This is a genomic window from Actinacidiphila guanduensis (assembly GCF_900103985.1).
In the GTDB taxonomy this organism is placed as follows: domain Bacteria; phylum Actinomycetota; class Actinomycetes; order Streptomycetales; family Streptomycetaceae; genus Actinacidiphila; species Actinacidiphila guanduensis.
The window spans coordinates 55,556-107,589 of record NZ_FNIE01000020.1 but is presented as its reverse complement, the minus strand read 5'-3'; the positions used below and the strand labels follow the sequence as shown (position 1 = coordinate 107,589).

Annotated in this window: 47 protein-coding genes and 2 rRNA genes (1 of these 49 cut by a window edge); 23 read left to right on the top strand and 26 right to left on the bottom strand. The window is 72.9% G+C overall.

Annotated features, from left to right (window positions below):
- Together BLR33_RS31205 and rrf are read left to right on the top strand one after the other, a co-directional pair.
- A 23S ribosomal RNA gene (locus BLR33_RS31205) occupies positions 1-344 on the top strand; the annotation flags it as partial.
- Between the two features lie 95 nt (positions 345-439).
- A 5S ribosomal RNA gene (rrf, locus tag BLR33_RS31200) occupies positions 440-556 on the top strand.
- 72 nt (positions 557-628) lie between these two features.
- On the opposite strand, the gene BLR33_RS31195 is transcribed toward rrf, so the two are convergent.
- Complete coding sequence (locus tag BLR33_RS31195; RefSeq protein ID WP_218136738.1) at positions 629-2,080, bottom strand: MFS transporter; 1,452 nt, start codon at positions 2,078-2,080, stop codon at positions 629-631.
- 241 nt (positions 2,081-2,321) lie between these two features.
- Here BLR33_RS31195 and BLR33_RS31190 point away from each other — a divergent pair, with 241 nt between their 5' ends.
- On the top strand, positions 2,322-3,401 hold the full coding sequence (locus BLR33_RS31190) for a sigma-70 family RNA polymerase sigma factor (RefSeq protein WP_093788008.1): 1,080 nt from the start codon (positions 2,322-2,324) through the stop codon (positions 3,399-3,401).
- Here BLR33_RS31190 and BLR33_RS31185 read toward each other — a convergent pair.
- A complete protein-coding gene (locus tag BLR33_RS31185) occupies positions 3,382-4,254 on the bottom strand; it encodes a hypothetical protein (protein ID WP_093788007.1) in 873 nt (290 codons plus the stop codon). The two genes, BLR33_RS31190 and BLR33_RS31185, sit on opposite strands and share 20 nt — an antisense overlap.
- A gap of 115 nt (positions 4,255-4,369) precedes the next feature.
- Positions 4,370-5,371 (bottom strand): hydroxyacid dehydrogenase, encoded by a 1,002-nt coding sequence (locus tag BLR33_RS31180; RefSeq protein WP_245771781.1) that lies wholly within the window; start codon positions 5,369-5,371, stop codon positions 4,370-4,372.
- A gap of 355 nt (positions 5,372-5,726) precedes the next feature.
- Between BLR33_RS31180 and BLR33_RS31175 the strand changes: the two genes are divergently transcribed.
- Complete coding sequence (locus tag BLR33_RS31175; protein ID WP_093788006.1) at positions 5,727-7,442, top strand: cytochrome c biogenesis protein DipZ; 1,716 nt, start codon at positions 5,727-5,729, stop codon at positions 7,440-7,442.
- Between the two features lie 80 nt (positions 7,443-7,522).
- Here the strand turns inward: BLR33_RS31175 and BLR33_RS31170 are convergent, their stop codons facing one another.
- The 6 genes from BLR33_RS31170 to BLR33_RS31145 all read right to left on the bottom strand — a co-directional run bounded on the left by BLR33_RS31170 (position 7,523) and on the right by BLR33_RS31145 (position 15,035).
- Entirely contained in the window at positions 7,523-9,187 is a 1,665-nt protein-coding gene (locus BLR33_RS31170; protein ID WP_093788005.1) for a type IV secretory system conjugative DNA transfer family protein, read from the bottom strand.
- 4 nt (positions 9,188-9,191) lie between these two features.
- Positions 9,192-10,601, bottom strand: a complete 1,410-nt coding sequence (locus BLR33_RS31165) for an ATP-binding protein (protein ID WP_093788025.1) — start codon at positions 10,599-10,601, stop codon at positions 9,192-9,194.
- Between the two features lie 140 nt (positions 10,602-10,741).
- The gene (locus tag BLR33_RS31160; protein ID WP_093788004.1) at positions 10,742-12,286 is read right to left on the bottom strand and encodes an SCO6880 family protein; all 1,545 of its coding nucleotides are present in this window, start codon (positions 12,284-12,286) and stop codon (positions 10,742-10,744) included.
- Complete coding sequence (locus tag BLR33_RS31155; protein WP_176930677.1) at positions 12,283-13,638, bottom strand: hypothetical protein; 1,356 nt, start codon at positions 13,636-13,638, stop codon at positions 12,283-12,285. Before BLR33_RS31155 ends, BLR33_RS31160 begins: the two co-directional genes overlap by 4 nt.
- Positions 13,628-14,467: a hypothetical protein gene (locus tag BLR33_RS31150; RefSeq protein ID WP_093788003.1), complete on the bottom strand. Its 840-nt coding sequence runs from the start codon at positions 14,465-14,467 to the stop codon at positions 13,628-13,630. Before BLR33_RS31150 ends, BLR33_RS31155 begins: the two co-directional genes overlap by 11 nt.
- A gap of 259 nt (positions 14,468-14,726) precedes the next feature.
- A complete protein-coding gene (locus BLR33_RS31145) occupies positions 14,727-15,035 on the bottom strand; it encodes a hypothetical protein (protein ID WP_093788002.1) in 309 nt (102 codons plus the stop codon).
- A gap of 276 nt (positions 15,036-15,311) precedes the next feature.
- Between BLR33_RS31145 and BLR33_RS31140 the strand changes: the two genes are divergently transcribed.
- The 4 genes from BLR33_RS31140 (at position 15,312) to BLR33_RS31125 (ending at position 19,116) form a co-directional block, all read left to right on the top strand.
- Complete coding sequence (locus BLR33_RS31140; protein WP_093788001.1) at positions 15,312-16,319, top strand: C40 family peptidase; 1,008 nt, start codon at positions 15,312-15,314, stop codon at positions 16,317-16,319.
- A gap of 266 nt (positions 16,320-16,585) precedes the next feature.
- Complete coding sequence (locus BLR33_RS31135) at positions 16,586-17,305, top strand: phosphatase PAP2 family protein (protein ID WP_245771780.1); 720 nt, start codon at positions 16,586-16,588, stop codon at positions 17,303-17,305.
- A 117-nt stretch (positions 17,306-17,422) separates the two neighbouring features.
- A complete protein-coding gene (locus tag BLR33_RS31130; RefSeq protein ID WP_093788000.1) occupies positions 17,423-18,079 on the top strand; it encodes a hypothetical protein in 657 nt (218 codons plus the stop codon).
- A 20-nt stretch (positions 18,080-18,099) separates the two neighbouring features.
- On the top strand, positions 18,100-19,116 hold the full coding sequence (locus tag BLR33_RS31125) for a hypothetical protein (RefSeq protein ID WP_176930675.1): 1,017 nt from the start codon (positions 18,100-18,102) through the stop codon (positions 19,114-19,116).
- 42 nt (positions 19,117-19,158) lie between these two features.
- On the opposite strand, the gene BLR33_RS31120 is transcribed toward BLR33_RS31125, so the two are convergent.
- Entirely contained in the window at positions 19,159-20,712 is a 1,554-nt protein-coding gene (locus BLR33_RS31120; protein ID WP_407639746.1) for an FAD-binding oxidoreductase, read from the bottom strand.
- A 928-nt stretch (positions 20,713-21,640) separates the two neighbouring features.
- On the opposite strand from BLR33_RS31120, the gene BLR33_RS31115 reads away from it, so the two are divergent.
- Positions 21,641-22,681 carry a hypothetical protein gene (locus tag BLR33_RS31115; protein WP_176930673.1) on the top strand — a complete coding sequence of 347 codons (1,041 nt, stop codon included), beginning with the start codon at positions 21,641-21,643 and terminating at the stop codon, positions 22,679-22,681.
- Between the two features lie 129 nt (positions 22,682-22,810).
- The gene (locus tag BLR33_RS35450) at positions 22,811-22,981 is read left to right on the top strand and encodes a hypothetical protein (RefSeq protein WP_176930671.1); all 171 of its coding nucleotides are present in this window, start codon (positions 22,811-22,813) and stop codon (positions 22,979-22,981) included.
- 185 nt (positions 22,982-23,166) lie between these two features.
- On the opposite strand, the gene BLR33_RS31110 is transcribed toward BLR33_RS35450, so the two are convergent.
- Positions 23,167-23,493, bottom strand: a complete 327-nt coding sequence (locus BLR33_RS31110) for a metal-sensitive transcriptional regulator (protein WP_093787999.1) — start codon at positions 23,491-23,493, stop codon at positions 23,167-23,169.
- Positions 23,494-23,682: 189 nt separating this feature from the next.
- Here BLR33_RS31110 and BLR33_RS31105 point away from each other — a divergent pair, with 189 nt between their 5' ends.
- A complete protein-coding gene (locus BLR33_RS31105; RefSeq protein WP_093787998.1) occupies positions 23,683-24,303 on the top strand; it encodes a DUF47 domain-containing protein in 621 nt (206 codons plus the stop codon).
- Positions 24,304-24,308: 5 nt separating this feature from the next.
- The gene (locus BLR33_RS31100) at positions 24,309-25,304 is read left to right on the top strand and encodes an inorganic phosphate transporter (protein ID WP_093787997.1); all 996 of its coding nucleotides are present in this window, start codon (positions 24,309-24,311) and stop codon (positions 25,302-25,304) included.
- Between the two features lie 117 nt (positions 25,305-25,421).
- On the opposite strand, the gene pstB is transcribed toward BLR33_RS31100, so the two are convergent.
- From pstB to BLR33_RS31030, 14 genes are all read right to left on the bottom strand, one after another.
- Positions 25,422-26,198 (bottom strand): phosphate ABC transporter ATP-binding protein PstB, encoded by a 777-nt coding sequence (pstB, locus tag BLR33_RS31095; RefSeq protein ID WP_093787996.1) that lies wholly within the window; start codon positions 26,196-26,198, stop codon positions 25,422-25,424.
- Between the two features lie 42 nt (positions 26,199-26,240).
- Complete coding sequence (gene pstA / locus BLR33_RS31090) at positions 26,241-27,323, bottom strand: phosphate ABC transporter permease PstA (RefSeq protein WP_093787995.1); 1,083 nt, start codon at positions 27,321-27,323, stop codon at positions 26,241-26,243.
- Entirely contained in the window at positions 27,320-28,312 is a 993-nt protein-coding gene (gene pstC, locus BLR33_RS31085) for a phosphate ABC transporter permease subunit PstC (RefSeq protein ID WP_093787994.1), read from the bottom strand. The genes pstA and pstC overlap by 4 nt, the downstream gene beginning before the upstream one ends.
- Positions 28,313-28,424: 112 nt before the next feature.
- The gene (gene pstS, locus BLR33_RS31080; protein ID WP_093787993.1) at positions 28,425-29,582 is read right to left on the bottom strand and encodes a phosphate ABC transporter substrate-binding protein PstS; all 1,158 of its coding nucleotides are present in this window, start codon (positions 29,580-29,582) and stop codon (positions 28,425-28,427) included.
- Between the two features lie 235 nt (positions 29,583-29,817).
- Positions 29,818-30,225 (bottom strand): NUDIX hydrolase, encoded by a 408-nt coding sequence (locus BLR33_RS31075; protein WP_093787992.1) that lies wholly within the window; start codon positions 30,223-30,225, stop codon positions 29,818-29,820.
- Between the two features lie 75 nt (positions 30,226-30,300).
- The gene (locus BLR33_RS31070) at positions 30,301-31,395 is read right to left on the bottom strand and encodes a CHAD domain-containing protein (protein ID WP_407639745.1); all 1,095 of its coding nucleotides are present in this window, start codon (positions 31,393-31,395) and stop codon (positions 30,301-30,303) included.
- Positions 31,373-33,616 (bottom strand): RNA degradosome polyphosphate kinase, encoded by a 2,244-nt coding sequence (locus tag BLR33_RS31065; RefSeq protein WP_093787991.1) that lies wholly within the window; start codon positions 33,614-33,616, stop codon positions 31,373-31,375. The genes BLR33_RS31070 and BLR33_RS31065 overlap by 23 nt, the downstream gene beginning before the upstream one ends.
- A gap of 724 nt (positions 33,617-34,340) precedes the next feature.
- Positions 34,341-35,270 carry a mycothiol synthase gene (gene mshD, locus BLR33_RS31060; protein ID WP_093787990.1) on the bottom strand — a complete coding sequence of 310 codons (930 nt, stop codon included), beginning with the start codon at positions 35,268-35,270 and terminating at the stop codon, positions 34,341-34,343.
- A complete protein-coding gene (locus BLR33_RS31055) occupies positions 35,263-36,513 on the bottom strand; it encodes an MFS transporter (protein ID WP_245771779.1) in 1,251 nt (416 codons plus the stop codon). Before BLR33_RS31055 ends, mshD begins: the two co-directional genes overlap by 8 nt.
- A gap of 95 nt (positions 36,514-36,608) precedes the next feature.
- Positions 36,609-38,135 (bottom strand): sensor histidine kinase, encoded by a 1,527-nt coding sequence (locus BLR33_RS31050; RefSeq protein WP_093787989.1) that lies wholly within the window; start codon positions 38,133-38,135, stop codon positions 36,609-36,611.
- Entirely contained in the window at positions 38,132-38,872 is a 741-nt protein-coding gene (locus tag BLR33_RS31045) for a response regulator transcription factor (protein ID WP_093787988.1), read from the bottom strand. The genes BLR33_RS31050 and BLR33_RS31045 overlap by 4 nt, the downstream gene beginning before the upstream one ends.
- 221 nt (positions 38,873-39,093) lie before the next feature.
- Positions 39,094-40,386, bottom strand: a complete 1,293-nt coding sequence (locus BLR33_RS31040) for a S1C family serine protease (RefSeq protein WP_093787987.1) — start codon at positions 40,384-40,386, stop codon at positions 39,094-39,096.
- Positions 40,387-40,497: 111 nt separating this feature from the next.
- Positions 40,498-41,589, bottom strand: coding sequence for a LacI family DNA-binding transcriptional regulator (locus tag BLR33_RS31035; protein WP_093787986.1), 1,092 nt, complete (start codon positions 41,587-41,589; stop codon positions 40,498-40,500).
- 43 nt (positions 41,590-41,632) lie between these two features.
- Positions 41,633-42,412, bottom strand: a complete 780-nt coding sequence (locus tag BLR33_RS31030) for a response regulator transcription factor (RefSeq protein ID WP_093787985.1) — start codon at positions 42,410-42,412, stop codon at positions 41,633-41,635.
- Positions 42,413-42,584: 172 nt separating this feature from the next.
- On the opposite strand from BLR33_RS31030, the gene BLR33_RS31025 reads away from it, so the two are divergent.
- The 8 genes from BLR33_RS31025 (at position 42,585) to BLR33_RS30995 (ending at position 48,848) form a co-directional block, all read left to right on the top strand.
- Positions 42,585-43,415, top strand: a complete 831-nt coding sequence (locus BLR33_RS31025) for an alpha/beta hydrolase (RefSeq protein ID WP_093787984.1) — start codon at positions 42,585-42,587, stop codon at positions 43,413-43,415.
- Between the two features lie 158 nt (positions 43,416-43,573).
- Positions 43,574-43,861, top strand: a complete 288-nt coding sequence (locus tag BLR33_RS31020; protein WP_176930667.1) for a MoaD/ThiS family protein — start codon at positions 43,574-43,576, stop codon at positions 43,859-43,861.
- Between the two features lie 7 nt (positions 43,862-43,868).
- Entirely contained in the window at positions 43,869-45,557 is a 1,689-nt protein-coding gene (locus BLR33_RS36505) for a hypothetical protein (protein WP_245771778.1), read from the top strand.
- 359 nt (positions 45,558-45,916) lie between these two features.
- Positions 45,917-46,609 (top strand): LmeA family phospholipid-binding protein, encoded by a 693-nt coding sequence (locus BLR33_RS31010; RefSeq protein ID WP_093787983.1) that lies wholly within the window; start codon positions 45,917-45,919, stop codon positions 46,607-46,609.
- Positions 46,610-46,741: 132 nt separating this feature from the next.
- On the top strand, positions 46,742-46,873 hold the full coding sequence (locus BLR33_RS37215; RefSeq protein WP_407639744.1) for an Ms5788A family Cys-rich leader peptide: 132 nt from the start codon (positions 46,742-46,744) through the stop codon (positions 46,871-46,873).
- 175 nt (positions 46,874-47,048) lie between these two features.
- Positions 47,049-47,885 carry a sulfurtransferase gene (locus BLR33_RS31005; RefSeq protein WP_093787982.1) on the top strand — a complete coding sequence of 279 codons (837 nt, stop codon included), beginning with the start codon at positions 47,049-47,051 and terminating at the stop codon, positions 47,883-47,885.
- Between the two features lie 88 nt (positions 47,886-47,973).
- Entirely contained in the window at positions 47,974-48,267 is a 294-nt protein-coding gene (locus BLR33_RS31000; protein WP_093787981.1) for a DUF1416 domain-containing protein, read from the top strand.
- A 200-nt stretch (positions 48,268-48,467) separates the two neighbouring features.
- Positions 48,468-48,848 carry a DUF3099 domain-containing protein gene (locus BLR33_RS30995; protein ID WP_093787980.1) on the top strand — a complete coding sequence of 127 codons (381 nt, stop codon included), beginning with the start codon at positions 48,468-48,470 and terminating at the stop codon, positions 48,846-48,848.
- A 46-nt stretch (positions 48,849-48,894) separates the two neighbouring features.
- Here the strand turns inward: BLR33_RS30995 and BLR33_RS30990 are convergent, their stop codons facing one another.
- Positions 48,895-49,257 carry a DsrE family protein gene (locus BLR33_RS30990; RefSeq protein ID WP_093787979.1) on the bottom strand — a complete coding sequence of 121 codons (363 nt, stop codon included), beginning with the start codon at positions 49,255-49,257 and terminating at the stop codon, positions 48,895-48,897.
- Between the two features lie 83 nt (positions 49,258-49,340).
- Between BLR33_RS30990 and BLR33_RS30985 the strand changes: the two genes are divergently transcribed.
- The 3 genes in view from BLR33_RS30985 to BLR33_RS30975 are tightly spaced (each overlapping or abutting the next) and all read left to right on the top strand, a layout consistent with a single transcriptional unit that may run on beyond the window.
- Positions 49,341-50,336 carry a hypothetical protein gene (locus BLR33_RS30985; protein ID WP_093787978.1) on the top strand — a complete coding sequence of 332 codons (996 nt, stop codon included), beginning with the start codon at positions 49,341-49,343 and terminating at the stop codon, positions 50,334-50,336.
- Positions 50,333-51,289 (top strand): hypothetical protein, encoded by a 957-nt coding sequence (locus BLR33_RS30980; protein ID WP_093787977.1) that lies wholly within the window; start codon positions 50,333-50,335, stop codon positions 51,287-51,289. Before BLR33_RS30985 ends, BLR33_RS30980 begins: the two co-directional genes overlap by 4 nt.
- Positions 51,289-52,034 carry the 5' portion of a hypothetical protein gene (locus BLR33_RS30975; protein ID WP_176930665.1) on the top strand. Its footprint extends 379 nt past the window's final position, so the window shows 746 of its 1,125 coding nt (coding positions 1-746); the start codon lies at positions 51,289-51,291; the stop codon falls past the right edge of the window. The genes BLR33_RS30980 and BLR33_RS30975 overlap by 1 nt, the downstream gene beginning before the upstream one ends.

Genomic DNA, 52,034 nt, shown 5'->3' with positions numbered 1-52,034 from the left:
GCCCATTAAAGCGGTACGCGAGCTGGGTTTAGAACGTCGTGAGACAGTTCGGTCCCTATCCGCTGCGCGCGTTGGAGTCTTGAGAAGGGCTGTCCCTAGTACGAGAGGACCGGGACGGACGGACCTCTGGTGTGCCAGTTGTTCTGCCAAGGGCATGGCTGGTTGGCTACGTTCGGGAGGGATAACCGCTGAAAGCATCTAAGCGGGAAGCCTGCTTCGAGATGAGGGCTCCCACCTACTTGATGGGGTAAGGCTCCCAGTAGACGACTGGGTTGATAGGCCGGATGTGGAAGCCTTGTGAGGGGTGGAGCTGACCGGTACTAATAGGCCGAGGGCTTGTCCATATGTGTTCGCGTCCACTGTGTGGTTCTGAAGCAACCAGCACCCCACCCACCCCTGTGACAGGGGTGCGGGTGTGGGTTGGTGTGTTTCACTGTGTTTCGGTGGTCATAGCGTGAGGGAAACGCCCGGTTACATTCCGAACCCGGAAGCTAAGCCTTTCAGCGCCGATGGTACTGCAGGGGGGACCCTGTGGGAGAGTAGGACACCGCCGAACAATCATTCAGCTCGGGTCCTCCGAAGAAATTCGGAGGACCCGAGCTTTTTTTGCGTTGTGCGGGCGCCGGCGCTATCGGTCGAGGAACATCGCCGCCACGGCGCCGGCAACCGCCAGAGCCGCGGCCGCAGCGAGGGCGGCACGGAAGCCGTCGGCAAACGACGCCCCCGAACCGTAGGAGCCCGCGGCAGTGAAGGCCGCCGACAGGATGGCCACGCCGAAGGCGCCGCCGAGCTGGCGGGTGGTGCTGTAGGCGCCCGAGGCCATGGGGATGTCGGCCGGAGCGCTCGTGCTGACCACGGCCTTGGTGACCGCCGGAATGCCCAGCGCGAAGCCGATCCCGGCCAGCGACATCGGCACCACCATGGACAGGTACGAAGCACCGGAGGTGCACGCCACCGCCAGCCAGGCCATGCCGGCACTCTGGAAGACCAGACCCGCGACGGCGAGCGGCCGCTCGCCCAGGCGGTCGGTCAGCGCCCCGGAACTCGCGGCCAGCAGCACCGGCGGCACCCCCCAGGGCAGCATCCGCAGTCCCGTCGCGAAGGGGCCCTCGCCCAGGCTGATTTGCTGGTACTGCGTCATGAGGAACACGGCCCCCGTCATCGAGCTGCTGAGCAGCAGGATCACCGCGTTGCCCGCCGAGAAGGAGCGCGAGCGGAAGAGCCGCAACGGCAGCATGGGGGCGGGCGTACGGGCCTCTATCGCGACGAAGGCCACCGCGAGGACCGCGCCACCGGCGAGCGTGCCGACCACCTCCGCGCTGCCCCAGCCGGCGGCCCCCGAGCGGACCAGGCCCCAGACCAGGCCGACGGCTGCGAGGGTGAAGACGGTCAGGCCCGGCAGGTCGACGGGGGCGTGCCGGTTGCCGTAGCCCTCCTCGGTGCGGCGCAGCACAGCGGGGATCGCCAGCAGGCCGATCGGCACGTTCAGCCAGAAGATCCACTCCCAGGCGAGCCCCTGGGTGAGCACCCCGCCGATCACGGGGCCCAGGACGACGGCGGTGCTGCCGAGGCTGCCGTAGATGCCGATCGCCCAGCCCCTGCGGGCCGGCGGGAAGGCGGAGTTCAGCAGGCCGAGGGCGAGCGGCATGATGGCGGCGGCGCCGACACCCTGCACGGTGCGGGCCGCGATGAGCACGCCCGTGTTGGGTGCGAGCGCGCAGGCCACCGAGGCGAGCGAGAACAGGGCGAAGCCGGCGGCGAGGAAGCGCCGCCGGCCGTAGCGGGCGCCGAGCGCGGCCGCCGTCATCAGCAGGACGGCGAAGCTGAGCGTGTAGGCGTTGACCGTCCACTCCAGGTCGGTCATGGAGGCGTGCAGGTCGCGCTGGATCGCGGTCAGGGCGGTGGCCACCACGAGCATGTCGAGGATGACCATGAACGAGCCGACGGACGCCAGGCCCAGGGCCCACCGCTGCTGCGATGTCAGGGGCAGCCGTCCCGGTGCGGTGTCGTTCGGCGGCACGACACCGCGCGGCGGTGCCTTGTCGGGCGATGCAGGGGCGGGTGTTGCTGGGGAACTCACGTGTCCTCCGAATACGGTGTCGAGCGGTCGTGTCGTACGGACACCGCGCCGCCCGGAAACGTGTCGCGGGCCGCGACCGTGGCATCGCGGCACATCCCCTCCGATCGGCTCCCTTCCGGGGAAGCCCCTTCTCGCCGGCCGCCCCGATCCCCGCCCCGCCCCGAAAGCACCGTCCGCGGCGATGACTTCCGCACCCCGTCGGTGTCTGCACACGTGCAGAGGCGTGAAGGAGGCGCGGGGTATGGCGGCGACACAGGTGGCGGCGAGTGTGCTGGCGCGGGCGAGGTCAGGGGACGGCGAGGCGTTCCGGCAGCTCACCGAGCCCTACCGGCAGGAGTTGCAGGTGCACTGCTACCGCATGCTCGGCTCCGTGCAGGACGCCGAGGACCTGCTGCAGGAGACGCTGCTGGCGGCCTGGCGCGGCCTCGCGGCCTACGAGGAGCGCTCCTCGGTGCGCACCTGGCTGTACCGCATCGCCACCAACCGCTGCCTGAACGCGCTGCGGGACAGCTCCCGGCGCCTCGCGCGGCCCCCGGTGGCCGCCAAGCCGTGGCTGCCGGAGCCGACGCACCGCGGCAGCGAGCCGGTCTGGCTGGAGCCGTACCCCGACCTCCTCATGGCGGACCTGCCGGATCGGGCGCCGGGTCCCGCCGCCCGCTACGAGCAGCGCGAGTCGGTCTCCCTGGCCTTCCTGTCCGCGCTGCAGCACCTTCCGGCGCGGCAGCGGGCGGTGCTGGTGCTGCGGGACGTGCTGGGCTATCGCGCGGCCGAGGCCGCCGAGATGCTCGGTACGACGAGCGCCGCGGTGAACAGCGCGCTGAGCCGGGCACGGGCAACGCTCGCGGCCGAGGTGCCCGCGGGTCCGGACCGGGAGGCGGCACCCGCGCCCGGCTCGGCGCTGGAGCGGCAGGTGGCGGCGCGCTTCGTGCGGGCCTTCGAGAGCGGCGACATCGACGCCGTGGTCGCCCTGCTCACCGACGACGTGCTGCTGACGATGCCGCCGCTGCCGCTGGAGTACCGGGGTGCCGCGGCCGCGGGGAACTTCCTGCGGGCGCCGCAGATGGCCTCGTGCCACCGCTACGTGCTGGTGGCGACGCGGGCCAACGGGCAGCCGGCGTACGGGTGCTACTTGCGTACCCCCGACAACGCGATCCTGCACGGGCACGGGGTGATGGTGCTGACGCTGGCGGGCGGGCGGATCTCGGGGCTGACCCGCTTCACGGACAACGCCCTGCTGCCGGTGTTCGGCCTGCCCCGCTCGCTGCGCTACGGCGGCCCGGCCCGCAGGCCCGGCAACACCCTTACAGCTCCGGCATCTTGAGCTTCGTCATCACCGACCGCACCGTGCTGATCAGCGCCGGCCGGTAGCGGTCGATGTCGGGCTGGGAGTAGGGCGTGGTGTCGTAGGTGACGGTGGGGTCGCCGTCGTCGGGCTCGGTGCGCTGGATGGTGAGGCCGACCACGATGACGGCGCCGCCCTGCAGCACCTTGAGCTGGATCTGGCTGGGGATCACCGTCAGCAGGTAGGCCTGGTCGCCGAGGCCGGGGACGGTGGTGACGGTGTCGGCGCGCTGCACGGTCTGCCAGTCCAGTGCCCGCTCGTCGTGGAACTCCGGGCCGGGGTCGGTCTTCTTGTGCAGTTCGACGGAGACGGTGGCGAGGTATTCGAACTGGGCGTGCTTGGCCTCGGGGTCGGTGGTGGAGACGGCGGTGCAGTCGACGCGGTCGAGTGCGGGGCCGGTGGACTCGTTGGCCGGCCAGGGGCTGAAGCCGTCGGCGGGGGTGGCGTCGAAGAGCGGCTCGAGGGCGCTGCCGATGCAGGGGCTGCCGACGATGCGGTAGCCGTGCAGGTCGGGGCCGTGGTGGTGGGCGCGCTCGGCGAGGGTGCCACCGGCCGCCCATCCGGCCGAGGCGACGAGGGCGCCGGCCAGCGCCCAGGCCCAGGGGGCGCGGGCGAGGGGCCAGGTGCCGGGCGGGCGGGGGGCCCGCGGGGTGCGGCGGGGCGGGCGCAGCGGTTCGGTGCCGCCGCTGAGGACGTCGCCGCCGAGGACGCCGGGCGTGAGAGCGCCGGTGCCGTCGAGGACGTCGGGGGTGGCCGCTCCCGGGGTGTCGCGGCTGTGCTGCCCGGCGGGGTCCTCGCCGGACCCGCCGGTCATCTCCGGTTCCGAGATCACGGGCGTGCCCCCTTACGGCTGCCTCGGCGTCATGCCGGTGACGGCTCAAGTATGGGGAGGGAAACGGCCGCGGTGACAGAGGCCGCGTGCCCGCGCGGTGCGGGCGCGGCGCGGGTCAGGCGATTCTGGCCAGGTCGGCGGCGTGGACGGCGCCGAGCAGCGGTTCGCCCCGGATCCACCGTTCGACGTCGTCCACGGCGTGGCGGCCCAGGCGCTGGACCTCGGTGCCCTGGGCGCCGGCGATGTGCGGGGTGATCAGGACGTTGCGCAGGGCGAGGAGCCGGTGGCCGCGGGGGAGGGGCTCGGGTTCGGTGACGTCGAGGTAGGCGTCGATGCGGCCGGTGGCGCACTCGCGGGTGAGGGCGTCGGTGTCGACGAGGCTGCCGCGGGCGGTGTTGACCAGGGCGGCGCCGTCGCGCAGCAGACCGAGCCGCCGGGCGTCGAGCAGGTGGCGGGTCTCGGGCAGGTCGGGTGCGTGGACGGTGACGACGTCGCTGCCGCGGCACAGGTCGTCCAGGTCGGTGAGGGTGGCGCCCAGTGCGGCGGCCTCGGCGGGGGTGACGTAGGGGTCGGCGAGCAGGATGCGGAAGCCGGTGGGGGCGGCGCGCAGGCGGGCGATGACACCGCGGCCGATGCGGGAGGCGCCGATCACGCCGATGACGGCCCCGTCGGCGCCGCGCCGCTCGGTCAGGGCGGGTTGGCGGCCCGCCACGTAGTCGGCGGCGGTGCCCAGGGCGCGGCGGGCGGCGAACCACACGGCGGCCATGGTGTAGTCCACGACGGGGGCGGCGTTGGCGTCGGCGGCCGAGGAGACGGCGATGCCGCGGGCGAACACCTCGGGCCGGACGTGGCCCTTGACGGTGCCGGCGGCGTGCACGACGGCGGCCAGGCGCGGGGCGCGGGCGAGGGCGGCGGTGTCCAGGACGGGGGCGCCCCAGCCGGTGAGCAGCACCTGGGCGTCGGCGAGGGGGGCGGCCGCGGCGGGTTCTGCGGTGTCGGTGACGAGGACCGGGTGGACGTCGGCGAGGGCGTCGAGCCGGGCCCGCAGCGCCGGCGGGAGGACGAGGGCCAGGACGTCGGGGGCCATCGCCAGCACCAGCTTCGGGCGGTCCGCCATGTGCGCCCCTCGGGTCTGATCGGCAGGTAATCGTTTTCTTTCCGGCGAGGGGAGCCTAAGGCGGGTCGGGGGTGCCGTCAACGCCCGCAGAGGGCCGGGACGTTGTGCGACGGTGGTTCCGGGAGGGCGCGCGAGGGGTCCGGCGGGGCACAGTAAGCGTTTCCTTTCCGTGGGAGGCGGCGGTCGGGAAGGCGCGGGCGGGGTGAACGCGGGCGCGGCCCGGTCCGTACAGGTCTTACGGATCGGTGAACGGGCGCCAGGACGGCGCCGGGGGCGTGGGCGCGGGGTTAGCGTGAAGGCCGCAGGGCCGCCCGCGCGAGTGCCGGCCGAGCCGTGCCGAAAGGGTTCGTACGTCGTGGTCACGCTGGTGCTCATCGGGCTGGTGGGCGGCTTCCTCACGGGCATCTCCCCGTGCGTGCTGCCGGTGCTGCCCGTGGTCTTCCTCACCGCGGGCGCGCGGCCCGCGGGCTCGGCCCGCGGCCGGGCCGCCGTCCGGCAGGAGGCACGGCAGCGCGCGGACCGGCGCCGCCCCTACCTCGTGGTCGCCGGACTCGCGCTGAGCTTCGCGGTGTTCACGCTGCTGGGCACCCTGGTGCTGGGCGCGCTGCCGCTGCCCGCCGACAGCATCCGCTGGGCGGGCCTGGCGGTGCTCACCGTGCTGGGCGTGGCGATGATGGTGCCGCGGGTGCAGGACCTGCTGGAGCGGCCCTTCGCCTACCTGGGGCGGCGCCAGGTGCCGGGCGGGCGCGGCGGGTTCGTCCTGGGGCTGGCGCTGGGCGCGGTGTACGTGCCGTGCGCGGGCCCGGTGCTGGCCGCGATCACCGTCGCCGGGGCCACCCACCGCATCGGCGTCCAGACCGTCGCCCTGACCGCGGCCTTCGCGGTGGGCACGGCGGCCCCGCTGCTGTTCTTCGCGCTGGCCGGGCGGGGCGTGGCCGAGCGGGTGCGGGCCTTCCGGGAGCGGCAGCGGGCGGTGCGCTTCGCCGCCGGCGTGGTCGTCATCGCGCTGGCGGTGGCCCTGACGTTCAACGTCACCGACGCGATCCAGCGGGCGGTGCCGGACTACACCGCGAGCCTGAACAAGGCGCTGGACGGCACCAAGGCGGCCAAGGAGCTCGCCCCCAAGCAGGCGGCGGGCCTGCAGAAGTGCGCGGCGGCGCCGGCGATCGACCTCGCCGACTGCGGCCCGGCGCCCGCGGTCTCCGGCATCCAGCAGTGGCTGGACACCCCGGGCGGGCGGCCGCTGACGAAGGCGGACCTCGCCGGGAAGGTCGTCCTGGTCGACTTCTGGGCGTACTCGTGCATCAACTGCCAGCGGGCGATCCCGCACGTCGAGGCGTGGTACCGGGCCTACCGGGACGACGGGCTGGTCGTCATCGGCGTGCACACCCCCGAGTACGCCTTCGAGCACGTGCCCGCGAACGTCGCGGCGGGCGTGAAGCGGCTGCACATCACCTATCCGGTGGCGCTGGACAACGCGTACACGACGTGGAACGCCTTCGGCAACGACTCCTGGCCCGCGTCCTACCTGATCGACTCCCGGGGCCAGGTACGGCACGTGGCGGTGGGAGAGGGCGGCTACGGCGACGACGAGACGCTGATCCGCCAGCTGCTCGCCGCTGCCCACCCCGGCCACGCCCTGCCGAGGCCGACCGATGTGCCCGACACCACACCGGGCGACGATGACCAGTCCCCGGAGACCTACCTCGGCTCGGACCGGGCCCAGTTCGGGGCGGACGGGCCGCTGGACAACGGCACCCGCACCTATCCGCCGGCCGCGCCGCCGGTGCCCGGCTCCTTCGCGCTCTCCGGCACGTGGACGGTCGGCGGCGAGGCGATCACCTCGGGCCGGCAGGCGTCGATCGAGCTGAACTTCTCCGCGGACGACGTCTACCTCGACGTCGGCGGCACCGGCACGATCACCGCGCGCTTCGGCAGCACGACGAAGACCTTCCACGTCTCGGGCGCACCCGACATCTATCCGGTGGTCAGCGGCAGCAGCCCGCGGCAGGGCGTGCTCACGGTGACCTTGAGCCCGGGGCTGAGCGCGTACTCCTTCACCTTCGGATGACGGCCTCGGGCACGCCCGGGGCGCCTGGAGGGCGCCTGAAGCGTGCCCGGGAAGTGCCGGCAAGGCGCCTTGAGGGGCCGTCAGCGGATGCGCAGGGCGTCGGGGACGGCCGGGGCCAGCGCCTCCGCGGTGGCGTCGCCGAGGGCGAGCCGCAGGTCGGCGTCCTGCCACAGGGGGGCCTGCCAGCGGGCCAGCGCCTGCTCGGGGGAGCGCAGGACGGCCAGCGCGGGCAACCCGGCCTCGCGCCCGTCGGCGAGCAGCGCGGGCAGTTCGGGGACGGGCGCGAGGGCGGCGACGTCGTCGAGGACGAAGGTCAGTGGTGGGTCGAGCCGACCGGCGGGTGACCCTGCGGCCATGCGCCGGCCGTGCTCGACCACGCTGGAGACGAGCGCGGTGAGCAGCGGCATCGCGCCCGGGTGGGAGCGCGGGTCCTCGATCCGCTCGCCCACTACGTACAGCGTTCCCCGTTCGGCGGCGAACGATTCCACGTCCAGGCCCCCGGAACTGCCCGGGCTGCACGCGTCGCGGATGTGCACGGCGTTCAGCGGCTCCAGCGCCCGGCGGATCAGCGCCTGGGCGGCGTCGCGCCGCTCGGGGTGGGCGTGCAGCACCGACTCCAGCTCGCCGCTCCACCCCGAGGCGGCCGCGCGGTCGGTGCGCAGCACGCGGACGGCCTCGCCGGCCGCCGCGCCGCCGGCCGCCCAGCGCTGCACCTGCCGGAAGGGCCGCCCGTCGACGGCGGCCGCGTGCAGCCAGCAGCGCAGCAGCGTCACCGCGGTGTCGTGGACGACGGCCTCCTCCGCGCGGGCGGTGCGCAAGGGCGCCAGCAGGGCGGCCGCCCGAAGCCGGGCCGTGCCGGGCAGTTCGCACTCCCCGTGCGGGGCCCAGCGCAGCCGGCCGGGGACGTCCACCAGGTGCGCGGGGTCGTAGACGAGCACCGGGCCGAGCTTGGCGCGGTTGCCGGCGGTCTGGTGGTAGGTGTCGGGGTCGGCGGTGGTGACGAGGACGGGTCCCGCGGCGGCCAGCACGGCCGGCTGCACCAGGCGCTTGGCCTTGTCGCCGCGCGGCTCGGCGAACAGCGCGTAGGTGCCGGTGATCTCGCCGTCGGCCAGGGCCGCGAGGCGTGGGTCGGACGGCGGGGCCGGCGGGCTCTGGGGGGCCGGGGACAGCACGGCCGTGGGCGGGTCCTCGGGGTCGCCGGGTGGGACGGCCCGCGGCACCGTACGGAACCAGGCGTCCAGGCTCTCGTCGCCGCCCTTGGCGTACGGGGCCGGGCGGCGGCGCGGCGCGGGCACGGCGGTGGCGTCCGCGCCGTCCCGCGCCTCCTCGTCGCCGTAGGCGGCCTCCTCCCCGTACGGCGGGGCGGGCCTGGGGCGGCGGGGTTCGCGGCGTTTCGGGGGGCGGGTGCCGCGCAGCCGGGCGACCGCGTTCATCACCCGGACCGCGGCGACGACCAGCAGCACGGCCTGCCCGACGAACACCCACCAGAACAGCCCTGCGCCCGGCAGTTGGCGGGCCGGGGCCTGCGGCCAGGCGGCGGCCAGGTCGTGCGGCTGGGTGACCAGGGAGCGCATCGCGCGCGGGGTGCGGGTGAAGTGCACCGCGTCCGGCCAGGCGCCGTGGGCGAGCACGGCGGCGATCCCGGTGGCCGTCCACACCAGCAGGGTCACCGCGAGCAGGAGGCCGATGATCCCGATCAGCAGGCCGTCGGGCAGGCCGCCCGGTGACTCCTTCCGCCTGGCCATGACCTCACGCCACCGCGTCGTCTGCCATGTGCTCGGCGAGCGCGGCCTGGGCCGCCGCGTGCGCCTCCGCCCGTGCCTCGGCCTCGGCCTCCAGGTCCGCGTCGTGGTCCGCCGAACTCTCCGTCATGGCCCGGTCGGTGAAGACCAGCGGCCGCTCGGTCTCGGTGACCAGGTGCTTGACCACCTGCACGTTGCCGTTGACGTCCCACACCGCGATGCCCGGGGTCAGCGTCGGGATGATCTCCACCGACCAGCGCGGCAGGCCCAGCACCCGGCCGGTGGCTCTCGCCTCGTCGGCCTTCTGGGCGTAGATGGTGCGGGTGGAGGCCATCTTCAGGATCGCCGCCGCCTCCTTGGCCGCGGCGCCGTCCACCACGTCCGACAGGTGGTGCACCACCGCGACGAACGACAGGCCGAGCCGGCGGCCGAACTTCAGCAGCCGCTGGAACAACTGCGCCACGAACGGCGAGTTGATGATGTGCCAGGCCTCCTCGACCAGGAAGATGCGCTTCTTGCGGTCCGGCCTGATCCAGGTGTGCTCCAGCCACACCCCGACGATCGCCATCAGGATCGGCATGGCGATCGAGTTGCGGTCGATGTGCGAGAGGTCGAAGACGATCAGCGGCGAGTCCAGGTCGATGCCGACGCTGGTCGGCCCGTCGAACATGCCCCGCAGGTCGCCGTCGACCAGCCGGTCCAGCACCAGCGCCACGTCCAAGCCCCACGCGCGGACATCGTCGACCTCGACGTTCATGCCCTCGGTGGACTCCGGGACGGGGTGCCGCAGCCGGTCCACGATGTCGGTGAGGATCGGCTGGCGGTCCGTCACCGTCTCGGCGACGTAGGCGTGCGCGACCTTCAGCGCGAAGCCCGACCGCTCGTCCAGGCCGCGACCCATCGCCACCTCGATGATGGTCCGCAGCAGCGCCAGCTGGCCGGTGACCGTGATCGAGGGGTCCAGCGGGTTGAGCTTGATCCCGCCGTCCAGCGCCGCCATCGGGTCCAGCCGGATCGGGGTGATGCCCAGCGCGTTGGCGATCAGGTTCCACTCGCCGACGCCGTCCTCGCCCTGCGCGTCCAGCACCACCACCTGGCGGTCCTTGAACCGCAGCTGGCGCAGCACGTAGGTCTTCTCCAGCGCCGACTTGCCGTTGCCGGACTCGCCGAGCACCAGCCAGTGCGGGGCCGGCAGCTGCTGGCCGTAGAGCTGGAAGGGGTCGTAGATGTAGCCCTTGCCCGAGTAGACCTCCCGGCCGATGATCACCCCGGAGTCGCCCAGGCCCGGCGCGGCCGTCGGCAGGTAGACCGCCTGCGCCTGGCCCGTCGAGGTGCGTACGGGCAGCCGGGTGGTCTCCACCCGCCCGAACAGGAAACTGGTGAACGCGTCCGTGATCGCCGCAAGCGGGTCCGGCATCTGCATCGGTGACCTCCTCTTCTCGGCTCTTCCCGGCTCTTCTCAGCCCTGTCGTGTCCTGCCCTGTCCCTGCCCTGTCCTGCCGCGTGCCGTCCGGCTCCTCCCGGAGTCTTCTTCCCGCTCCCGGCGCCCCGGCCGGATCAGCGGCGGATGCCGGTGGCGAAGGGCAGGGTGTTGACGAAGGCCCGGTGGTGTTCACGATCGCACCATTCGAGCTTCAGATACGACTTTCCGGCCGACGCGCGGATGGTGCGCTTGTCGCGCGCCAGCGCCTCGGGGGAGCGCGAGGAGACCGTGATGTAGCCGACCAGGTTCACCCCGGCGGCGCCGCTGGCCAGGTCCTGGCCGCGCTGGTCCACCCGGCCGTGCTGGGCCACATCCCGCGGGTCGATCACCCGGTTCATCTTCGCGGCCCGGCTCGCCTCGGCGTCGTCGTTGGTCTTCTCCGTCAGCATCCGCTCGATGGCGACATCGGTGGGCTCCAGGTCCATCGTCACCGCGACCGTGCGGATCACGTCGGGGGTGTGCACCAGCAGCGGAGCAAGGAAGTTCACCCCGACGGGCGTCATCGGCCACTCCTTGACCCAGGCGGTGGCGTGGTGCCAGGGCGCCCGGGTCGCCGACTCACGCGTCTTGGCTTGCAGGAACGTCGGCTCGGTGGCGTCCATCTCGGCCGGCCAGGCGTTGCGCCGGGTCATCGCCTGGATGTGGTCGATCGGGTGGTCCGGGTCGTACATCGAGTGGATCAGCGAGGCCAGACGCGCCTGGCCGAGCGGCTGGCGGACCCGGATGTCGGCCTCGGCCAGCCGCGCGCAGATGTCGTTGAGCTCACGGGCCATCACCGCGGCCAGGCCGCTGTCCTTGTCCACCTTCGCGCCGCGCACGGTCGTCGCCCGGGCCATCGCGTTGCCCTCGGCGGCCAGCTCCCGGGTGAAGTGCATGCACGCCACCAGGTAGGCGCGGTGCTGCTCGGAGGAGGTGGACACCATCGACTGCAGCTGGTCGTAGGAGTCCTTCAGCCACTGCTCGGCGGCCGGCTCGCCGCGCTGGGCCACGTCCTTGGCGTGCGCGTCGGGGTCGGCGGGCAGGGTGCGGGCGAGCATCTGCAGCCGCGTCACGAAGCCGTCCCCGTTGGCGACATGCTTGAGCAGGGTGCCGAAGCGTTCCACCAGGGCTTCCTGGTCCTCGCTGTCGCGCAGGCCCACGCCCGGGCCCTCGATCTCGATGGCGGCGGTCACCGTGCGGCGGTCCACGTGCAGCAGCACCGCGATCTCGTCCGGGCCGAAGGGCGCCGACAGCCAGGTGATCCGGCCGATCCCCGGCGGCGGCCCCACCTCGACCTCCCGCCCGTCCAGCCGGGTGCCGGCCTCCTGCACCGAGGAGCGGTAGGTGGGCGCGACCCGCAGGGTGCGGCGGTAGGTGCGGTTGATCTCGAACCAGCGGTAGAACGTGCGCCGCCGGTAGGGCATGTAGACCGCGGCCAGCGCCAGCAGCGGCCAGCCGACCAGCCCGACGATCCGCAGCAGCAGCACCGGGATCAGCAGGCCGCACAGCATGCCCAGACCCGCGCCCGCGATGATCAGCGCGATCTCGCCGGTCTCCCGGTTCTTGCCGACGATCGCGTTCGGACGCGACTTGCCGATCAGATACGTCCGGCGCGGCTGGGCGAAGGGCTGGGTCGTCACCGGCGCTCACCTCCCTGCGAAGAGCCGTTGTTCGTTCCCGTACCCGGTCCGCGGCCGGGGCCCGACCGGTACGGGGAGCCGCCGAGCGGACCGCTGCCGGAGCGTGGGGCGGCCGGGCCGTCCGCGCCGCCGGAGCCGCCGCCGCGGGCGCTGTGGGCGGCGATGCCGCCGGAGACCGGGTTCGCCGGCTGGCCGCCGCCCTGCGGCTGCTCCGCACCCCGGGCGCTGTGGGTGGTGATGCCCTGGCGGACCAGCGCGGCCGGCGAGGAGATCACCGCGGCGGCCTGGCTCTGGCCGCCGGCCTTGCGGCCGGCCCGCAGCGAGACCACGTCGTCGCCGAAGCCGGGCACGAAGCGGTAGATCATGAAGCTGGCGAAGATGGCCAGCAGGATGATCGCCAGGCCCGAGACGACGGCGGAGAAGGCGTCGGGGCCGTCCTTCGTCGACGACAGCGCGCCGGCCAGGCCCAGCACCACCACGATCACCGGCTTCACCAGGATCACCGCGATCATGATGCCGGCCCAGCGCCTGACGTGGTGCCACATGTTCTTGTCCACCAGGCCCGCGTACACCGCGGTGCCGAGCAGGGCGCCCACGTAGAGCAGGGCGGCGCGGATCACCAGCTCCAGCCAGAGCACGCCGGCGGCCAGCACCGAGACCAGCGAGACCACGATGAGCATGATCGGGCCGCCGCCGATGTCGGTGCCCTTCTGCAGGGCGCTGGAGAAGGAGCCGAAGAAGACGTCGGTGTTGGACTTGGTGCCCGAGGAGATCACGTCGGTGACGGCGTCGGTGGCCGACACCACGGTGTAGAGCACCAGCGGCGTGAAGGCCGAGGCGAGCACGGTCAGCCACAGGAAGCCGACCGCCTCGGTGAGCGCCTCGGTCATCGGCACCCCGCGCACCGCCCGCTTGGCGACCGCCAGCAGCCACAGGATCAGCGTCAGGATTGTCGAGGCGGCGAACACCACGGCGTACTGGCGCAGGAAGGCGGTGTTGGTGAAGTCGACCTCGGAGGTCTTGGTGACGGCGGTGGAGAGCTTGTCGATGGTCCAGGAGGCGGCTTCGGCGCAGCCCTTGCCGAGCGAGGTGAGGGGGTCGAGCGAACTCGTCGGGTCGGAGCCGCCCTTGGGCGCCACGGGAGTGGTGCCGCTGGAGCAGTACTGCTTGGTGGGGCCCGACAGCAGGCGGCACGGGTCGTCGGAGGGCGTGGCCCCCGGCACGGTCCCGGTGGGTGTCGGTGTCGGGGCGGCCGCGGCCCGGGCCGCCAGCGACCAGAGCGCCGCCTGCGCGGCGAGGACGAGCGCGGGCAGGCCGACCGCCCGGCGGACGCGGGCGCTGCTACCTGGCATAGGTGAACCCTCCGTACTGCTGTACGGCACCCGCGATCTGGTCTGCCGTGGCGACCTGCTGGTCCCCGCTCACCGGAGCGGGGCCCTCCTTCTGGCTGGAGGCGCCGATCTTCCAGTCGCCGCCGCCCGCCGCGGTCCACACCAGCTTCTCGGTGATGGTGAACCACGACGTCGTCACGGGCTTGGTGGAGCCCTGCCCGGCGAGCCCGGACAGCGCGGTGCACCACACCTCCACGGTGGCCGCGTCCGCCGACTGCGCGGTGACCTTCGTGCCCACCGGCACCGTGCGCGAGACGAACGTCAGGCCCTGCGGCGCGGTCCCGTCGGCGTCCAGGCCCAGCGCGCGGATCGCGCTGCTGGAGTACGCCTGGTCGAGCTGGCCCTGGAGCGTCGCGGTGGCCTGCGGGGTGTAGAGGTCGGCCACGATCCGGTGCCGCGCGGCGGTGTCGAACATGTCGGTGCCGCCGAGCGCCACCGCGTAGTTCGCCGCCGCGGACTGGGCGCCCTGGGCGGTGTGCGGGAAGCCGGAGGGGATGCCGTCGGCCTTCGTGGTGACCGGTGCCGTGCCCGAGGGGGCGGTGGCGGTGCTGTGCCCCGCCGAGACGTGCGTGCCGCTGTCGGTGGCGCCGCCCGCGTCGTCGCTGGAGGAGGAGCTGCCGCCGCCGCGGGTGGCGAAGGCGAGCGCGGCGATCAGCACGACCACGACGCTCACCACCGTCACCAGGGCGCGCCGGGGCTGGGGCCGGCGCCCGGCGGTGCCCGGGCCGAGGTGGCCCTCGGGCATCCGGGTCCGGGTCGGCGGTCCGTCCGGGTCCTGACCGAAGCTCATCGCGCGGTCGCCCCCCGGCGCGCGGCGGGCAGGCCGCATCGGCGTGTGTCGCGGGCGACACCGCTGCTTGATCGAGTGGGCATCAGCACGCAGCCTCGGTCGGGACGGTCGGAACGGCTCATCGGGTACTCGGATGCTCAGGGGCGGTTCGGGGCCGGGGACGGGCTCCGGAACGCCGCCGGGGTACGGGCGCGCCGGCCGGGGCGGCCACGGTGCCGCCCCCGGGCGGGCCCTGACGGGACGTGAGGGCGGTCAGGGCTCAGATGGCCATCCCGTACACGATGGTGAAGAGCGTGCCCAGGGAGCCGATGATGAACACGCCGGTCAGCCCGGCGATGATCAGGCCCTTGCCCTGCTCCGCGCTGAAGGTGTCGCGCAGCGCGGTCGCGCCGATGCGCTGCTTGGCCGCGCCCCAGATCGCGATGGCCAGGCACAGCAGGATCGCCACGGCCATGACCACCTCGACCATCACACGTGCTTCGTTGCCCAGGGACCCGAAGGGCCCCCAGTCCGGGGCGATGCCACCGATGATGGTGTTGATGTCGCCCTTCGCCGCTGCCAGAAACATGTAACTCACCACCCCGCTCGATCAGTTGGCTCCCTCGCCGGGGCGCAAGGGGCCATCATCTATCTTGACGGAGGATTCCGCTGTTGGATGTCGACTGGGCGACTTTCTCGGCGGATCGTCCGTGTGATCCGGGCCGCAGCAGTCAGACTGTGACACGGACCGGTGTTCGAGAGACGCAGTCGACTACTCTGTGTATCACGAGCATCACCGTAGGGCAACGATAAGGACGGGAACGTACGGACCGTACGGAACCCGCGCCGAGCGGAGGGTGGGGCCGTGGGACGCCGGGTCTGGCTCGTCGTCAGCATCACCGTCGGCCTGTGCTTCTCGTTCATCGCGCTGCTGGTGGTCGGCACCTTCTCGGCGGCCGCCGGGCTCGCCGGCGGCAGTGGCCGCGAGGTGACGCTGGCCAAGGGCGCCGTGCCGGAGGAGTACGCGGCCCTGGTGCTCAAGTGGGGCGACCTGTGCGCGGCCCTCAACCCGGCGGTACTCGCGGCGCAGCTGTACCAGGAGAGCGGCTGGAACGCGCACGCCCAGAGCCCGGCCGAGGCACAGGGCATCGCGCAGTTCATCCCCTCCACCTGGGCCACCCACGGCATCGACGGGAACGGCGACGGCAAGGCCGACGTCTGGGACCCGCAGGACGCGATCCCCTCGGCGGCCACGTACGACTGCGAGCTGGCCGACTACGTCAAGGACGTGCCCGGCGACACCACCGACAACATGCTCGCCTCCTACAACGCCGGTGCCTACGCGGTGATCCAGGCCGGCGGCATCCCGCCGTACGCCGAGACGCAGCACTACGTGAAGTCCATCCGCACCCTGGCGGAGAGCTTCGCGGCGCCCGTCTCGCGCCTCGCGCCCTCCGAGCAGGCGGCGGGGGCGATCAACTACGCGCAGTCCAAGCTCGGCACGAAGTACCTGTGGGGCGGTGAGGGGACGGCCGCGCAGGGCGGGCGGTTCGACTGCTCGGGCCTGACGCAGGCCGCGTACCGCTCGGTCGGGATCACGCTGCCCCGGGTGGCCAACGACCAGTGGAACGCCGGCCCGCACCCCTCCCGCGCCGAACTCCTCCCCGGCGACCTGGTGTTCTTCGCCTACGACCTGAACGACCCGCGCTCCATCCACCACGTCGGGATCTACGTCGGCGGCGGCTACATGATCGACGCGCCGCACACCGGGGCGGTCATCCGCTTCGACCGGATCGACAGCGCGGACTACATCGGGGCGACGCGGGTCACCGACGACGGGGCGCAGGCGCTGCCGACGCAGGCGGGGGCCTGAGGGGCCCTCATTCCGTCCGGGAACAGGTTGAGTTGCCGTCATTCCGCCCGGTGCGGGTGTTCCTGCTGCGCAGGGTGATGTTCTGGCCCAAGCGTCGGGCCCTTGCGGCCCCCGGGCCGTTCCTCCTGGTCACCCTTGCATAACAGCCTGGTGATCATCCGGCGAATACCGGAACGCCACGTACCGTGCGGGCCGTTGTACGGGGAGAATGAAGCGAGACGCATGCGACGGAGGTTGCGCAGGAGCCACCTGCGAACACGCGACACATGCGGGACAAGGGGTACGCCACCATGGCCAAGGTCGCGAGCAGTAGCGTCCACCCCGACATCAGCATGCTCCGCGGTATCAACGGCCTCGCCCGGCACGCCCCCCATGGGGTCGACCGCGTGGTGGAGGCGGCCGGGGGGTACGGGCTGGTGGTCCTGACGGGGCTGCTGGCGCTGGCGTGTTGGTGGCGGGTGGCCCGCCGCTCCGCCGACGCGCCCGCCGCCGTCGCCGGCGTGCTGTGGGCGCCGCTGGCCGCCGGCCTCGCCCTGCTGCTCGACATCCCGGTCCGCGCGCTGGTGCAGCGGCCCCGGCCGTATGTCGAGCACGACGGGCTGGAGGTGCTGGTGCACGGCGGCAGCCGGTACTCCTTCGTCAGCGGCCAGGCCGCGGTGACGGCGGCGGTCGCGGTCGCCCTGTTCATGGTGAGCCGCCGGTACGGGATCGCGGCGCTGCTCGTCGCCCTGGCCGAGGGCTTCTGCCAGGTCTACGTCGGCGCGGACTACCCGACGGACGTGATCGGCGGCTACGCGCTGGGGACGGCGACGGTGCTGCTGCTCGCGCCGCCCGCGGTCGCGCTCCTCACCGCGCCGGCCCGCGCGCTGGCTCCTACCCGGCTGGGGCCGCTGATCCGCGCTCCCCGACCGGCCGCCCCCCAGGGCGACTTGGACCCGCCGCGGCGGATGCGGCACAGCGCGACCGACAAGGATCTCGCGGCCTGACGAGCTGTGACGGATGTGTCACAGTAAGCAGCCCGTGCTTCCTGTGCCGCGCTACCCGAAGGTAGCGTCGGTCCGCGCTGTGCCCGATGCCCATGTCTTCTACGGGGGTTGTCCTACGTGTCCCGCACCACCCTCCCGACGGCCGCCGCCGTCGCCACGACCGCCCTGACCGCGGCCCTCCTCCTGACCGCCTGCAGCAGCAACTCCTCGACGAACTCCGACAAGATCACCACCTCCCCCGCCACCCCCACGGCCGCCACCACGACCTCGGCGCCGCCGGCTTCGAGCGCGGCACGGCGCCCGGTGATCGCGCTGCCGCACGGTGCGCAGAATGTCTTCGAGGACCAGCAGACCGGCGACCCGAAGAAGGATGCGGTTCTCGCCGACAATCAGCAGTGGGTCAACTCGATGGACGAGGCGATCCTCAAGCGGTCGTCGGACACCTCCCATATCGCCTTCTACAGCACTGGCCAGGGGTATGAGTCCGCTGTCAGCTTCGTTGACGGCTACCTCGGCAAGAAGGACACCTGGATCGGCACGACGCGCTTCTTCCAGCGCAAGGTGACCTTCCTCAAGTCCGGTGAGGCCTCGGTGGTCTACTGCAGCGATGAGAGCAAGGCGTTCATCAAGCACAGCAACGGGAAGGTCGACAACACACCGACGACAGCCGACAGTTACGTGCTCTACAACACTCGGCTGGCCAAGGACAAGCAAGGCGTCTGGCAGACCGACTACGTCGTGTCCCAGCGCGGCGCGAAGGAATGCCAGCCGTGAGGTTCCGCAAGGGGTCCCTGGTGGTCCTGGTGCTGGCCATGGCTGTCTCCCTCAGCGCGACCGACGCGTACGCGGGCGGTAAGGGCGGTGGCGGAAACGTAGGTGGCGGAAACGTCGGTGGCGGAACCGACGACGGCGGCACCAGCATCGACGCGCACGCCCATGCGTACGAGGTGACCTACAGCCCGGCTGCGGTGCCGCAGGGCCATCCACTCGCGGCTACCACGCAGTGGACTCCACCGCCTTGTTGGATGGCACCCGTTGCCGACCCGCAGGAGTTGAAGACCGAGCGCGAGGGGGTCTGGGCCGAGGAGTCCACCGGGTACGTCTGGGACCAGAAACAACGGGACTACTACGTCAACGGCCACCCGCACAAGGACTTCGAGATCGCCGAGAGCGGCAAGGGCATGTGGTGGAACGGCCAGGTGAATCCCAATCGGCTGGCCGATCCGGCGTCGACCAGTTGCTTCAAGGAGTACGACGACTGGGTGCTCAACGGCAGGACCCCGCCGCCCGGCCCCGGGCCGACCGTCACGCCCGAGATCCTCGCCGAATCCGCCTACGACCGCCTACGCGTCCCCGACAAGGTCGTCGAACTCTCCCCTGACGCACAGCACACGCAGACCGTGAACCTCAACACGTGGGCGTGGCTGACCAAGAGCGACATTCACCCGGTCTCCGTCACTGCCCGGCTCGCCTCCCTGGGTATCTGGGCCCGGACGACTGCCGAACCGGTCGGCCTGCATCTGGAACCCGGCACCCCCGATGCCGACGTCTACCCGGCCTCTGGTGACTGCCCGTTGAACCCGGACGGATCGGTCGGTCGGCCTTACACGCGTGCGGACGGCAACGACGTGCCGCCGTGTGGTCTGACCTACCGTCGCTCATCGGGGAGCGGCACCTTCCCGCTCTCGGCCACCATCCGCTGGAAGGTCACCTGGACCGGCAGTGGCGGCACCGGTGGTGATCTGCCGGGCGGCACCTTCGAGTTCAACCAGGACGTCACGGTCCAGGACATCCAGTCCGTCAACCGGTGACGGCCGCGGCGGTTCGGCGGAGTGCTGAAGCCAACAGCTGCCTCACAGCGCCTGGGGGAAAGCGAAGAGGCGGGTGGGGTCCAGGGTGTGTTTGAGGGCGGTCAGGCGGGGGGCGTTGGGGCCGTAGTAGGCGGTGCGCCAAGTGGTGAGGGCGGGGTCGGTGTAGTTCTGGTAGGCCCCGCCCGAGGCGTAGCGGCGCAGGGCGGCGTACGTGGTGGAGAGCCAGGACGTGGTGGACAGGCCGTCGGAGGCGAGGTACTGGGCCAGGAAGCGCGAGCGGCGGTGCGGGAATGCGGTCGCCGTGGGCGCCACGCGGTTGACGGCTCCGCCCAGCGCGGTGAGCGCGATGCTGCCCGCCCCGCTCCCCGACCGCGAGGGCAGCCGCTGCATCTGGGCGAGAAGCGTCTCGATACCGCCGGCCGGCAGGTTCGCGTCGTAGAAATCCGAGCGCGCGGTGTACGTCTCGCGGCCGAGCCCGCCCGCCGGCGGCAGGTGGCACTGCGCGGCCGACAGCCCGCTGCACCCCGCGTAGGCGAACATCGCGTCCACGTACGCGTGCGGGTGCAGCGACACCGATGACGCCGGCGCGCCCGCCGAGTCCGCCAACCGGTCGCACGCCGCCGCGAGATCGGCTCGGCTGCCGGAGGAGAGCGCCGCCACCGAGACCGCCGGGGAGCCGCCCGCGTCGCAGTCGAGGTGGAGCGAGGACCAGATGTGGTCGGGCTGGTCGGGACCCCAGCTCTGCCAGGCCCGCACCACAGCGGCGGCCCGGCTCCACGGCCAGGTCAGGTACCCGGTGACGACCTCCGGCACCGGGTGCGTGGCGAAGGTGAGCGAGGTGACGACGCCGAACTGCCCGTTGCCCGCGCCCCGCAGCGCCCAGAAGATGTCCGGCTCGGCGTCGGCGGACACCTCGTGGCTGCGGCCGTCCGCCGTGATCAGCGTGGCACCGGTGAGGTTGTCGCAGGTCAGACCCATGGAGCGGCTCATCACGCCGTGTCCGCCGCCGAGCGTGAGACCGGAGATGCCGACCGAGGGGCACGAACCGCCGGGGACGGTGCGGCCCTGCCGGCCCAGCGTGCTGTAGACGTCGATCAGTTTGGCGCCGGCCCCGATCACCGCCGTGGTGCCATCCAGGCGGATCGAGTTCAGCCGGGAGACGTCGATGATCAGCCGCCCGTCGCCGCTGGACCAGCCGGCGTACGAGTGGCCGCCGCTGCGGATGGCGAGCGGGGTCGCGGTGCGGCGGGCGAAGTCCAGGCAGGCGCGGACGTCGTCGGCGCCGGCGACGTACGCCACGGCGGTCGGCCGCAGGGAGTCGAAACGGGTGTTGTAGAGGCGGCTGTCGAGGTCGAACGACCGGTCCTGCGGGCGCACCAGCGTGCCGTCGAGCGAGCGGGCGAAGGCCGTCCAGTCCGGCTTGGCGGGCGGCGCCGTGGTACGGGAGGCGGTGGCGCGGGCCGTGGTGGAGGGCGCCGCGCTCGGGGCGGCGGCCCCGCCCTTCGCGTCGTCGCCCGACCCGTCCCCGGTGCAGCCGGCCAGCCACGTGGCGGCCAGCACCGCCCCGCCCGCCCGCAGCGCGCCCCGTCGCTCCAGCCGCCGGGCCGGACCGGGGAAGTCCCCGCCGCCCGAGTGGTCCTGGTGCACGCTCAGGCCCATGCGCTTCACCGCCACATCCGTAGAAGGGGGCCCGTGCGGGCCCCGCGAAGGAGGTGCGACCGGTTCACACCCGCACCGTCGGAAACCCAAGACGCCGCAGCCATGCCATCGGTTGCCGAGATCATGACGGGGGCGCGCGGCGGCGGGAAACAGGCGCGTAGGGCGCACGGGCGGACATCCGCGCGCGGGGCGTACGAGTGGGGGCGCGCGAAGGGCCCAACGCGCCCGACGGATGGCCGAATCGGCGTACGAGCGGGGCCACTTGCTCAACACCACCGTCGCCGCGGGCAGGCCCAACTTCCCTCGGAGCAAGGCCCCGTGTCAGGGCGTCGCGTGTGCCGCCGCGTCACGGCGGGCGCGGTCACGGGCCCGCCGGGCCGGGCCCTTCCAGCCGCAGCTGCACCGGGCCATCGCGAAGGAGCCCTTCTCGATCACGGAGGTGGTGTGCTCCCCACCCGGACCGCCCGAGCCGGCGGAGCCGCTCGGCCTGCCGCCGGGGTAGCTTCCCGATCGGTCCGAGCCCCCCGATCCGGAGGGCGACGACGGGGTGGCGCGTGTGGTGGCGCGTGCGGTGGGGGTTCCCTGAGGGGGCACGACTCCACGGTAACGGGCGTGACGGCCTGCTCAAGACCGTCGTTATCGGGGTGAGACCCCGGGGCGGCAGGACCGCGGGGAGAGCAAGGCGAGGGCGGCAGCGGTGACCTCAGCGGCGGCAGCGGCATCACGAACGGCACCACCGAGCACGGCGGCGCCACGGCACCCCGCCCGTACGCAGCCCGCCCCGCCGCCCCCACCGCTCCGCGCGACCCGAACCGGCACGCGCCCACCAGCGGTGGGGGGCCGCGCGACCCGTACCGCCGCCGGCGTGCCCGCTACCGGCCCCGGCGAGGTCACGACCAGCGGCCGCGCGCTCGCCGGCACCTTCCGGACCCGTCCCACCGGGAGCCGCGCGCCCCTCGCGGTCTCGCTGCTGTGCCTCGCCGTGTTCGCCGCCGGGTGCGGGGGGAGCGCCGCGGGGAGTTCGGCCGATGGCGGCGGTGCGGGCGGCGCTCGGGCCCGCGCGGTCACGGACGCCGCCGACGCGCTGGTCAGGGCGGGCAGCTCGCGGGTGACCACCGCGATGCGGATGGCCAGCGGCGGCACCTGGGTCACCGTCACCGGCACCGGCGGCTTCGACTACGCCCGCCACCGCGGCCGCCTCACCCTGCTGCTGCCCCGCGACGCCCTCGGCAAGGAGGAGCACCGGCCGGTCACCGAACTGTTCACGCCCGGCGCGCTCTACATGAAGAACCGGGGCGCGGGCGTGCCGGCCGCCAAGTGGGTACGGGTGGACACCACCCGCCTCGCGGACGGCAACCTGGTCACCGGCGGCGCCACCGAGCCGCAGGCCGCCGCCGAACTGCTGCGCGGGGCAACGGACGTGCGCTACGTCGGGGCCGGGGAGAGCGGCGGTGTCCAGGTGCGCCACTTCCGGGGCACCATCGACCTCGCCCGCGCGGCCGGCGCCGCCTCGGCCGCGGACAAGGCCCCGCTCACCGCGGCCGCGAAGGGCTTCACGGTGACCCGCGTCCCCTTCGACGCCTGGCTGGACGCCCAGGGCCGGCTGCGCCGGCTCACCGAGCGCTTCACCTACGGCCCCGGCGCGCAGGCCCCCGCCGCGACGCCCGCCGGGCGCACATCGCGCGGGACCGGAGCGGCAGGCAAGGGGGGCGCGGCCACGAAGGGAGCGCGGCCCTCCTCGCACATGTCGCCTTCGTCACTCTCCACCTCCTCGCCCGCGACCCCCGCCCCGGACGTGACGATCGTCTCCACCACCACGTACTCCGCCTTCGGCACCCCCGTGCACATGACGCTCCCGGACAGCTCGGACATCTGGACCGGAAAGATCGTTTCTGCCCAGCCCTGACGGGGCCCGGCCGGATCGGGCCCGCTGGAAATGGTCCTTCCGTGCCATGCGCCGGGGCACGTATGGTCCCTACGCTTGTTGACGGCCGTTCGCAGGCGTACGGGGATGCGTAGAGGAGGTGGTGCGCGTATGGCACCGTCGCCCATGGCATCGGTGCAGGACGATCCGGTGGCCCTGGCGGAGATCGATCTGTGCGGTGAGCTGATGATCGCCGCGTCCGCCGCGGTCGAGGAGCGCCTGAGCTTCGCCCGCATCGACGAGGTCCTCGAGGTCGCCCGGGTCCCCGCCCAGGCCAACTGAACCCGGGCCGAGCCACCCGGCCGACGCTGCCGAAAGGCCGTCGGCCCGCCGTCCGCCCCGGTCAGGACGGTGCAGAACCCCTCGGGACGCCTCGGGCCCGCCCTGGTCAGGACGGTTCAGGACCGCTCCGGACCGATCCGGACCGCTCGCGGAGACCACTCGATCCGCTGTAGCCCCGCCCCCGCTCAGGTCCGCAGCAGCCGGGCTATCGCCGCCGTGGCCTCGGCCACCTTCTCGTCGATCTCCGGCCCGCCGCCGACCGCGGCCGCGGCCACGCAGTGCCGCAGGTGCTCCTCCAGCAGTTGCAGCGCGAAGGACTGCAGGCCCTTGGTACTCGCCGAGACCTGGGTGAGGATGTCGATGCAGTAGACGTCCTCCTCGACCATCCGCTGCAGGCCGCGGATCTGTCCCTCGATCCTGCGCAGCCGCTTCAGATGGGACTCTTTGTCATGGCTGTAGCCATGCGGACCGACAGGCCGCACCATGTCCCCCGCGACACCTTCCGTGGTCATCCGCCTGCCTGCCCTTCTGTCCCGTTATACCCCCGGTGGGTATATCTTACCGAATCGGTACCTTGTGCGAGGCATCCCCCGTCAGAGGGACTTCGCCCGATGGGCGACACTGGGGGAGCCGGTTAGCCGTGGCCGGATGTTGCGCCTAGCATCAACCAGACCGACACCCCATGTATCCGAGGACCCCACGTGCGCTTTCGTCTGACCCCCAGGGAGACGAGCTTCTATGACATGTTCGCCGCATCCGCGGACAACATCGTCACGGGCTCCAAGCTCCTGATGGAACTGCTCGGGGCCGATTCCGCGACCCGCACCGAGATCGCCGAGCGCATGAGGGCCGCGGAGCACGCCGGTGACGACGCCACCCACGCGATCTTCCACCAGCTCAACTCCTCCTTCATCACCCCGTTCGACCGCGAGGACATCTACTCGCTGGCCGGCTCGCTCGACGACATCATGGACTTCATGGAGGAGGCCGTCGACCTGGTCGTCCTCTACAACGTCGAGGAACTGCCGAAGGGCGTCGAGCAGCAGATCGAGGTGCTGGCGCGGGCGGCCGAGCTGACCGCCGAGGCGATGCCGAACCTGCGCACCATGTCCAACCTGACCGAGTACTGGATCGAGGTCAACCGCCTGGAGAACCAGGCCGACCAGATCCACCGCAAGCTGCTGGCGCACCTGTTCAACGGCAAGTACGACGCCATCGAGGTGCTCAAGCTCAAGCAGATCGTGGACGTCCTGGAAGAGGCGGCCGACGCGTTCGAGCACGTCGCCAACACGGTGGAGACCATCGCGGTCAAGGAGTCCTGACCTTCGTGGACACCTTCGTTCTGGTCGTGACCGTCGCGGTCGCGCTCTTCTTCACCTACACCAACGGCTTCCACGACTCCGCCAACGCCATCGCCACCTCGGTCTCCACCCGGGCGCTGACCCCCAAGGCCGCGCTCGCCATGGCCGCGGTGATGAACCTGCTGGGCGCCTTCCTCGGGCAGCAGGTGGCCGGCACGGTCAGCAAGGGCCTGATCGCGACCCCGCACGGCCGGGCCGGCATGGGCATCCTGTTCGCGGCACTGGCCGGGGCGATCGTGTGGAACCTGATCACGTGGTACTTCGGGCTGCCGTCGAGTTCCAGCCACGCACTGTTCGGCGGACTGGTCGGGGCCGCCCTGGCCGGCGGCACCGCCGTGCACTGGAACGGCGTGGTCGACAAGGTCATCGTGCCGATGTTCCTGTCGCCGGTGGTCGGCATCGTTGTCGGCTACCTGGTGATGCTGGGGATCCTCTGGTTCTTCCGCCGGTCCAACCCGCACAAGGCCAAGCGCGGCTTCCGGATAGCCCAGACCGTCTCGGCCGCGGCCATGGCGCTCGGCCACGGCCTGCAGGACGCCCAGAAGACGATGGGTGTCGTCGTGCTCGCGCTGGTGATCCACGACCCCTCGCGCGGCTTCGGCATCCCGGTCTGGGTGAAGCTGGTGTGCGCGGCGATGATGTCGCTGGGCACCTACGCCGGCGGCTGGCGGATCATGCGCACCCTGGGCCGCCGGATCATCGACCTCGACCCGCCGCAGGGCTTCGCCGCCGAGACCACCTCCGCGGCCATCCTCTACACCACGTCCTACGTGTTCGCCGCCCCCGTCTCCACCACCCACGTGATCACCTCGGCGATCATGGGCGTCGGCGCGACCCGCCGGGTCAAGGCGGTGCGCTGGGGGGTGGCGAAGAACATCGTCGGCGGCTGGTTCATCACGATGCCGGCGGCCGGCTGCGTCGCCGCGGTCTGCTACTACCTGGTCCGCCTCGCCTTCGGCTGAGCCCCCCGCACGGGACAGCACCCGGAAGCGATGCGGCCCCGGTCCCCCTCGCGGGGGGCCGGGGCCTTTTCTCGCCCTGCGGTGGCACCGCCATGCAGCACCGCACGGCGGCCTGTGTCACCCGAAGCGGCCGGAGATGTAGTCCTCGGTGGCCTGGACGGACGGGTTGGAGAAGATCCGCTCGGTGTCGTCGATCTCGATCAGCTTGCCGGGCTGCCCCACGGCCGCGAGGTTGAAGAACGCGGTGCGGTCCGAGACGCGCGCGGCCTGCTGCATGTTGTGCGTGACGATGACGATGGTGAAGCGGCTCTTCAGCTCGCCGATCAGGTCCTCGATGGCGAGGGTGGAGATCGGGTCGAGCGCGGAGCACGGCTCGTCCATCAGCAGCACCTCAGGCTCGACCGCGGTGGCGCGGGCGATGCACAGACGCTGCTGCTGCCCGCCGGACAGGCCGGAACCGGGCTTGTTGAGCCGGTCCTTGACCTCGTTCCAGAGGTTGGCGCCCTTCAGGCTCTTCTCGACGATCGAGTCGAGCTCGCCCTTCTTGCGGATGCCGTTGAGCCGCAGGCCCGCCGCCACGTTGTCGTAGATCGACATCGTCGGGAACGGGTTGGGCCGCTGGAAGACCATGCCGACCGTGCGGCGCACGGTGACCGGGTCCACGTTGGCGGCGTAGAGGTTCTCGTCGTCGAGCAGCACCTTGCCCTCGACACGGCCGCCGGGGGTCACCTCGTGCATCCGGTTCAGGGTGCGCAGGAAGGTGGACTTGCCGCAGCCGGACGGGCCGATGAAGGCGGTCACCGAGCCCGGCTCGACGGTCATCGAGATGTCGTCGATGGCCTTGTGGTTGCCGTAGAAGGCGGACAGGCCGCTGACGTCGATTCGCTTGGCCATGGGGAGATCACTTCTCTTCTGCTGGGTCGCTGGGTGGCCGCGTCAGCGACCTGAGTGCTTGGGGGCCTTCCACCAGGCGATGGCCCGGGCCAGGAGGTTGAGGATCATCACGAACGCGATCAGCACCAGGGCCGCGCCCCAGGCCCGCGAGTAGCTCGCGGTGCTGCCGCTGACGTACTGCTCGTAGATGTAGTACGGCAGCGAGGACTGCGGTCCGCTGAACGGGTTGGTGTTGATCACGTTGCTGCCGAACACCAGCAGGGCGATCGGCGCGCTCTCGCCGGCGATACGGGCCAGGGCCAGCATGACGCCGGTGGTGATGCCGCCGATGGCGGTCGGGACGACGACCTTGGTGATCGTCCGCCACTTCGGGACGCCCAGCGCGAGGGAGGCCTCACGCAGCTCGTTGGGCACGAGCTTGAGCATCTCCTCCGTGGAGCGGACCACGATCGGGGTCATCAGGATCGCCAGGGCGAGCGAGCCGGGGAAGCCGGAGTGCGGCGCGTGGCCGAGGAGCACGAACCACAGCGACAGGATGAACAGGCCGGAGACGATCGACGGGATGCCGGTCATGACGTCCACGAAGAACGTGACGACGGTGGCCAGCCGGCCCTTGCCGTACTCGACCAGGTAGATCGCGGTGAAGATGCCGATCGGGGTGGCGATGGCACCGGCGATGCCGACCTGCTCCAGGGTGCCGATGATGGCGTGGTAGACGCCACCGCCGGGCTCGATGGTGAGCACGTTGTTCATCGAGTGGGTCAGGAAGGTGCCGTTGACGACGCCGGCGCCCTTCTTGATCGTCGTCTCGATCAGCGAGTACAGCGGCAGAACCGCGAGGATGAAGGCGGACCAGACCAGGCTGGTGGCCACCTTGTCCTTGGCCTGGCGGCGGCCCTCGACGCGGGCGGTGACGGCGTAGTTGCCGAGCACGAACAGGGCGAGCGCGATCAGGCCCCACTGGATGTGGCTGGACAGGCCCGCGCCGGCGCCGATGCCGACGGCCACACCGATGGCGATCACGGCGACGGCGAGCGGGGTCCAGCGGGGCAGCCGGCGCGAGGCCAGCAGTGACGAGGGGGCGGGGACCGCGGAGGAGGTCGCGTCCATCACGGTGTCGGTCATGCGTTGGCCCCCGAGTACTCCTTGCGGCGGGCGATGATCACGCGGGCCGCGCCGTTGACCACCAGGGTGATGACGAACAGGACCAGGCCGGAGGCGATCAGCGCGTCCCGGCCGAAGTCGGTGGCCTCGCCGAACTTCGCGACGATGTTCTGCGAGAAGGTGCCGCCGCCGATGTCCAGCAGGTGCGCGGACAGCTCGGAGTTGGCCGACAGCACGGTGGCGACGGCCATGGTCTCGCCGAGCGCGCGGCCGAGGCCCAGCATGGAGGCGCTGATGATGCCGGAGCGCGCGAAGGGCAGCACCGACATGCGGATGACCTCCCAGCGCGTGGCGCCCAGCGCGAGCGCGGCCTCCTGGTGCATCCGCGGCACCTGGCGGATGACCTCGCGGCTGACGTTGGTGATGATCGGCAGGATCATGATCGCCAGCAGGATGCCCACCGTGAACAGCGAGCGGGGCGAGGAGTTGGGGTCGGACTTGTCGAAGATGACCGTCCAGCCGAAGTACTTGTCCAGCCAGAGGTTGAGGCCGCTCAGGTGCGGCACGAGGAAGAGCGCGCCCCACAGGCCGTAGATGATGCTGGGCACGGCGGCGAGCAGGTCGACCACGAACGCGATGGCGCCGCCGACCTTGCGGGGCGCGTAGTGCGTGATGAACAGCGCGATGCCGACGGCGATGGGCACCGCGATGACCATGGCGATGATCGAGCTGACGGCCGTGCCGTAGGCCAGGACCGCGACGCCGAACTTCGGCGGGGTCAGGGCGGCGTTCCACTCGAAGGTGGTCAGGAAGTTGCCGTGGTCCTTGGCGATCGCGTGGACCGCGCGGACGGTGAGGAAGACGGCTATCGCAGCCATCACCACGAGCAGCAGGACGCCCGAGCCCGTGGACATGCCGGCGAAGATGCGGTCGCCGGGCCTGGTGACGGTCCGCGCCTTGCGCGGAGGTGCGGTGGGGGGTGGTGCGGTGGACGGTGCGGTGGATGTCATCGGGAAGTCTCCGGTCTGGGGTGGGGGAGGAGGACTCCCCCGGCGGCGGTGCACCGGATGTGCGACGGGCCCCGCGGTGGTCGGAGGACCACCGCGGGGCCCCTCGCGTGGATCAGGAGAGGGCGGAGATCGTGCTGCGGACCTTGGAGATGATCGCGTCCGGGATCGGGGCGTAGCCGGCGCTGGTCAGCGCGGACTGGCCGTCGGCGCTGGCGATGTAGTTCAGGAACGACTTCGTCAGCGGGAGGGTGTCGGCCTTGTTGCCCTTGTCGCAGACGATCTCGTAGGTCGTCAGGACGATCGGGTAGGCGTTGGGCGCCTTGGTGGTGTAGGCGGCGCTCAGGTCGAGGGCCAGGTCGGAGCCGGTGCCGACGACCTTGGCCTGCGCGATGCCGTTGGAGGCGTTCGCGGTGGTGGCCTCGACGGGCTGCGGGGCGCCGGTGGCGATCTTGACCGTGGGGATGCTGTCGGCCGTGGCGTAGGACAGCTCGAAGTAGCCGATGGAGCCCTCGGTCTGCTTCACCAGGGAGGCGACACCGGAGGACTGCGCGACGGCCTGGCCGCCCTTGCCCGCCCACGCCTTGGCGTGCGGGTAGGGCCAGTCGGCCTTGGCGGCGCCGCCCAGGTACTTGGTCAGGTTGTCCGTGGTGCCGGAGTCGTCCTGGCGGTGCACGGTCTGGATCTTGGTGCTGGGCAGGCTGGCGCCCGGGTTCAGCTTCTTGATCGCCGGGTCGTTCCAGGTGGTGATCTTGCTGTTGAAGATCTTCGCCAGGGTGGGCGCGTCCAGCACGAGGTTGCTCACACCGGGCAGGTTGTAGCCGATGGCGATCGGGCCGCCGACCATCGGCAGGTCGATGCCCTCACCGCCGGAGCAGACCTTCTTGGACGAGGTGATCTCATCGGCGGCGAGCGGGGAGTCGGAGCCGGCGAAGGCGTCCGTGCCCTGGTTGAAGTCGATGACGCCCTGGCCGGACGACGACGGCTTGTAGTTGATCGTCGCGCCCTGGCACGCCTGCTGGTAGTTCTTCACCCATGCCTCGATCGCGTTCTGCTGCGCGGTCGAACCGGAGGAGAGGATCTGGCCCTTCGCGCAGGAGATCGACGAGGCGTTCGAGCTGCTGCCCGAAGACGAGCTGCTCGGCGACGACGAGCTGCTGCTCGAGTTGTCGCTGTTGTTGTCCGAACCGCAGGCGGTCAGGACAAGAGCGCCGGTGACGGCGACCGCGCCGACGGTCAGTGCCCGCAGGCCGCTCTTCCGCTGAAGCTTCACCTTCGTGTGTTCCTTCCAAGAGCCCGCCGGTGTGGACGGCGAAGCAGAGGGTTGGGGTATCTGCATCCACCCGGCGGCTGGTGCGCACCGGTACGGCCGAAATTAGGCAGATCAGGTGAAGCGACCTCCGGGTGGAGGTGAACGCGCGGTGAACCTCGCCCGTCGGTGTGGTGGCGCGATGTGGCGAAAGGTGATGATGCGGCCACGCGGTGCTCCCGGCATGCGGCCGCCGGGATCACCCCAGCGCGGACAGCAGCGCCGTGATCAGAGAAGTGTCGCGTGGGTGGGTCAGCCGCCGGCGGGCCTCGGCGGGCGGCAGCCACACCATGCGGTCGACCTCGCGGGAGGGGGCGAAGGCGCCCCCGACCGCCTCGGCGGCCCAGTAGCGGACCTCCTTGGGCCGGCCGGCCGTCCAGTAGTACGTGGCCGGCAGGGGGCTGCCGAGCACGCACTCCATCCCCGTCTCCTCCGCGGTCTCCCGCCGGGCGGCGGCCGCGAAGTCCTCGCCGTGCTTGAGCTTTCCCTTGGGCAGGCTCCAGTCGTCGTAGCGCGGCCGGTGCACCAGCGCGACCTCCAGGCCGCCGTGCGGCGCGCGCCGCCACAGCACGGTGCCGGCTGCCTTGACTGCCGTCTCCTCGCTCATCGGACCGCCGCCTCCTCCCTGGACACCCCGGGCCGTACGGGCCGCCTCCGCACCGGCCCGTGAAGGACCGTCACCTCACGCCTGCCACAGCCGCGAGAAGGCGAACCTGGCCGCCTCCACCTCGTGCCGCTGGTCGGCGTGGAGCACCCCGAGGGCGTACGCGGTGGCCGGCGCTATCCGCGGGGTGCGGGCCGCCGCGGCGACCGCGGAGGCCGACTCCGCGGCCTCGTGGTGCCGCTGCAGCACCGCCGCCGCCTCGGAGAGCCGGGGCGCGGGCACCGCGACCCGCCCGCCGGAGCCGGGCACCTCGGCGGCGTACCGGCTCAGCCGCAGCAGGATGCGCACCTGGTGCCAGGGCGCGTCCTGCAGGTCCGCGGTGAGTTCGGCGCCGAGCGCGGCCTGTACCGCCTCCGCGTTGTACGGGTGCCCGGCCCGCCGCAGCGGCAGGGTGCCGGCCGCCTCGGCCAGCCGGGTGTGCGCCTGCGCGGCAAGGGGCGGCAGCACCTCGGCCACGGGGCCGGCGGCCGCGGGCGTCAGCGGCACCTCGGAGGCGAGCACCGCGATGGAGTCGGCCAGGGCGTGGAACCGTGCCGAGCCCATGGCCTGCAGGGTCGCCGAGTGCGCGCGGGTCCTGGCGAGGGTGAGCTGCCGCTCCAGCAGCGCGGCCGCCCGGGCGGCGCCGACGGCCAGCGGGGCGGGGGCGGCCGTGGCCCGGCCGGCGCCGGGACCGGCCGCCGCCTGCACGGCCGCCGGGTCCTCGGCGGGCATCGCGGCCGACAGCCGCCGCAGCGCGTCCAGCAGCCGGGTGAGCCGCCCCACGTACTGCGGCTCGCGGCCCAGCGTGGCGGCCAGCCAGCTCAGCTCGGCCCGCATCGGCTCGGCCCAGGCCGGGTCGGCGAGGTCGGCGTAGGTGTGCAGGGCCCCGGCGATCCGCCGGGCACTGGCCCGCAGCAGGGCGTCGGCCTCGGCCTCGGCCTCCCCGCGCATGCCCAGGCCGCGCAGGAACGCGGTCGCCTGCGTCCTGAGGTAGCCGGCCAGTGCCTCGCCCGCGCTCGCGTGCTCCGCCCCCGTGCTGACGATCACCGCTGTGCTCCCCGTGTCACTACCGTCGCCCGGCTGGCCGGGGATCTCCTGCGCGAGCAGGTCGCTATGTTGCTGCTGACGGGCCACGCCGGCGCCTCCGGGCGTCGATGAGCATTTCCTGGACGTTGCGCAGCGGGCGGCCGTCCGGATCGGTGGCGTGCCGGGTCCACTCCCCGTCCGCTGCCAGGTGCCAGGACGAGGTGGTGTCCGACATGCCCGTCTCCAGCAGTTGGTTGAGCGTGGCCCGGTGGCCGGGGTCGGCGACCCGGACCAGCGCCTCGATCCGCCGGTCGAGGTTGCGGTGCATCATGTCCGCGCTGCCCAGCCACACCTCGGGCTCGCCGCCGTTGCCGAACACGAAGACCCGCGAGTGCTCCAGGAAGCGGCCGAGCACGCTGCGCACGCGGATGTTCTCCGACAGCCCCGGCACACCCGGGCGGACCGCGCAGATCCCGCGAACCCAGATGTCGACCGGCACCCCGGCCTGCGAGGCCCGGTAGAGGGCGTCGATGACCGTCTCGTCGACGATCGAGTTGAGCTTCATCCGCACGTGGGCCGGGCGGCCGGCCCGGTGGTGGCCTATCTCGGCGAGTATCCGCTGCACCAGGCCGTCGCGCAGGCTGCGCGGGGCGACCAGCAGGCGGTTGTACGCCTCCCGCCGGGAGTAGCCGGACAGCCGGTTGAACAGGTGCGAGAGGTCGGCGCCCACCTGCGGGTCGGCGGTGAGCAGGCCCAGGTCCTCGTACAGCCGCGCGGTCTTGGGGTGGTAATTGCCGGTGCCGACGTGGCTGTAGCGGCGCAGGGTGTCGCCCTCCTGGCGGACCACCAGCGACAGCTTGCAGTGCGTCTTGAGGCCCACCAGGCCGTAGACGACGTGGCAGCCGGCCTCCTCCAGTTTGCGGGCCCACTTGATGTTGGCCTGCTCGTCGAAGCGCGCCTTGATCTCCACCAGCACCAGGACCTGCTTGCCGGCCTCGGCGGCGTCGATCAGGGCGTCCACGATCGGCGAGTCGCCCGAGGTGCGGTACAGGGTCTGCTTGATGGCCAGCACGTCCGGGTCGGCGGCGGCCTGGTCCAGGAATGCCTGCACCGAGGTGGAGAAGGAGTCGTACGGGTGGTGCAGCAGGATGTCCCGCTCCCGCATGGCGGCGAAGATGTCCGGCGCGGAGGCGGACTCCACCTCGGCCAGGTCCCGGTGGGTGCCGGCGACGAAGGGCGGGAACTTCAGCTCCTCGCGGTCCAGCCGGGCGATGGCGAACAGGCCGGTCAGGTCGAGCGGGCCGGGCAGCGGGTAGACCTCGGTGTGCTTCATCTTCAGCTCGTGGACGAGCAGGTCGAGCACCCGCGGGGCGATCGACTCCTCGACCTCCAGGCGCACCGGCGGGCCGAAGCGGCGCCGCATGAGCTCCTTCTCCAGGGCCTGGAGCAGGTTCTCCGCGTCGTCCTCCTCGACCTCCAGGTCCTCGTTGCGGGTGACCCGGAACATGTGGTGGTCCAGGACCTCCATGCCCGGGAACAGCTCGTCGAGGTGCGCGGCGATGACGTCCTCCAGCGGGACGTACCGCTGCGGGCTCGCCTCCAGCAGCCGGGACAGGATCGGCGGCACCTTCACCCGGGCGAAGTGCTCGTGCCCGGAGACGGGGTTGCGCACCACGACCGCGAGGTTCAGCGACAGCCCGGAGATGTACGGGAAGGGGTGCGCGGGGTCCACGGCCAGCGGGGTGAGCACCGGGAAGATCTGCTGCCGGAAGAGGGTGGCCAGCCGCGCCTGCTCCTGGCCGGTCAGGTCGCCCCAGCGGATCAGGTGGATGCCCTCGTCGGCGAGCTGGGGGGCCACGTCGTTCTGGAAGCAGGCCGCGTGGCGGGCCATGAGCTCGCGGGACCGGGTGAGGATGAGGTCCAGCACGTCGCGGGGCTGCAGGCCCGAGGCCGAGCGGGTGGCCACGCCGGTGGCCATGCGGCGCTTGAGGCCGGCCACGCGGACCATGAAGAACTCGTCCAGGTTGCTGGCGAAGATCGCCAGGAAGTTCGCCCGCTCCAGCAGGGGGGTCGCGGGGTCCTCCGCGAGTTCCAGCACCCGCTCGTTGAAGGCGAGCCAGCTGCGCTCGCGGTCCAGGAAGCGGCCCTGCGGCAGCTCCTCGCCGAACTCCTCGCCGGCGGCGTCCAGGCCGGGCGGTTCGGGCTCCAGGTCGGGGACGACGCGTGGCCGGAACGCGCCCTCGCGGGCCGTGCCCGTTCCGCTGCGGCCGCTCTCGCCGGTGGCTTGCGAGTGCTGGGTGGGAACGCTGGGGTGGTTGGTCTGGGCCATGAGTTCCGAGCCCTCCTCCGTGTCCGGCGCGTCAGCCCCATGGGCGGCACGCGGACGGCGGACGTCCGCTGTCGCTCCATTGTCCCGTGCACCTGAGGGTTCCGGCAGGTCGGGCGGGTGGGAGGGGTGTGGGACATGGGGCTGCATCCCGTGATGTTTGCAAGCTTTTTTGAACCAACAGTGAATAGCCCATGGCCGCCAGGCGACCGACATGCCCTCCGCGGGCGGCGCTTTTTGGCCGAGCGGGCCCCGCCCGGGGGCTACGGTGCCGCTCCCGACGGGGGTTCCGGGCTCCCGCCCGGAGTGCGGTGCCGCTGCCGCAGGCAAAGGTTCAGTGCTCCCGCCCGGGGGTACGGTGCCGCTGCCGCGGAGGGTACGGGGTGACACCTAAGGGGCGCGGGGAACTGCGCGACCAGCCATGTTCCGGCGGGTGGTCCGGAGCGGACCGGGCTGCCCCTTTCGGCCGGTGGCGAAGCCCACCACCGTCCCCATTGCGCGCGCAGTTCCTCCCCCAGAGCTTCGCCTGGGAGGTACCCCCAGCGCCCCTCAAAAAACGTGCCATCCGCGGCAGCGGACCCCCCCGGCGGGAGCCGCGCCGCACCCCGGCGGTCACCGGGAAGTCCCCGCGGGAGCCGCACCGTGCCCCGGCGGTCACCGGGAGCCCCCGGCGGGGGCCGCGCCGTGCCCCGGGCGGTCACGGGAACCCCCCGTGCGGCCCGAGCGGCTAGCTCTCGGTGCGGTACATCAGGTCGAGCTCGTGGGTGTGGAAGCCGAGCCGTTCGTAGACGGCGACGGCCGGCCCGTTGTCGGCGTCGACGTAGAGCATGGCCGTGGGGAGGTGCCGGTCGAGGGCGAGGTGGCGCAGGCCGATCGTGGTGAGGGCGCGGCCGAGGCCGCCGCCCTGGGCGCCGGGGGCGACCCCGACGACGTACACCTCGCCGAGCCGCTCGGCGGCGTGCACCTTCGTCCAGTGGAAGCCGACGAGCTCCTCGCCGCGGAAGGCGAGGAAGAAGCCCGCGGGGTCGAACCACGGCTCGGCCTGCCGGTCCCGCAGGTCCTGGAGGGTCAGCGACCCCTGCTCGGGGTGGTGGGCGAAGGCCGCCGCGTTGACCGCGAGCCACGCCTCCTCGTCCCGCCCCGGCACGAAGGTCCGCACGGTGACGCCCTCGGGCAGCACCGGCTCGGCCAGCCCCTCGAGCCCCTCCGTGTCCGGCCCCAGCGGCCGCCGCATCTGCCGCAGCTCACGGAAGAGCTTCAGGCCGAGCTGGACGGCGAGGTGCCGGGCAGCGGGGTGCCCGCCGTGCGCCCACACCCGCAGCCGCTTGCCGGTGGCGCCCAGCATCTCCTGGCCCAGGGCGCGCCCGTGGCCGTGCAGCCGGTGCCGCGGGTGGACGACGAGTTCGCCGGCGGGCGCCTCCACGGGGTCGGTCGCGTCGATCTGCCCGTACCCGGCCAGCTCCTCGCCGGCCTCGCCCGGCACCCACAGCAGCAGGTGCTGCACACCCGGCCTGGCGCCCCCGCGCAGCCGCAGCCGGCCCTGCTCGGAGACGGCCGGCTGGCCGTCCTCGGCGGCGGCCTCCCCGATCAGCGCGAGGACCGCCCGCCCCTGCTCGTCGGTCGGCTCGGCCCGCGTCTCGATACGACGGTCACTCATGCCGTGATCGTACGACCACCGCCGGGCCCGATTCCCGGGCGGCCCTGCTCCGATCGGCCGAAGCGGCCGGAAGCGGCACCAGGGCGGCCGAGACGCATGCGGTCAGGGCGGCCAGCGTGAAGGCCGGCCAGTAGGCGGTGGCGGAGATGACGGCGGCCATCACCGGCGGGACCAGGGCCGCGGTGAGGTTCTGGCCCGTGTTGTGCACGCCGAGCGCGCGCCCGGACCAGGCGGGCCCGGCCCGCTCGGCGGTGGCGGTGAAGGACAGGCCGTTGGTGCTGGCGGTCAGCGCGATGGCGGCGACCAGCAGCGGCGGGGTCAGGGCCGAGGGGAAGCCGGTGGCCAGCGCGGTCGCCCCGACCACGGCCGCGGTCAGCAGGGCGAGCTGCCGCATCGGCCGCAGCCTGCTGCCCACGGCGTCCGACCAGCGGCCGACCAGGATGCGGGACAGGGCGCCCAGCCCTTGGGCGACGGCGATCAGCTGCCCGGCGTGCACGGGCGACCAGCCGCGGACGTCCACCAGCAGCACCAGCGCGAAGGCACCCGCGGTGAACTGCGGGATCACCAGCAGCGCGGCCGAGCCGTGCACCCGCCACAGCACGGTGGAGCCGCGGTACGGGTTGGGCGCCGGCTCGGCGGCGGCCTTGGCGGTACGGGCGGGGTCGGCGGCGAAGAGCGCGATCAGCACGGCGATCACCCCGCAGGTCACCGCGAGGAACCCCATGGCGCCGCCGACGCCGTGCGCGTCCGACAGCGGCGGCATGGCCAGCGCGGCGACCCCCATGCCGAGCGGGGTGGAGGTCTGGCGGATGCCCATCGCCAGACCGCGCTCCCTGGCGGAGAACCAGCCCATCACCAGGCGTCCGCTGGCGGAGTAGACCGAGGCGCCGGCGGCGCCGGCGAGGACCAGCAGCAGCCCCAGCGCGACCATCCCGTGCGCCGCCCAGGCGGCCGCGGCCAGCGCGCCGGCCGCGGCGCCCAGGCCGACGGCGATCACCACCCGCTCGCCCCAGCGGTCGGCGGCCGCGCCCCACAGGTAGAGGGCGAGCACCAGGCCCGCGGTGGGCGCGGCCACCAGGAGCCCGACCTGCGTGAGCGAGAGGTGCTCCTTGGTGCGCAGGGTGGCGGCGAGGTACGGGATGCCGTACACGAACGCGCACGCGGCGGTCTGTGCCGCGGTGCCCAGGGCCAGCATCAGCCAGCGGCGCATGGGGTGCACCTCCTCGGTGGATGGTGCATCCAACTATGGCGAGGATTCACTCTGTGAGACAGAGTGTTCCGTATGGTGAGACATTGTGAGACGCGGTCCACCGTGATCCGGCCACCCGGCCGAGGGGGCTACGCGCCGCCGATGCCCTCCGCGCTGCCGGGCCCCTCGCGGCCCTCCGGCCCGTCCGGTCCGTCCTCCGGCGCGCCGCCGGAATCCTCGCCCGCCCCCGGCGGGGTCGGCGGCGGGGCCACCGGGGCACCCGGCAACCGCAAAGTCGCCAGGGTGCCGCCGCCCGGCGCCCGGGAGAGCGAGACCTCGCCGCCGGACTGCTGGGCGGTGCGGGCCACGATCGACAGGCCCAGGCCGCTGCCGGGCAAGGAGCGGGCCGAGGGCGAGCGCCAGAAGCGCTCGAAGACGTGCGGCAGCTCCTCCTCGGCGATGCCCGGCCCGTGGTCGCGCACGGTCAGCACGCCCTGCTGCAGCCGCACCTCGATCTCGCCGCCGGGGGGCGAGAACTTCACCGCGTTGTCCAGCAGGTTCACGATCGCCCGCTCCAGCGCGGGCGCCTCTGCGCGGACGAACCAGGGCGCCACGTCCGCGCTGATCCGCAGGTCGCGGCCGCGCAGCCGGGCCCGGGTCAGCGCGGTGTCGGTCACCTCGTGCAGCGCCACCACCTGGAGGGTGCGCCCGGGGTCGGGACGGGAGAGCTCCTGCAGGTCGCCGATGAGCGCGGCCAGCTCCGTCACCTGCGCCTTCACCGAGGACAGCAGCTCGCGGCGGTCCTCCGGCGGCAGTGCCCGGCCGGTCGCCTCGCTGCGCTCCAGCAGCTCGATGTTGGTGCGCAGGCTGGTCAGCGGGGTGCGCAGCTCGTGGCCCGCGTCGGCGATCAGCTGCTGCTGGCGGTCGCGGGAGGAGGCGAGCGCGGCCGTCATCGCGTTGAAGGACGCCGACAGCCGGGCGATCTCGTCCTGCCCCTCCACCGGGATGCGCACGCTGAGGTCCTCGGTGCGGGCGATGTGCTCCACCGTCCCGGTGAGGGCGTCCACCGGCCGCAGCCCGGCGCGGGCGACCAGCAAGCCGGTGCTCGCGGCGCCCAGGACACCGACGCCGGTCACCGCGAGCAGCACCCACGCCAGCTCGGTGAGCGGCCCGGTGACGTCGCTGAGCGGGCGGGCCACCGAGAGCGCCAGCGGCCGGCCGTCCAGCAGTTCGAGGTTCGTGCTCGCGGTGTAGACGCGCAGGGTGTGCTGGTGGGCGGCGCGCACGGTGTGGATCTCCGAGCGGGGCTGCTGCGCGGAGGCGGCGGCGATGGCCCGGTCGGTGGCGTTGACGGCGAAGGTGCCGCCGCCGGTGACCGGGCAGGCGATGCCGTCGGAGGTGACCAGCTGGGCCAGCACGTTGGAGGGGTTCACGCCGTACTGGTTGGACTGGCCGACGATCTGGCTGGGCGCGCAGTGGCCCACCCCGCCGCTGGGCAGGCTGTCGCGCAGGGCGCGCAGCGCGACCTGCTGGCTCTGCCGCAGCGAGCTGTCCATCTGGGAGTTCAGCTCATTGCGGGTGATCAGCCAGCAGGCCAGCGCGGCCACCGCGACGGCGACCGCGACCGCCGCGGCCGTCAGGATCGCCAGCCGCGAGCGCAGGGGGAGCCGGTTCACGAGGAGGAGCCCTCCGGGGCACGCAGCACATAGCCGACCCCGCGCACGGTGTGCACCACCCGCGGCAGCCCGCCCGCCTCGGTCTTGCGCCGCAGGTACATCACGTATACATCCAGGGAGTTGGAGGAGGGCTCGAAGTCGAAGCCCCACACCGCCTTGAGGATCTGCTCACGGGTGAGCACCTGGCGCGGGTGGGCGAGGAACAGCTCCAGCAGGGTGTACTCGGTGCGGGTCAGCTCCACCGGGCGGCCGGCCCGGGTGACCTCGCGGGTGCTGGTGTCCATCCGCAGGTCGGCGAAGGCGAGGACGTGGCTGTCGTCGTCGGCCGGGCGGCCGGCGGCGCTCGCGTAGGAGCTGCGCCGCAGCAGGGCGCGCAGCCGGGCCAGCAGCTCGTCCAGCTCGAAGGGCTTGACGAGGTAGTCGTCGGCCCCGGCGTCCAGGCCGGTGACGCGGTCGCCGACGGTGTCGCGGGCGGTGAGCATCAGGATCGGCGTCATCACCCCGGCCGCGCGCAGCCGGCGGGCGGTGGTCAGGCCGTCCATCCGCGGCATCAGCACGTCCAGCACGATGGCGTCGGGGCGGTACGCCTCGGCCTGCTCCAGGGCGGCCATGCCGTCGGCGGCGAGCTGCGTGTCGTAGCCCTCGAAGACCAGGCTGCGGCGCAGCGCCTCGCGTACCGCGGGCTCGTCGTCCACGATGAGGATGCGGGCCGCCGCCTCGCCCTCGCCACTGCTCATCTCGCCGTCCGTCTCCTTCGTGTGCGATCCGTGCCCGTGTGCCCGGCCCCTTCAGCGTGACATGCCGCGGGCGGGGGACGGCGGGGGAGTGTACCGGGGCGTCCCCGTGCCCCGGCGGCACGCTCCCGCCGTCCCCCGCCGCGCCCGCGGTCCCGGTGCGGCCCCTGACGGCCCCGGCCCCGCGGTGTCCTTGCGGTCCTCTCCCCGTCCTCCCGCGGGGGTCAGCCCTGGTCGCCGCCCGCCCGCAGGTGCGCCAGGTCGGACTTGACCGTGTTGATCGGGATGGCGAAGCCGAGGCCGACGCTGCCGGCGTCCGAGGAGGAGCTGCCGCTGTCGGAGGAGCCGGCGAACATCGCCGAGTTGATGCCGATGATCTGCCCGCTGAGGTTGATCAGCGCGCCGCCGGAGTTGCCCGGGTTGAGCGAGGCGTCGGTCTGGATCGCCTTGTACGTGGTGGTGGAGCTGCCGGTGCTGCCGTTGTACTGGTTGCCGCCGAAGGAGAACGGCCACCGGTCGCCGCCGCCACCGCTCCCGAAGGGCGACTGGTCCTGCTCGCCCTGGCTCTGGCCGTCCTCGACCGGCACGGTGACGTCCCGGTTGAGCGCGGAGACGATGCCGCTGGTGACGGTGTCGCTCAGGCCCTCGGGCGAGCCGATCGCCACGACCTGGTCGCCGACCGCGACCGCCGAGGAGTCGCCGAGAACGGCCGCGGGCAGCTTGCCGGCGCCGCTCACCTTGATCAGCGCCAGGTCCTTCTTCGGGTCGGTGCCCACCACCGTCGCGGTGGCGGTCTTGCCGCTGCTGAAGGTCACCGAGACGTTGTCGGACCCGGCGATCACGTGGTTGTTGGTGATGATCTGGCCGTCGGAGGTGATGATCACCCCGGCGCCGGTGGACTTGCCCTCGCCGGAGGTGGCGTTGATCTCCACCACGCTGGGGTTGACCGCCTTGTAGACGCCGGCCACCGTGCCGTTGATCGCGGCCGCGTTCACCGCGGCGGTGGTCGACGCGGTGGTGGAGTGGCCGCCGGAGCGGCCGATCAGGGCGCCGGCGCCGCCGCCGATCACGCCCGCGGCCAGGGCCACGGCGGCGAAGAGGGCGAGCGGCCGGCCGGCCCGCCGCCGGTGCTGGGGGGCGGGGTCGCCGGCCGGCGGCGGGTAGCCGCCCGGGCCGTGGCCGCTGTCGCCGTGGCCGCCGGAGGCGAAGCCGCTGCCGTCACCGGAGCCGCTGCCCGAACCGTCGCCGGAGCCGGGGGTGCCGCCCTCGCCGAAGCCGTTGCCGAAGCCGCCGCCGGGGCCGTACGGGGGCGGCGGCGGGTAGCCGGCGCCGCGGTCGGCCTGCGCGTAGGGGCCGTACGGCTGGTCGTGCCGGCCGACCACCGAGCCCTGCACGACGGGCGGCTGCGGCTGCTCGCCGTAGCCGGGGCCGGCGGGAACCGGAGAGTGCGGGTACTGGGAACCGTCGCCCGGGGTCTCGCCCCAGGGGCTCTTGGGGAGGCTGCTCTCGCTGGTCATGTCTACGACTGTGACCGCGTTTCATGAGAGCCGCCTGAGCGGACGCTGAGAAGCCCGACAGAAGTAGGTATGCCCGATATAAGGATGATCGGCGGCGGGCCGTCCGGGACCTTATCCGGCCTGTACTCCACCGTTCTCGACCGGCTGCCGCAGCGGTGCCGCGGCCGGTACGCCCGGATGGGGGCCGCAGCCGCACGAGCCGCGCACCACCAGGCGGGACGGGAACTGCCGCACCCGCTCCCGGCGCGAGCCCGGCACCCGCAGCGAGTCGTCCAGCACCGCGTCCACCGCGGCCCGCGCCATCGCCTGCCGGTCGGAGGCCACCGTGGTGAGCGGCGGGTCGGCGAGCGCGGCCTCCTTGACGTCGTCGAAGCCGGCCACCGCGAGGCCGCCGGGGACATCGATGCGCAGCTCCCGGGCGGCCCGCAGCACGCCGATCGCCTGGTCGTCGGTGGCGCAGAAGATCGCCGGCGGCCGGTCCGGGCCCGCCAGCAGGTCGAGCGCGACCCGGTAGGCGTCGTACCGGTTGTACGGGGCCTGGAAGAGGCGGCCTTCGGTGGACCGCCCCGCCTCCTCCATCGCCCGCCGCCAGCCGACGACGTGGTCGGTGACCGGGTCGCCCACCACCGGCGTCTTCTCGATGCCGCCGAGGCAGGCCACATACGGGTGGCCGTGCTCCAGCAGGTGGCGGGTGGCCAGTTGGGCGCCGCCGATGTCGTCGGTCACCACGGCGATGTCGTCGATCGCCTCGGGGCGCTCGTGCAACAGCACCACGCGCGCGTCCCAGGCGTCGATCTCTATCGCCGCGTTCTCGCTCGGGCCCTGGCTGATCAGGATCAGCCCGGAGACGCGCATGCCGAGGAACGCCCGCAGGTAGTGCACCTCGCGCTCGTCGAGGTAGTCGGAGTTGCCGACCAGCACCATCTTTCCGCGCTCGGAGGCGGCCTGCTCCACCGCGTGCGCCATCTCCGCGAAGAAGGGCTGGCGCGCGTCCGGGACGATCAGGCCGATCAGGTCCGTCCTGCGGCTGGCCATCGCCTGGGCCACGCGGTCCGGGCGATAGCCGAGCTGCTTGATGGCCGCGAGCACGCGCTCGCGGGTGGCCGGGGCTACCGGCCGGGGTCCGTTGTTGATGACGTAGCTGACGACCGCGGTGGAGGTCCCCGCCAGCCTGGCCACGTCGTCGCGCGTCACCTTGGGCACGTCGCGCAGTCTACGCGTGTCTATCCCGCCGTCACACGGTTGTTCAGACGGTCTGCTCGACCGACGTCAGGCCGGCCGCGTGCTGGTCAGCGGGCTCCGCGGCGGCCGGCGCCGGCTCGGTGCGGCCGGCCTCCTCGCCCGCCCGCTCGCTCTTCTCCGGAGTGACGAACCGGTAACCCACGTTGCGCACGGTGCCGATGAGGGACTCGTGCTCCACGCCGAGCTTGGCCCGCAGCCGCCGGACGTGCACGTCCACGGTCCGGGTGCCGCCGAAGTAGTCGTAGCCCCACACCTCCTGCAGCAGCTGGGCCCGGGTGAAGACCCGGCCCGGGTGCTGCGCGAGGTACTTCAGCAGCTCGAACTCCTTGAAGGTCAGGTCGAGCACCCGGCCCTTGAGCTTGGCGCTGTAGGTCGCCTCGTCCACCGACAGGTCGCCGTTGCGGATCTCCATCGGGCTGTCGTCCCCGGTGATCTGCTGGCGGCCCATGGCCAGCCGCAGCCGCGCCTCGACCTCGGCCGGGCCCGCGGTGTCCAGCAGCACGTCGTCGATGCCCCAGTCCGCGGTCACCGCGGCCAGGCCGCCCTCGGTGACGACCAGCACCAGCGGGCAGCCGGGGCCGGTGGAGCGCAGCAGCTGGCACAGGCTGCGCACCTGCGGCAGGTCACGGCGGCCGTCGATGAGGATCACGTCCGCGCCGGGGGTGTCCACCAGGGCGGGCCCCTCCGCAGGCGCCACCCGCACGCTGTGCAGCAGCAGGCCGAGCGCGGGGAGCACTTCGGTCGAGGGCTGAAGGGCGTTGGTCAGTAGCAGCAGAGAACTCACCGGGCGCTCCCGTCGGTCGTCGTCCGGCAGCCTTGCACCACGGCGGGGGAGGCGGGCTGTCTCAAACCTGACCCTCCTCGGCCGCCGGGCGGCGGTGCGTGGTCTGCCGGAAAGCACGAAAGGACCCGGGGGCGACATTGCCCAGGTCCTCTTCCACGGAAGAATAGCCCACATGAGCAGCCCTGCCGAGACCGGCGACCAACATCCGCGAAATCTCGTGGTCACATCGGGTGACTCCCGCAGTGGTTCCGAGACCGGTTCCCGGGGCGCTCTGCTGACCACCGACGGAGTGCCGATCGAGGCCGGGCACCTGCCCGCGGCGGACGGATCGCGCCGCCTGGCGATCGTCGTCGCGCACGGTTTCAGCGGCTCCATGCGGCGCCCGGCGCTGCTCCGGGCCGCCCAGCGGCTGCGCGCCCACGGCGGGGTGGTCGTCTTCTCCTTCCGCGGCCACGGCGGTTCCGGCGGCCGCTCCACCGTCGGCGACCTCGAAGTGCTCGACCTGGACGCGGCCGTGCGCTGGGCCCGCCGGCTCGGCTACGAGCGGATCGCCACGGTCGGCTTCTCGATGGGCGGCTCCGTGGTGGTCCGGCACGCCGGGATCGTCGGCGTGGACGCGGTGGTGGCCGTCAGCTCGCCCGCCCGCTGGTACTACCGCGGCACCGCGCCCATGCGGCGGCTGCACTGGGTGGTGATGCGCCCGGCGGGCCGGCTGGTCTCCCGGCTCGGCCTGCGCACCCGCATCCACCCCTACGACTGGGACCCGGTGCCGCTCTCCCCGGTCGAGGCGGCACCGCTGATCGCGCCCGCCCCGCTACTGGTCGTGCACGGCGACCGCGACGCCTACTTCCCGCTGGACCATCCGCTCTCGCTGGTGGACGCGGCCGGCGACAACGCCGAGCTGTGGATCGAACCGGGCTTCGGCCACGCCGAGAACGCCGCCGGCCCGGAGCTGCTCGCCCGCATCGGCGCCTGGCTGACCTCCCGCTTTCCCGCCGGGTGAGCGGGACGGGCCATGATGGACGCACTAGGGTCTGTCCGGCGAACAGCGGCGTCCGCCCGTGCGGGCAGGGCCGGCGGGGTGCGCCGGACGGCCCCGGGGTGCCGCCGGCCGGCACCGAGGGGCCCCGCCGGGGACTCCCACCGAGACGGGACGGAGCGATGACCGCATCTGACACGGATACGGCCCCCGCGGCGGGCACGATCCGCTACTGGGCCGCCGCGAAGGCCGCCGCGGGCACGGCCGAGGAGCCGTACCGCGCGGCCACCCTCGCCGACGCCCTCGCGGCCGCCCGCGAACGCCACGCCCGGCAACCGGAGTTCGCCCGCGTGCTGCTGCGCTGCTCCTTCCTCGTCGACGGCACCCCCGTCGGCGCCCGCGACCACGCCGCGGTCCCCCTCCCCGAGGGCGGCACCGTCGAGGTCCTGCCGCCCTTCGCAGGAGGCTGAGCCGCCGATGAGCGACACGCAGAACCCCCAGGACCCCGAGCAGTACGGCTACGCGCCCGCCGAGGCCGCGAGTTGGGACACCCCGCAGCCGCCCTACGACCAGGGCGACCCGCAGACGTACGGCCAGGACGGCCCGACACCCCCGCAGCCCCCCGCCCCCGGCAACGGGTACGCCCAGTACGGCCCATACGCCCAGGACGGGACCATGCCGATGGGGTCCGGGTTCGATCAGGGCGGAAGCATGCCGACGGGGTCCGGGGCCGGGTACGGCCAGGACGGGGCCGTGCCGCCCGCGCATCAGGGCGGTTACGGGCAGGGCGCCGCGGAGTACGGCGGACCGCAGCCGGGCTTCGGGCCGGACGGCCGGATGCGGCCCGGAACACAAACCGGCGCGCAACCGGGGGCCCAACCCGGCTACGAGCACGGCGGATACGGGCAGCCCGCGCAGCCCGACCACGGCCGGCCCCCGCAGTACGGCCACCCCGGAGGCTACGAGCAGGCCGCCTACCAGGCCGGTTCGGCCGATTCGTACCCCGCGGGCGGCCACGGTCACGCGACCCCGCCACAGCCCGGTGCCGACGCGTACGGCCAGGGCGCCCACCCGGGTGCCCAGAACTCCCAATCCGGTTACGCCGGTTACGGCACCTACGTGCCCGAGCCGCTGGCTGCCCAGCTGCCCTCCGAGACCGAGCCCGGCGCCGAGTACGGGGTGCCCACGGCAGGTGGGGCCTGGACGGGCGCCGGCTACGGCGGCCCGCAGCCCGCGCAGGGCTGGGCCGGACCGCCCGCTGCCGCCGCGCAGGCCGCGCACACCCATGCCCCGTACCCCGCTCCCGGCCGGGACCACCCGGCGCAGGAGGCGAACGCCGGTGCCGCGGCCGAGCCGGAGCTGGAGCGCACGGCCGCGCTGCCCGTCGTGGAGGAGCAACCCCAGGCCCCGCACCGTACCGGCTCGCCGATCATCCCGCCCGGCATCCAGCCGGCCGCGCTGACCGCGGTGCTCGGGCTGCTGCTCGCCGGGGGAGCCGCCCTCGGCAAGCCGGCGCTGGCTGTGGTGCTGGTGCTGCTGGAGGGCGTGACGGCCGCGGGCTGGTTCCGGCTCAACGGCATGTGGCCCGCGCGGCAGGGCATCGTGCTGGCGTTCCTCGCGGGCGTCACCGCGGACGCGGCGGTGCTGGCGGTCAACGGCGCCCACGGGCCCGTCGCCCTGCTCGGCACCCTCGGCGTCTGGCTGCTCTTCGTCCTGGTGCTGCAACTGCGGCACCACGGGTCCGCCGACGAACGGCTCTCCTCGCTCACGGCGACCTCCGCCTCCACCCTGCTCACGGTGGTCGCGGCGGGCTACCTCGCCACGGCCACCTCGCACGCGGGCTCCGACCCCGTGGTGGTCGCGCTGATCGCCGTGGCGGCGGCCACCCTCGTACGAGCCCCCCGCCTGCCCGGCGGCGAGCCCGTCTCCCTGGTCGCCTCCCTTGCGGTGGCCACCGCCACGGGCGCCCTGACCGGCCCGGCCACCGGCTTCGGCACAGGCCACGCCCTGGCCCTCGCCCTCGCCGCGGGAACCAGCGCCCTCATCGGCCTCCGTGTCGCCAGCTACGACTGGCCCTCCCGCTTCGTCCACTTCACCGCAGGCGTGGCCCTCCCCCTCACCGCCGCCGCCCCCGCCACCTACGCCCTGGCCCAAGCCTTCACCTAGCCACCAAAGGCGCGCGGGGAACGGCGCGCCCAGCCCCCCACAGGCCGGTGGCCCGGAGGCGGCGGCCACCGCCCCACCGGTCCGGTGGCGAAGCGCACGGCGGGTCCGGCTGAGTGGGGGCGGCGCCCCCGTACGACCCAGGGGCGCGGGGAACGGCGCGAGGAACCACTCACAGGCCGGTGGCCCGGGGCCGGGCGGCCACCGCCCCTCCGATCCGGTGGCGAAGCGCACACAGGGTTCATTGAGCCACCCCGTAAAAGCGAAAGATCGCAAAATACGGGAACCGTACTGCCCCGTTCGCCCGTCAGGCGTTGCGGAACCCTTCAACGGCGACCTGCCCCCGAGGAGAAGCGAACCGCATGCGCACCGCCCGGATTACCCTGATCGTCGTCGTGATCCTCGGCGTCCTCTTCGTGGCCGCCGACCGGATCGCGCTGGCGATCGCCCAGGGCAAGGCGGCCGAGCGGGCCCAGGCGACCGAGGGCCTCTCCGACAAGCCCAAGATCTCGATCAAGGGCTTCCCGTTCCTCACCCAGGCCGCCTCCGGCACCCTGGACCACGTGACGATCAGCGCCGACGGCGTCGTCGCCGGCGGCGCCGGCCGCACCGTGGAGGTCCAGGACTTCCACGCCGACCTGTACCACGTGAAGCTCTCCGACGGTTACCGCAGCGCGAAGGCGGACCGCGCCACCGGCCGCGCCCTGATCACGTACGACGAGCTGACCAAGGCCGCCGGCGGCGTCACCGTCTCGTACGCGGGGCCGGGGAAGACCGACGAGGTGCGGATCACCGGGTCGGTGAGGGCGGCGAAGCTGAGCGTGCTGAGCAAGGTGACCGTCGCCGACGGGCAGGACGACACCGTGCGGCTGCGGGCGGAGACCGTCCCGGAGCCGTTCGAGAGCCTCGGCCTGGGCGACGAGGTGCGGCACGCGATCGACTTCAGCCCGCAGCTCAGCCACCTCCCGGTGGGCCTGCACCTGCAGAGCGTGACGACCGGCAAGGACGGCGTCACGGTGACCTTCAGCGGCACCGGCGTCGTTCTCGCCAACTGAGACGCGGGCGTCCACGCCGGGCTCCCGCAGCGGCGTCGCGAACCCGTACGGACCGGCTCGAACGGGCGCCCGATCGTCCCGCCGACACCCCGCGTGACCCCTGTTCCAGCATACGGACCCTTCTGTCTCAGCATGCGACATACCGGTGACACTCGACCGCCCGCTTGCCTACGATCGGTGGTTATGGAGCAGCAGGCGGACCTCACGAAGCGGCGGGCAGTGGACCTGTGCCGCGTGGCCGCCATGCTCTGTCGACCGTCCTGAAGGCGGCGGCCGTCGCACATCCGGGTGCCCTTCCGGGCGATCCACCCCGATCGGGAGCGATCCGGCCTGCCTGCCCCGCGAGTCCCCCGCCGCAAGGCATCCTCGACGCGTTGCCGCTGTGCGCGCACCGCGCCACCGCACCTGGCACATCCGTACTGCCCCGGAGGAGAACAGCATGAGCCGCAGTGACGTCCTGGTGGACGCCGACTGGGTCGAGGCCCACATCGACGACCCCAAGGTGGTCATCGTGGAGGTGGACGAGGACACCTCCGCCTACGACAAGAACCACATCAAGAACGCGGTGAAGATCGACTGGAAGCAGGACCTCCAGGACCCGGTCCGCCGCGACTTCGTCGACCAGGCCGGTTTCGAGGCGCTGCTGTCGGCCAAGGGCATCGCCAACGACGACACGGTCGTGCTCTACGGCGGCAACAACAACTGGTTCGCCTCCTACGCCTACTGGTACTTCAAGCTCTACGGCCACGAGTCGGTCAAGCTGCTCGACGGCGGCCGCAAGAAGTGGGAGCTGGACGCCCGCGAGCTGGTCGAGGAGGTGCCGGTGCGGCCCGCCACCACCTACACCGCGAAGGCCCAGGACACCTCGATCCGCGCCTTCCGCGACGACGTGGTCGCCGCCATCGGCGCGCAGAACCTGGTCGACGTCCGCTCGCCCGACGAGTTCTCCGGCAAGCTGCTCGCCCCCGCGCACCTGCCGCAGGAGCAGTCGCAGCGCCCCGGCCACGTCCCGAGCGCGCGCAACATCCCGTGGTCGAAGAACGCCAACGACGACGGCACCTTCAAGTCCGACGAGGAGCTGACCGCGCTCTACGCCGAGGAGCAGGTGGACCTCGCGAAGGACACCATCGCGTACTGCCGGATCGGTGAGCGCTCCGCGCTGACCTGGTTCGTGCTGCACGAGCTGCTCGGTGTCACCAACGTCAAGAACTACGACGGCTCGTGGACCGAGTACGGCTCCCTGGTCGGCGTGCCGATCGAGCTCGGCGCCAACTGAGCACCAGTTGTTCGGCTGCGGGCCGCGGACCGGCCCGCAGCCGAACACCGACAAGCGCAGCACAACGCGACCCGGAGGACTGAAGGTTATGTGTGGAGCCAAGGCCGGCGGACCGGATCTGGCAGGAGTCGACGTGTCCAAGGAGACGATCATCCAGGGGTCGGTGACCCGCGACGGCGAGCCGGTCAGCGGCTACGTCCGGCTGCTGGACGGCGGCGGCGAGTTCACCGCGGAGGTCCCCACCTCCGCCACCGGCCAGTTCCGGTTCTTCGCGGCGCCCGGCACCTGGACGCTGCGCGCCCTCGTGCCAGGCGCCACCGTGGACCGCACGGTCGTCGTGGCCCAGCAGGGCACCGCGGCCGAGGTGGCCATCGCAGTCTGACGGCGGCCTGACGGCGATCCGGCAGGGCGAGCCGGCGGTGCGGTGGCGGTCCACGTGACCCGCTGACCGCACGGACCGGACCCCGCCCCGGGCCCGCACGAACCGACGCAAGGGCCGTACCCCGCGCAAGGGGGTGCGGTCCTTGCGTCTGCATGCTTCCGCCGGGTGCTCATCGGGCCGTCCGGACGTACCGTTGAAGGGTGAACGCACGTCGCCGACACTGGTACTTCGCCATGATGGGCACTTGCGTAGTGCTCTTCGTCCTGGCGTGGGCCGTGGTGCGCCTGTGGTCGGTGCCCGCGGCGATCGGGATGTGCGTGGTGGCCATGGTGATCCCCCCGTTCGCCGCGATCGTGGCCAACCGGCGCGGCCCCGAGGACCGCTGGTTCGACGAGACGGACAGTGCCGGCAAGGACACGGAGAGCACCCGGCGGACCCCCGCCCCGCCCGGCCGCACCGCGGCCGACCGGCCGCGCACCTCGCCGAAGTCCCGTGCGTCGAGCGGCAGTTGCGGCGACCCGGAGTCCGACGCGTGGTGGGCCGAACTGGACGAGGGCAACCGCAAGAACCGCCACGAATAGTCGCCGGCACCGTCTTGCGGCGCCTTGACCAGCGCACATCGAGTGCTCAGTACACGAGCGCCTGCACGCCGTCCTGCATGATCTCGCTGACGAACACCTGCGAGCCCGCGATCCGTACGCCCTCGATCACGTCGGCCTCGGTGATGCCGCGGCGGGCGGCGCACTGCGTGCACAACGTGACGGTGCCCGCGGCCAGTACGGAGTCCAGCAGCTCCGGCAGCGGTGCGGCGTGCGGGAGTTCGAACTCCGCGGCCCGGCCCGGCAGCGCGAACCACGCCGACTCCCCGGTCAGCCACAGCGAGACGTCCACCCCGCTGGCGACGGCGACAGCGGCCACCGTGAACGCCTGCGAGCAGCGCTCCGGCGCATCGGCCCCGGCGGTCACCTTCACGACCAGTTTATTTTGCATATGCACACACTAGGCGGTGGTATAACTCAGGTCCGCGTGTATGGGACACGCGACGTGAGGTTCATGCCCGGGGGGGCAAAGAAGTGCATATCGATGACGGCCGAGGCCGTCCTGGGGGCCCGGCGGCGGATTCCGCCCCGGAGAGCGCGCCGGATCAGGCGCCGGACGTCCCCGAACCGCCGCACGACGCCCGTGCGGAAGCGACCGGGGCGCAGCCCGCTGCGGACACCGCTGTCGCCGCTGCGGGGCTCACCGCAGAGCCGGCCGCAGGGCCGACTGCCGAGCCGGTCACCGAGTCGGGTTTCGGGCCGGCCGAGCCGATCACGGAGCCCGCAGCCGAGCCCGCGGCACAGGCGCCGCCAGGACCGCCCGCGCGCAAGCCGCGCCGCCGGGGCCGTACGACGCTGCTCATCGCCTGCGCCGCCGTCCTGGGCGTGCTCGCCGGCGGCGGCCTGGGCTACCGCATCCAGTACGACCGCAAGCCGACACCGCTGCCGCCGCTGACCGGCGCCGCGCTGCCCCAGCCCAAGGGCGCCGCCCCGCCCGCACCCGCGCTGCCCGCCTCCGAGGACGGCGGCCTGGTCTTCCACAAGGACCTGACCAAGCTGCTCGTCCCCACGCCCAAGGGCGCCCACGAGACGCAGCGCGGCTGGGAGTCGCTGCTCGACTACTCCGAGGAGTACAACGACCCCGCCTACATCTTCACGGAGATGGCCGGGTGGAACTTCCAGCGCAGCGCGCTGGCGGAGTGGAAGCAGCACGACGAGTACTACACCGTGATCCTCACGCAGTTCCGCGACGAGACCAAGGCCAATGCGCGCTCCGACTTCGCCGCCCAAGTGATGACCAACGACGAGAATCCCGAGGACGGCTCGTCCGTCGACATCCCCGGTGTGGACAACGGCTCGGTGTGGCCCTCGGCCGCGCCGCACCGCGAGGCCGGGTACCTGCCGGAATACCTCGGCCGCGGCGCCGCCGAATACGGCAACTTCGATGTCGAGGTGTATGTGGACGGGCTGCACCCGGTGAAGGCCGCGACGGTGATGACCCTCATCCGCAAGCAACTGGAGCGGCTGTGAGCGACCAGACGCCGATGCCCGACGACGCTCCGGCCGCCGTGAACGCTCCGCAGGAGCCCGCGCCCGAGTCCGCGTCCGAGCCGGCCCCCGAGCAACCCGCACCGTTGCAGCACGCGGTGTTCTCTGCGGAAGCGCCCGCTCCCGAGGCCCCCGCCGCCTTCCCGGCACCCCTGCCGCCGCTGCCGCCCGCCCTGCCACCCGAGCCGACCGCGACCGCGCGGCCCCGGCGGCGGACCGCCCTGGTCACCGCCGGCGTGCTCGTCGCCGTGGCGGCCTGCGGCGGGGTCGGTTACGCGGTGCTGCACGGAGGTGACGGCAAGAACGGCACGCACGTGGCGGCGCCCTGGACCGCCCCGACGCCCACCGCCACCAAGGCGTTCGGTGCCAGGTCCGGCGGCAGCCACTACGGCAGCCTCCGCTTGCTTCTGCTGCCGATACCCGAGGGGTACGGCCCGGGTGAGGACGTCGATGCCTACGGCAACGACGTGGTCCTCGGCGTCAAGCAGGCCACCGACCTGTTCCGCGGCGACCTCAGTGACCTGAGCGCCAAGGAGCGCAAGCAACTGGACAAGTCGATCGACGCCCTGCACATCGAGGGCGCCGGCATGCGCACGTACAGCAAGAACACCAGCGACATGGAGGTCCAGATCCGGCTGGTGCAGATGAAGAACGAGGAGGGGGCGCGGGCGCAGACCGACTTCTTCCGGGACTTCTCCAAGGCGCTCGGCGTCTTCCGTGACGGCCCGAAGATCAAGGGCTACCCGAAGGCGGCGTGCTTCCTGCCGCCGGCCGACAAGAGCGACAAGCTCGACGAGATGACCTGCGAGGCGACCGAGGGCGACCTGATGGTCGAGCTCGAGGTCGAGGGGGTCAAGCCGCTGCAGAAGAACGAGGCGGCCGCGCTGTTCCGCAAGCAGCTGGACCGGGTCAGGGACCCTGGGGAGGCCGTCTGATGTCCGAGCACACCCCCCAGCCGGTCCCGGGCGCCGAGCCAGGGCCGCTCACGCAGACGGTCCCGCCGATGCCGGCCACGGAGCCCGCGCCGGTCGCCGGGACCGTCCCGGCTGTCCCGGCCACGGAGCCCGAGCCGGTTGTGGAGACCGTCCTGCCCGTGCCGGTCACGCAGACCGCGCCCGTAGCGGAGACGGTTCCGCCCCGGCCTGCCGCCGAGCCTGCCCCCGCAGGCGCGGAACCGGTCGCGCTCCTCCCGGTCCCGGAGCAGCCCGGCGACCCGCTCACGTCCCCGTCCGCGCAGCCCCTCGTACCCGACGCCGACGTCCTGGCCGGTCACGGGGACGCGGAGGCGCCCGCCCGGCCGCCGCGGCGGAAGCTGCGGGCCGTCGCGCGCTGGACCGCCGCGCTGCTCGTGTTCGCCGCCTTCGGGGGCGCGGCCGCCTACGGCGTCACGCAGCCCGAGCGGACGCACATTCCGGGGCTCAGGACGCCCGACGACGGCCGCTACACGTATCCGCCGGTCGCGCTGCCCCGGCTGCCCTCCGGCAGCCCGCGCCCGCTGGCGTCCTCGAACACGGCCGGTATCCACTACGCCGACGTGCGCTCGCTGCTGCTGCCGGCGCCCGTGACCGCGACGGCGGATCCGGCCTTCCCCGGGGCCAAGGGCTTCCTGCCGACGAAGGACTTCCTGAAGACGTTCGACCTCGGCTCGCAGTGGTTCGTCGACGACGCGGCGACCATCGC

Coding starts and splice junctions, on each gene's coding strand:
- BLR33_RS31190 (WP_093788008.1), top strand. CDS start 2,322: ATGGCGGCGACACAGGTGGCGGCGAGTGTGCTGGCGCGGGCGAGGTCA.
- BLR33_RS31180 (WP_245771781.1), bottom strand. CDS start 5,371: ATGGCGGACCGCCCGAAGCTGGTGCTGGCGATGGCCCCCGACGTCCTG.
- BLR33_RS31170 (WP_093788005.1), bottom strand. CDS start 9,187: ATGGCCAGGCGGAAGGAGTCACCGGGCGGCCTGCCCGACGGCCTGCTG.
- BLR33_RS31165 (WP_093788025.1), bottom strand. CDS start 10,601: ATGCCGGACCCGCTTGCGGCGATCACGGACGCGTTCACCAGTTTCCTG.
- BLR33_RS31155 (WP_176930677.1), bottom strand. CDS start 13,638: ATGCCAGGTAGCAGCGCCCGCGTCCGCCGGGCGGTCGGCCTGCCCGCG.
- BLR33_RS31150 (WP_093788003.1), bottom strand. CDS start 14,467: ATGAGCTTCGGTCAGGACCCGGACGGACCGCCGACCCGGACCCGGATG.
- BLR33_RS31145 (WP_093788002.1), bottom strand. CDS start 15,035: ATGTTTCTGGCAGCGGCGAAGGGCGACATCAACACCATCATCGGTGGC.
- BLR33_RS31135 (WP_245771780.1), top strand. CDS start 16,586: ATGCGGGACAAGGGGTACGCCACCATGGCCAAGGTCGCGAGCAGTAGC.
- BLR33_RS35450 (WP_176930671.1), top strand. CDS start 22,811: ATGGCACCGTCGCCCATGGCATCGGTGCAGGACGATCCGGTGGCCCTG.
- BLR33_RS31110 (WP_093787999.1), bottom strand. CDS start 23,493: ATGACCACGGAAGGTGTCGCGGGGGACATGGTGCGGCCTGTCGGTCCG.
- pstB (WP_093787996.1), bottom strand. CDS start 26,198: ATGGCCAAGCGAATCGACGTCAGCGGCCTGTCCGCCTTCTACGGCAAC.
- pstA (WP_093787995.1), bottom strand. CDS start 27,323: ATGACCGACACCGTGATGGACGCGACCTCCTCCGCGGTCCCCGCCCCC.
- pstC (WP_093787994.1), bottom strand. CDS start 28,312: ATGACATCCACCGCACCGTCCACCGCACCACCCCCCACCGCACCTCCG.
- BLR33_RS31075 (WP_093787992.1), bottom strand. CDS start 30,225: ATGAGCGAGGAGACGGCAGTCAAGGCAGCCGGCACCGTGCTGTGGCGG.
- BLR33_RS31065 (WP_093787991.1), bottom strand. CDS start 33,616: ATGGCCCAGACCAACCACCCCAGCGTTCCCACCCAGCACTCGCAAGCC.
- mshD (WP_093787990.1), bottom strand. CDS start 35,270: ATGAGTGACCGTCGTATCGAGACGCGGGCCGAGCCGACCGACGAGCAG.
- BLR33_RS31045 (WP_093787988.1), bottom strand. CDS start 38,872: ATGAGCAGTGGCGAGGGCGAGGCGGCGGCCCGCATCCTCATCGTGGAC.
- BLR33_RS31040 (WP_093787987.1), bottom strand. CDS start 40,386: ATGACCAGCGAGAGCAGCCTCCCCAAGAGCCCCTGGGGCGAGACCCCG.
- BLR33_RS31025 (WP_093787984.1), top strand. CDS start 42,585: ATGAGCAGCCCTGCCGAGACCGGCGACCAACATCCGCGAAATCTCGTG.
- BLR33_RS31020 (WP_176930667.1), top strand. CDS start 43,574: ATGACCGCATCTGACACGGATACGGCCCCCGCGGCGGGCACGATCCGC.
- BLR33_RS36505 (WP_245771778.1), top strand. CDS start 43,869: ATGAGCGACACGCAGAACCCCCAGGACCCCGAGCAGTACGGCTACGCG.
- BLR33_RS31010 (WP_093787983.1), top strand. CDS start 45,917: ATGCGCACCGCCCGGATTACCCTGATCGTCGTCGTGATCCTCGGCGTC.
- BLR33_RS37215 (WP_407639744.1), top strand. CDS start 46,742: ATGCGACATACCGGTGACACTCGACCGCCCGCTTGCCTACGATCGGTG.
- BLR33_RS31005 (WP_093787982.1), top strand. CDS start 47,049: ATGAGCCGCAGTGACGTCCTGGTGGACGCCGACTGGGTCGAGGCCCAC.
- BLR33_RS31000 (WP_093787981.1), top strand. CDS start 47,974: ATGTGTGGAGCCAAGGCCGGCGGACCGGATCTGGCAGGAGTCGACGTG.
- BLR33_RS30990 (WP_093787979.1), bottom strand. CDS start 49,257: ATGCAAAATAAACTGGTCGTGAAGGTGACCGCCGGGGCCGATGCGCCG.